The organism is Achromobacter sp. ACM05 (assembly GCF_019218915.1).
GTDB classification, from domain to species: Bacteria; Pseudomonadota; Gammaproteobacteria; order Burkholderiales; family Burkholderiaceae_B; genus Achromobacter; species Achromobacter animicus.
In genome coordinates, this window is sequence record NZ_JAHUWQ010000005.1 from 1 (window position 1) to 57,671 (window position 57,671).

Annotated in this window: 49 protein-coding genes (1 of these 49 running past the window's edge); 21 read left to right on the forward strand and 28 right to left on the reverse strand. The window is 66.2% G+C overall.

Annotation, left to right across the window (positions count from 1 at the left end; genetic code table 11):
* Positions 1-908: 908 nt before the first annotated feature.
* The 3 genes from rng to KW836_RS24705 all read left to right on the forward strand — a co-directional run bounded on the left by rng (position 909) and on the right by KW836_RS24705 (position 3,469).
* Positions 909-2,372, forward strand: coding sequence for a ribonuclease G (gene rng / locus KW836_RS24695; RefSeq protein ID WP_218345251.1), 1,464 nt, complete (start codon positions 909-911; stop codon positions 2,370-2,372).
* Positions 2,369-2,638, forward strand: a complete 270-nt coding sequence (locus KW836_RS24700) for a hypothetical protein (protein ID WP_218345049.1) — start codon at positions 2,369-2,371, stop codon at positions 2,636-2,638. The genes rng and KW836_RS24700 overlap by 4 nt, the downstream gene beginning before the upstream one ends.
* 129 nt (positions 2,639-2,767) lie before the next feature.
* On the forward strand, positions 2,768-3,469 hold the full coding sequence (locus KW836_RS24705; protein ID WP_175125690.1) for a DUF3053 domain-containing protein: 702 nt from the start codon (positions 2,768-2,770) through the stop codon (positions 3,467-3,469).
* A gap of 65 nt (positions 3,470-3,534) precedes the next feature.
* Here the strand turns inward: KW836_RS24705 and KW836_RS24710 are convergent, their stop codons facing one another.
* From KW836_RS24710 to msbA, 4 genes are all read right to left on the reverse strand, one after another.
* A complete protein-coding gene (locus KW836_RS24710; protein WP_218345050.1) occupies positions 3,535-5,025 on the reverse strand; it encodes a sensor domain-containing diguanylate cyclase in 1,491 nt (496 codons plus the stop codon).
* A gap of 284 nt (positions 5,026-5,309) precedes the next feature.
* The gene (locus tag KW836_RS24715; RefSeq protein ID WP_175125694.1) at positions 5,310-5,537 is read right to left on the reverse strand and encodes a hypothetical protein; all 228 of its coding nucleotides are present in this window, start codon (positions 5,535-5,537) and stop codon (positions 5,310-5,312) included.
* A 134-nt stretch (positions 5,538-5,671) separates the two neighbouring features.
* On the reverse strand, positions 5,672-7,477 hold the full coding sequence (locus KW836_RS24720) for a monovalent cation:proton antiporter-2 (CPA2) family protein (RefSeq protein WP_218345051.1): 1,806 nt from the start codon (positions 7,475-7,477) through the stop codon (positions 5,672-5,674).
* Between the two features lie 165 nt (positions 7,478-7,642).
* Positions 7,643-9,418: a lipid A export permease/ATP-binding protein MsbA gene (msbA, locus tag KW836_RS24725; RefSeq protein ID WP_191576494.1), complete on the reverse strand. Its 1,776-nt coding sequence runs from the start codon at positions 9,416-9,418 to the stop codon at positions 7,643-7,645.
* A 103-nt stretch (positions 9,419-9,521) separates the two neighbouring features.
* Between msbA and KW836_RS24730 the strand changes: the two genes are divergently transcribed.
* Genes KW836_RS24730 through KW836_RS24740 form a run of 3 tightly spaced genes read left to right on the forward strand, consistent with a single transcriptional unit; the run spans position 9,522 to position 11,552 of the window.
* The gene (locus tag KW836_RS24730; protein ID WP_218345052.1) at positions 9,522-10,490 is read left to right on the forward strand and encodes a glycosyltransferase family 9 protein; all 969 of its coding nucleotides are present in this window, start codon (positions 9,522-9,524) and stop codon (positions 10,488-10,490) included.
* 19 nt (positions 10,491-10,509) lie between these two features.
* Positions 10,510-11,274, forward strand: a complete 765-nt coding sequence (locus KW836_RS24735) for a YdcF family protein (RefSeq protein WP_175125700.1) — start codon at positions 10,510-10,512, stop codon at positions 11,272-11,274.
* Positions 11,271-11,552 carry a YkgJ family cysteine cluster protein gene (locus KW836_RS24740; RefSeq protein WP_370633076.1) on the forward strand — a complete coding sequence of 94 codons (282 nt, stop codon included), beginning with the start codon at positions 11,271-11,273 and terminating at the stop codon, positions 11,550-11,552. The genes KW836_RS24735 and KW836_RS24740 overlap by 4 nt, the downstream gene beginning before the upstream one ends.
* 27 nt (positions 11,553-11,579) lie before the next feature.
* Here the strand turns inward: KW836_RS24740 and KW836_RS24745 are convergent, their stop codons facing one another.
* The 7 genes from KW836_RS24745 to dnaE are packed head-to-tail and all read right to left on the reverse strand — an operon-like array spanning position 11,580 to position 20,747.
* Complete coding sequence (locus KW836_RS24745; protein ID WP_218345054.1) at positions 11,580-12,728, reverse strand: glycosyltransferase family 4 protein; 1,149 nt, start codon at positions 12,726-12,728, stop codon at positions 11,580-11,582.
* Positions 12,703-13,428 carry a polysaccharide deacetylase family protein gene (locus KW836_RS24750; protein WP_218345055.1) on the reverse strand — a complete coding sequence of 242 codons (726 nt, stop codon included), beginning with the start codon at positions 13,426-13,428 and terminating at the stop codon, positions 12,703-12,705. Before KW836_RS24750 ends, KW836_RS24745 begins: the two co-directional genes overlap by 26 nt.
* An 18-nt stretch (positions 13,429-13,446) precedes the next feature.
* Positions 13,447-14,562: a glycosyltransferase gene (locus KW836_RS24755; protein ID WP_175138730.1), complete on the reverse strand. Its 1,116-nt coding sequence runs from the start codon at positions 14,560-14,562 to the stop codon at positions 13,447-13,449.
* Complete coding sequence (locus tag KW836_RS24760; RefSeq protein ID WP_105238097.1) at positions 14,559-15,311, reverse strand: glycosyltransferase family 2 protein; 753 nt, start codon at positions 15,309-15,311, stop codon at positions 14,559-14,561. The genes KW836_RS24755 and KW836_RS24760 overlap by 4 nt, the downstream gene beginning before the upstream one ends.
* Positions 15,308-16,156: a polysaccharide deacetylase family protein gene (locus tag KW836_RS24765; protein WP_175125711.1), complete on the reverse strand. Its 849-nt coding sequence runs from the start codon at positions 16,154-16,156 to the stop codon at positions 15,308-15,310. Before KW836_RS24765 ends, KW836_RS24760 begins: the two co-directional genes overlap by 4 nt.
* Entirely contained in the window at positions 16,153-17,256 is a 1,104-nt protein-coding gene (locus KW836_RS24770; protein WP_218345056.1) for a glycosyltransferase family 4 protein, read from the reverse strand. Before KW836_RS24770 ends, KW836_RS24765 begins: the two co-directional genes overlap by 4 nt.
* The gene (dnaE, locus tag KW836_RS24775) at positions 17,256-20,747 is read right to left on the reverse strand and encodes a DNA polymerase III subunit alpha (RefSeq protein ID WP_218345057.1); all 3,492 of its coding nucleotides are present in this window, start codon (positions 20,745-20,747) and stop codon (positions 17,256-17,258) included. The genes KW836_RS24770 and dnaE overlap by 1 nt, the downstream gene beginning before the upstream one ends.
* Positions 20,748-20,897: 150 nt before the next feature.
* Here dnaE and lpxO point away from each other — a divergent pair, with 150 nt between their 5' ends.
* Positions 20,898-21,797 carry a lipid A hydroxylase LpxO gene (gene lpxO, locus KW836_RS24780; RefSeq protein ID WP_175125717.1) on the forward strand — a complete coding sequence of 300 codons (900 nt, stop codon included), beginning with the start codon at positions 20,898-20,900 and terminating at the stop codon, positions 21,795-21,797.
* A 69-nt stretch (positions 21,798-21,866) separates the two neighbouring features.
* Here the strand turns inward: lpxO and hrpA are convergent, their stop codons facing one another.
* The 3 genes from hrpA to KW836_RS24795 form a co-directional block, all read right to left on the reverse strand.
* On the reverse strand, positions 21,867-25,871 hold the full coding sequence (hrpA, locus tag KW836_RS24785) for an ATP-dependent RNA helicase HrpA (RefSeq protein ID WP_218345058.1): 4,005 nt from the start codon (positions 25,869-25,871) through the stop codon (positions 21,867-21,869).
* An 84-nt stretch (positions 25,872-25,955) separates the two neighbouring features.
* Positions 25,956-27,365, reverse strand: coding sequence for an FAD-binding oxidoreductase (locus KW836_RS24790; RefSeq protein WP_218345059.1), 1,410 nt, complete (start codon positions 27,363-27,365; stop codon positions 25,956-25,958).
* Positions 27,366-27,372: 7 nt separating this feature from the next.
* Positions 27,373-28,053 (reverse strand): aspartate/glutamate racemase family protein, encoded by a 681-nt coding sequence (locus tag KW836_RS24795; RefSeq protein WP_218345060.1) that lies wholly within the window; start codon positions 28,051-28,053, stop codon positions 27,373-27,375.
* A 161-nt stretch (positions 28,054-28,214) separates the two neighbouring features.
* On the opposite strand from KW836_RS24795, the gene KW836_RS24800 reads away from it, so the two are divergent.
* From KW836_RS24800 to KW836_RS24855, 12 genes are all read left to right on the forward strand, one after another.
* Positions 28,215-29,156: a LysR substrate-binding domain-containing protein gene (locus tag KW836_RS24800; RefSeq protein ID WP_218345061.1), complete on the forward strand. Its 942-nt coding sequence runs from the start codon at positions 28,215-28,217 to the stop codon at positions 29,154-29,156.
* Between the two features lie 120 nt (positions 29,157-29,276).
* Positions 29,277-30,203 (forward strand): dihydrodipicolinate synthase family protein, encoded by a 927-nt coding sequence (locus KW836_RS24805; RefSeq protein WP_218345062.1) that lies wholly within the window; start codon positions 29,277-29,279, stop codon positions 30,201-30,203.
* A gap of 13 nt (positions 30,204-30,216) precedes the next feature.
* Positions 30,217-30,996: an SDR family oxidoreductase gene (locus tag KW836_RS24810; RefSeq protein ID WP_175138737.1), complete on the forward strand. Its 780-nt coding sequence runs from the start codon at positions 30,217-30,219 to the stop codon at positions 30,994-30,996.
* A gap of 28 nt (positions 30,997-31,024) precedes the next feature.
* The gene (hydA, locus tag KW836_RS24815) at positions 31,025-32,503 is read left to right on the forward strand and encodes a dihydropyrimidinase (RefSeq protein WP_056567076.1); all 1,479 of its coding nucleotides are present in this window, start codon (positions 31,025-31,027) and stop codon (positions 32,501-32,503) included.
* A gap of 22 nt (positions 32,504-32,525) precedes the next feature.
* Entirely contained in the window at positions 32,526-33,473 is a 948-nt protein-coding gene (locus KW836_RS24820) for an N-carbamoyl-D-amino-acid hydrolase (RefSeq protein ID WP_056567078.1), read from the forward strand.
* 10 nt (positions 33,474-33,483) lie between these two features.
* The gene (locus tag KW836_RS24825; RefSeq protein WP_191576512.1) at positions 33,484-34,338 is read left to right on the forward strand and encodes a transporter substrate-binding domain-containing protein; all 855 of its coding nucleotides are present in this window, start codon (positions 33,484-33,486) and stop codon (positions 34,336-34,338) included.
* Between the two features lie 73 nt (positions 34,339-34,411).
* Entirely contained in the window at positions 34,412-35,158 is a 747-nt protein-coding gene (locus KW836_RS24830; protein WP_255596245.1) for an amino acid ABC transporter ATP-binding protein, read from the forward strand.
* 20 nt (positions 35,159-35,178) lie between these two features.
* Positions 35,179-35,856, forward strand: a complete 678-nt coding sequence (locus tag KW836_RS24835; protein ID WP_062838417.1) for an amino acid ABC transporter permease — start codon at positions 35,179-35,181, stop codon at positions 35,854-35,856.
* 112 nt (positions 35,857-35,968) lie between these two features.
* Positions 35,969-36,643 carry an amino acid ABC transporter permease gene (locus KW836_RS24840; protein ID WP_062838418.1) on the forward strand — a complete coding sequence of 225 codons (675 nt, stop codon included), beginning with the start codon at positions 35,969-35,971 and terminating at the stop codon, positions 36,641-36,643.
* Between the two features lie 223 nt (positions 36,644-36,866).
* Positions 36,867-38,225 carry an amino-acid N-acetyltransferase gene (gene argA, locus KW836_RS24845; protein WP_175125729.1) on the forward strand — a complete coding sequence of 453 codons (1,359 nt, stop codon included), beginning with the start codon at positions 36,867-36,869 and terminating at the stop codon, positions 38,223-38,225.
* Between the two features lie 104 nt (positions 38,226-38,329).
* Positions 38,330-38,602, forward strand: a complete 273-nt coding sequence (locus tag KW836_RS24850; protein WP_105238082.1) for an oxidative damage protection protein — start codon at positions 38,330-38,332, stop codon at positions 38,600-38,602.
* Between the two features lie 148 nt (positions 38,603-38,750).
* On the forward strand, positions 38,751-40,703 hold the full coding sequence (locus KW836_RS24855) for a phosphocholine-specific phospholipase C (protein ID WP_218345063.1): 1,953 nt from the start codon (positions 38,751-38,753) through the stop codon (positions 40,701-40,703).
* A 21-nt stretch (positions 40,704-40,724) separates the two neighbouring features.
* Here the strand turns inward: KW836_RS24855 and phoU are convergent, their stop codons facing one another.
* From phoU to rmuC, 5 genes are all read right to left on the reverse strand, one after another.
* Positions 40,725-41,453, reverse strand: a complete 729-nt coding sequence (gene phoU, locus KW836_RS24860) for a phosphate signaling complex protein PhoU (RefSeq protein ID WP_175138741.1) — start codon at positions 41,451-41,453, stop codon at positions 40,725-40,727.
* 164 nt (positions 41,454-41,617) lie between these two features.
* Positions 41,618-42,298, reverse strand: coding sequence for a ribose-5-phosphate isomerase RpiA (gene rpiA, locus KW836_RS24865; RefSeq protein WP_218345064.1), 681 nt, complete (start codon positions 42,296-42,298; stop codon positions 41,618-41,620).
* A gap of 39 nt (positions 42,299-42,337) precedes the next feature.
* Positions 42,338-44,002, reverse strand: a complete 1,665-nt coding sequence (locus KW836_RS24870) for an isovaleryl-CoA dehydrogenase (RefSeq protein ID WP_175125737.1) — start codon at positions 44,000-44,002, stop codon at positions 42,338-42,340.
* Positions 44,003-44,052: 50 nt separating this feature from the next.
* Positions 44,053-45,621: an amidase gene (locus KW836_RS24875; RefSeq protein WP_255596248.1), complete on the reverse strand. Its 1,569-nt coding sequence runs from the start codon at positions 45,619-45,621 to the stop codon at positions 44,053-44,055.
* A gap of 70 nt (positions 45,622-45,691) precedes the next feature.
* Positions 45,692-47,077 carry a DNA recombination protein RmuC gene (rmuC, locus tag KW836_RS24880; RefSeq protein ID WP_175125740.1) on the reverse strand — a complete coding sequence of 462 codons (1,386 nt, stop codon included), beginning with the start codon at positions 47,075-47,077 and terminating at the stop codon, positions 45,692-45,694.
* Positions 47,078-47,190: 113 nt separating this feature from the next.
* Here rmuC and KW836_RS24885 point away from each other — a divergent pair, with 113 nt between their 5' ends.
* Positions 47,191-47,907: a PhoP regulatory network YrbL family protein gene (locus KW836_RS24885; RefSeq protein WP_218345065.1), complete on the forward strand. Its 717-nt coding sequence runs from the start codon at positions 47,191-47,193 to the stop codon at positions 47,905-47,907.
* Here KW836_RS24885 and KW836_RS24890 read toward each other — a convergent pair.
* From KW836_RS24890 to KW836_RS24930, 9 genes are all read right to left on the reverse strand, one after another.
* Entirely contained in the window at positions 47,904-48,593 is a 690-nt protein-coding gene (locus KW836_RS24890; RefSeq protein WP_218345066.1) for a DNA-3-methyladenine glycosylase, read from the reverse strand. The genes KW836_RS24885 and KW836_RS24890 overlap by 4 nt on opposite strands.
* Before the next feature lie 25 nt (positions 48,594-48,618).
* Entirely contained in the window at positions 48,619-48,975 is a 357-nt protein-coding gene (locus KW836_RS24895) for a Spx/MgsR family RNA polymerase-binding regulatory protein (RefSeq protein WP_218345067.1), read from the reverse strand.
* A complete protein-coding gene (locus KW836_RS24900) occupies positions 48,972-49,781 on the reverse strand; it encodes an ABC transporter permease subunit (RefSeq protein ID WP_056567137.1) in 810 nt (269 codons plus the stop codon). Before KW836_RS24900 ends, KW836_RS24895 begins: the two co-directional genes overlap by 4 nt.
* Positions 49,778-50,689: an ABC transporter permease subunit gene (locus KW836_RS24905; RefSeq protein WP_175125746.1), complete on the reverse strand. Its 912-nt coding sequence runs from the start codon at positions 50,687-50,689 to the stop codon at positions 49,778-49,780. Before KW836_RS24905 ends, KW836_RS24900 begins: the two co-directional genes overlap by 4 nt.
* Positions 50,686-51,813 carry an ABC transporter ATP-binding protein gene (locus KW836_RS24910; protein WP_175138744.1) on the reverse strand — a complete coding sequence of 376 codons (1,128 nt, stop codon included), beginning with the start codon at positions 51,811-51,813 and terminating at the stop codon, positions 50,686-50,688. The genes KW836_RS24905 and KW836_RS24910 overlap by 4 nt, the downstream gene beginning before the upstream one ends.
* Positions 51,814-51,818: 5 nt before the next feature.
* The gene (locus KW836_RS24915; RefSeq protein ID WP_175138745.1) at positions 51,819-52,922 is read right to left on the reverse strand and encodes a polyamine ABC transporter substrate-binding protein; all 1,104 of its coding nucleotides are present in this window, start codon (positions 52,920-52,922) and stop codon (positions 51,819-51,821) included.
* 145 nt (positions 52,923-53,067) lie between these two features.
* Positions 53,068-53,799: a 3-deoxy-D-manno-octulosonic acid kinase gene (locus tag KW836_RS24920; RefSeq protein ID WP_218345068.1), complete on the reverse strand. Its 732-nt coding sequence runs from the start codon at positions 53,797-53,799 to the stop codon at positions 53,068-53,070.
* Positions 53,789-54,211 carry a group II truncated hemoglobin gene (locus KW836_RS24925; RefSeq protein ID WP_218345069.1) on the reverse strand — a complete coding sequence of 141 codons (423 nt, stop codon included), beginning with the start codon at positions 54,209-54,211 and terminating at the stop codon, positions 53,789-53,791. Before KW836_RS24925 ends, KW836_RS24920 begins: the two co-directional genes overlap by 11 nt.
* A complete protein-coding gene (locus KW836_RS24930) occupies positions 54,211-56,742 on the reverse strand; it encodes an ABC transporter permease (RefSeq protein WP_218345070.1) in 2,532 nt (843 codons plus the stop codon). The genes KW836_RS24925 and KW836_RS24930 overlap by 1 nt, the downstream gene beginning before the upstream one ends.
* 102 nt (positions 56,743-56,844) lie before the next feature.
* Here KW836_RS24930 and KW836_RS24935 point away from each other — a divergent pair, with 102 nt between their 5' ends.
* Positions 56,845-57,671, forward strand: partial view of a TRAP transporter substrate-binding protein gene (locus KW836_RS24935; RefSeq protein WP_175125756.1) — the 5' portion only. 148 nt of this gene lie beyond the right edge of the window; 827 of the gene's 975 nt are visible here — the first part of the coding sequence; the start codon lies at positions 56,845-56,847; its stop codon lies beyond the right edge, outside the window.

The following is a 57,671-nucleotide window of genomic DNA, read 5'->3' on the forward strand; positions in this document are numbered from 1 at the left end:
AGCCAGGATCAAACTCTTCAGTTTAATCTCTGTATTTGTTTCGTATTCTTGGTCCGGATAAATCCAAACCAGGTCATACGTCGCTACTCAAAGGAAGTGAGGTATGTTCTTAAACTTGACGTCTAAGATACTTCACTTCTAGTGAGCACTTGATTTCTTGTGCTTGCGATCTAGGCCAAAACCCAAACCGCTGCACTCGCATCAAGCGCCCACACTTATCGGTTGTTTAATTGTTAAAGAGCGGTACTGCTAAATTCTGTACTACTGGTTTCCGCCTTCAACTACGACCAACTTCGCTTTCGCGTCGTCGCTGTCGTTGCAGCAGAGAAACGAGATTATGAAGAAGTTTTTATCGCTTGTCAAGTCAGCTGCGCATTTTGCTTCGCTTTCTTTCCGCGACCTCTTCAGGTCTCGCCAGGACTTTCGTCCTGCCCTAGCAGCTATCGAACGTCAGGGTAAACCCTAATTTTTCAGCAACTGCCAAGCCCAAGACTATAGCACAATTTTTGCAGATCTTGCAACTGGCTTTTGCCTAATTTGCGCCGATCTTTGCAATAATCGCGGAGCGCTCATTTCTGATTGCCGTTGCGGCAGGTGATGTCGGGATGCCCCGCCTCGCCTGTTGCACTTGCTTGGCTTCGCGTCTCAAAAACTGTGTGAGCTGCGAAGGAGCGAGACTATAGCACAGAATTTTGCGCTGTCATGGCGGCGTCGCAAAATTGTTGTTGGTCTCTGCGGTTTCCGGCCGATCTGCCCTGCTCCGTCGACAGCGGCATGGCCTGCGAACGGTCTTCCCTATATATATAGAGGGCGGCAGCCCCTGATGGCGGGGCTAGCATGTACGTTTACTATTCGCCTGTACGCCGCATCTCATTGGAGACAGACCCGTTATGCCCCCTGCGATCGCCATGAGCGAAGACATCCTGATCAACGTCACCCCGTTCGAAACCCGCGTTGCGCTGGTGGAACAAGGTTCGGTTCAGGAGCTGCACGTCGAACGAAGCATTCAACGGGGCCACGTCGGCAACATTTATCTGGGGCGGGTCGTCCGGGTGCTGCCAGGAATGCAGAGCGCCTTTATCGACATTGGGCTGGAGCGTGCGGCGTTCATCCATATTGCGGACCTTCGTGAAAATCGCGCCGAACGCAGTCAAGGGCTGACGCCAACGCCGATTGAAAAGCTGATTTTTGAGGGACAGACCCTGATGGTGCAGGTCGTCAAGGATCCGCTTGGCACCAAGGGCGCGCGGCTTTCCACGCAGATCAGTATGGCGGGGCGGATGCTGGTGTACCTGCCGCACGATCCGCATATCGGGATTTCGCAAAAGATCGATTCGGAGTCGGAACGCATCCAGCTCCGGGAACGTCTGCAAGCGTTGATGCCGTCTGATGAAAAAGGCGGGTTCATCGTGCGCACGCAGGCCGAGGGCGCCAATGACGCTGAGCTGACGGCGGACGTGGAGTATCTGCGCAAGCTGTGGACGAGTGTGCAGGCGTCGGCCCGCACACAGCCCGCCCCCGCGTTGTTGCACCAGGACCTGACGCTGGCGCAGCGCGTGCTGCGTGACATGGTCGGGCCCGATACCGGGTCGATTCTGGTCGATTCGCGGACGACGACTGCCGCGATGCTGGAATGGGCGCGTGTCTACACGCCGTCGGTGGTGGACCGCATTCAGCATTACAGCGGCGAACGGCCCTTGTTCGATACGGCGAATGTGGATGACGAGATTGCGCGCGCACTGTCGCGCCGGGTCGACTTGAAGTCGGGCGGCTATCTGATCATCGACCAGACGGAAGCGTTGACGACGGTGGACGTCAACACGGGTGGCTTTGTGGGCGGCCGCAATTTCGATGACACGATCTTCAAGACCAACCTCGAGGCTGCGCAGGCGATCGCGCGCCAGCTGCGTTTGCGGAACCTGGGTGGCATCGTGATCCTGGACTTCATTGACATGGAGGAACAGGAACACCGTGACACGGTGCTGGCGGAACTGAAGAAGGCGCTGTCACGCGATCGGACCCGCATGACGGTCAATGGCTTTACGCAGCTGGGTCTGGTTGAAATGACGCGCAAGCGCACGCGCGATTCGCTGGCGCATCAGCTTTGTGAGCCCTGCCCCATGTGCGAGTCGCGCGGCAATGTGCGCACGCCGCGCACGGTCTGCTACGAAATCCTGCGGGAGATTCTGCGAGAAGCACGGCAGTTCAACCCGAAGGAGTTTCGCATTCTGGCTTCGCAGGAAGTGGTCGACCTTTTTCTGGAAGAGGAAAGCCAGCACCTGGCGATGCTGGGTGACTTCGTGGGCAAGCGGGTGTCGCTGGAAGTGGAAGCGACGTACTCTCAGGAGAAGTACGACATCATCCTGGTATGACGGCATCAGATGAATGCCTAGTCATCGGACCAAATGAAGAGCCGCGCACGTTTGCGCGGCTTTTTTATTTCTTGCTTCACGAGATCCAAGAGGTCACGCGGCGCAAACGTGACGCCGTTGAAGACCACATCCTGGCCGGCGAGCCGGGCTGTGAACCGCACGGCGAGCCGTTCTTCACCGCGCTGCCCGTGCAATGCGATGGCGAATGTGACGAGGCCTACCTGATTCGCCCATACGCTTCAACTCGATATGTATGGATTTTGTGACTTAACGCTTCGTTTGCAATGAATTCTGAAACCGATGGCGGCGACTAAGGGTTATCGATAAGCTGCGGGCGCTTTGCCGGGTGGGTAACCGCCTCGGCGCTTTTCCCTAGTCAATCGGAGGTCATTGCAATGAAGTCCCTATTCCGTCCGTTCCTGGTGCTGATCGCGGCCCTGCCGCTGGTGCTGGCCGCCTGCGGCGACAAGGAGCCCGAACAGCGCGCCGCGTTCACGCAGTTCCTGCAAACGCGCATCGTGGACAAGCCGGGCGTGCGCGTGCCGAAACTGACGGATGAAGAAAAGAAGTCGTTTGGCGATTACGCGGCCCAATACGCGGTGATCACCGACTTCAACGCGGGCATGGACGCCTCGGTCAAGCCGTTGTCGGGGATTCTGCAGAAGGGTCAGGTGCGCTCGGTGAACGATATCGTGTCGCGTCGCGAGGACCTGAAGACGGTTCGTGCCGGTCTGAACGACATGAATGCGGCGCTGAAGGAACACCGTGCCAAGGCCGACGCGGCGCGCGCCCAGCTCAAGCAACCTGAAGACCTGAAGGTCGTGTACGACAAGGCTTACGAGAAGACCATCACCCTGCCGGCTGATACGTTTGCCGATGTGCTGCCGCAGATCAACGCCACCTACGACGTCGCCCTGAAGGTTGCCGATTACGTCGAAGCGAACAAGTCGAAGATCGAGATCTCCGGCAACAGCGTGTCCGTGACGGACCCTGCCGTGCAGGCCGAGCTGAACAAGCTGCTGCAAGAGATGAATGCACAGGCCAAGAATGTGCAGCAGGCCCAGACCCGTTTGCAGGCCGTGGTGATGGGCCGCTAAAGGCCGCTTCAATACCCGACACTGCGCATCGCCCCGCCGCCACCTGAAGGTGCGGCGGGGCTTTTTCATGCCGGCGCGGTTATCACGCCGGACGCCGCAGCCACGCAGTTGCGGCCGGATGCCTTCGCCTGGTACACCGCGGCGTCGGCGGCTTCCACAAGCGCCGCCGAACCGTCGTCTCCGTGTGGCAAGGCCGTGGCCACGCCGATGCTGACGGTGACGATGCCGCCTTCGTTGTCCTCATGCGCAACGGCCAGCTCCGCGACCGCGCGCCGGATGCCTTCGGCAATGTCCTGTGCTTGTTCGAGGCCGGTATCGGGCAGCAGCACCACGAATTCCTCGCCCCCGTAACGGGCCGCCAGGTCGCGCGGGCGGCGGGCCATTTTCTGGAATGTGAGGGCCAGCGTCCGGAGCAGCACGTCGCCTTCCTGGTGGCCATACCGATCGTTGTAGCGCTTGAAGTGATCGGCATCCAGAAACAGCAATGACAACGGCGTGCGATCGCGCCGCGCGGCCGCCCATTCCACTTGCAGTGTGTCGTCGAAGGTGCGCCGGTTGGCGATGCCGGTCAGCCCGTCTGTCTGCGCCTGACGCGCCAACTGTGCTTCGAATGCCTGCCGCCAGCGCATCTCGCGCCTGAAGAGGACGATCTGTGCCATGACCGAGGCAAAGAGCGCCAGCGTGATCGGCACGATCAGCGCGGCGCGCCGGACCCACGGTTCAAGCAGGTCATCGACGGCCAGCGCAACGTCGATCACGAGCGGCGTGCGCTCGATGGCGTCGAACGCATAGAGCCGATTGACGCCGTCGTGCGACAGCACGCCGACAAATGCGCCCTCGCGGCCGATCAGGTATTGCTGGAAGTCGAGCGGCACGTCGATGCCGCTGCCGGCGTCGGCGCTGGAATACGGATTGCGCAAGAGAACGGCGCCGTCGTTGCGAAAGACCGTGATGGCATCGTGCGGACCGATGGACACTTCGGCAAAGCGGTCGCGGAAATATGCCGTACGCAGGGACCCGGCCACCACGCCGCCGAAACTGCCATCGGGGTTGGTGATGCGCCGGCTGATGGCGATGCTTTCATCGCCGCCGCGCAAGCGGCTGTTGTACGGCCGGCTGACGAAGAGTCCCGTGTCGTCGGCGTCCCGGTGGACCTGGAAGTAATCGCGGTCAGCGAAATTGAGCTTGGGCGGCGTCAAGGCCAGCGAGTCGTAGCGTATGTTGCCTTGGGCGTCGAGCACGACGATGGCGCCCAGATACGCGGCCGTGGCTGAACGGTCGAAGAGGAACCGGTGCAGCGATTGCGGGTCGAGGTCGGCAATGCCGGGGTCTTGCAGGCGCTCGACCACGCCTTGCAGCGAAAGGTCGTAGACGTGCAACGTGCGGCCGATGTCCGCGGCGAGCACGCTGGCCAGGTTGCGGGCCGATACGTAGGCGGCTTCCCACGTGACGCGGCGATCCATCCATAACAGGGAAATGGCCGCTGCACAGATACCGATGGCGACGAGGCCGGCCAGCGCGTACAGCGTGCGGTGCACGATCCCGCGGGATTTCAATACGGCGCTCCTTCGCGATGGCGTTCGGGGTGGCGTAGTTCATCTGCAAGTTCTGCATGATGATGCCGGTGTCCGATGCCGGGCGCAAGGCATCGCCGCCCGGGGCACGGAACCGTGGGCGGCGATCAGCGCGGGTGGCGGTATTGATGGCGGGACGGGGCCGCAGGTGACGCGGCGCAAAGCTGGCGACGGGCGCGGCGCGAACCTGGAGACGGGCGCGGCGCGAAGCTGGTGACGGGCGCGGCGCGAAGCTGGTGACGGGCGCGGCGCGCCCGAGCCGAATTTCAGGAGACTGCGGCGGCGATGCGGAAGGGAAAGGCCTTGGCGCCGCGCGCCTTGTCGGTTTCGCGGTGGGCGTTGATGGCCCATGCGGGCCCCACCGCGCCGGCCTGCGCCATCAACTGGCGCGTCAGCACACCCGAGAACCCGCAGCGAAGCGTCATGGCCTGACGCCGGGCAAGCTCGATTCCGATGACGTGCGACGTGGTCGAATTACGGTCCGTTTGCAGCATGGCAGCCCCCTGGCAAAAAGCGCTTCCTGAGTGAAGCGTCATGCGGATTAATCTACCCTAGCCGTTTGATTTTGCGCGTGAAATGATGCGTAAAGTAATGCAAAGAAGCCGAAATGCGCGCCGAAAAACAACCGTCAGGCGGATGGACTTGCGGCGGCGTCGCCGGTTTCGCGGTCCGGCCGGTCGTTTATGCCATCCGGTTGACCAGTCATATTTCCGTAGAGCAATGAGCGGCCGGCGAACAGCCCGCCCGCCACCTCGAGGTCGAAGCGTTCGGTGTCGCGTTGCCGGACGTCCTGGATGACCTCCTCGGCCTCGTCCGGGGGCACGCCGATGGCGCGCAACGCCGCTTCGCCGAACACCAGCGCCGATTCCAGCGTTTCGCGGACCTGGAAATCCACGCCCTCGCGGGCGAGCGCCAGCGAATGAATGCGGTCGTAGGCCCGCACCACCAGGCGCACCAGCGGAAATTCGGACTTGATGAGTTGCACCATATGCGTGGCGGCTCGCGGGTCGTTGATGCACACGAGGATGGCGCAGGCATTCTCGGCGCCCGCCGAACGCAGCATGTCGGCACGCGTACCGTCCCCGTAATACACCTTGACGCCCCATTTCGCCGCAGCGCGAATCGCGTCGGTATCGGTGTCGAGGATGGATACCTTGACCCCGCGGGCCAGCATCGCCTGGGTCACGATCTGGCCGAAACGGCCAAAACCCACGATCAGCGCGCAACCGTCCAAGTCCCGGGCCACGTCCACGCCGTCCATGGAGGGCACGGGCTTGGGCAACAGCCAGCGCAGCGCCAGGACGCAGAGCGGCGTGAGCGCCATGGAAATGATGACGACCGCGGTCAGCACCGCGCCGGTATGCGCATCGAAGATGCCTTTTTCCGCCGCCGCGCTGTAGAGCACGAAGGCGAATTCGCCGCCTTGCGCAAGCAACGCGCAGCGGGTGATCGCTTCGGCATGCGTTGCGCGAAGCAGCCGCGCCACGACATACACGCCCACGGACTTGACGGCCATGAAGACGACGACGCCCGCCAGGATGAGCGGCCATTCGCGCGCCACGGCCAACAGGTCCAGCGACATGCCCACGCCCAGGAAGAAAAGGCCCAGGAGGATGCCGCGAAAGGGTTCGATCTCTGCCTCGAGCTGATGGCGGAACGTGGACTCGGACAGCAGGACGCCCGCCAGGAATGCGCCCATGGCCATGGAAAGTCCGCCCAGTTCCATCAGCAGCGCCGCGCCCAGCACGACGAGTAATGCCGCCGCTGTCATGACTTCGCGCGCGTGCGCCGCGGCCAGCAGGCGGAACAGCGGATTGAGCAGCCACCGGCCGGCGGCCAGCAGCGCCAGAATGCAGCCGACCGCGATGGCAGCCTGCAACCAGGGATCGCCATCGCTGCCGCTGCCCGCGGGCGCCAACAATGCTGCCAGCGCCAGCAGCGGGACGATCGCCAGATCTTCGAGCAGCAGGATGGAGACGATGCGCTGGCCCTGCGCGCTGGTGGTCTCGTCGCGCTCGGCCAGGATCTGCATCACGATGGCCGTGGACGACAGCACAAAGCCCATTGCCGCCATGAACGCGGCGGCGCCCGACAGGCCGGCCAGCAAGCCCACGCCCGTGAGCAGCGCGCCGCAGACCAGGACCTGCGCGACACCCAGCCCGAAGATCTCGCCGCGCAACTTCCATAGGCGCGACGGCTGCATTTCCAGGCCAATGATGAACAGAAACATCACCACGCCAAGTTCCGCGACGTGCAGGATGGATTTGGGATCGGAGAAAAAGCCGATGCCGAAGGGGCCGATCGCCAGACCGGCGGCCAGATAGCCCAGGACCGAGCCCAGCCCGAGGCGCTTGAACAAAGGGACGGCAATCACCGCTGCGCCGAGCAGAACGACGACGTTAAGGACTTGATTGCCTTCGGAAGGCAGGGCCATGGAGCGCTCCTGGTTGCATGGCGGGCCGAAGCGCCTGGGACGCCGCCCAGCCCGCTACGCACGGGCTGGGGCCATTTTCCGGCAAACCACGGGATTGGCAAACAGGAACTTCGGCAATTAAAAACCGCCCCGAAGGGCGGCGGCTGGGGAACGACGCGCGACGGCTCAGTCTTCCCGGAACTGCATCTTGTACAGCGAGGCGTACAGGCCGTCGGCTGCCAGGAGTTCGGCGTGCGGCCCCTGTTCGACGATCCGTCCGGCGTCCAACACGATGATGCGGTCGGCGTTCTGCACGGTGGACAGGCGGTGCGCGATGACCAGCGTGGTGCGGCCCTTCATCAGGCGCTCCAGCGAGGCCTGCACCTGGCGTTCGGATTCGTTGTCGAGCGCGGACGTGGCTTCGTCCAGGATCAGGATGGGTGCGTTCTTGATGAGCGCGCGCGCAATCGCCAGGCGCTGGCGCTGGCCGCCGGACAGGCGCGCAGCGTTTTCGCCCACCGGCGTGTTGATGCCCTGCGGCAGGCCTTCAACGAACTCGAGCAGGTTGGCGGCGGCGAGCGCGTCGCGCACTTTTTGCTCGCTGGACTTGCCCAGCGCGCCGTAGCCGACGTTAGCCGCGATGGTGTCGTCGAACAGCACGACGTCCTGGCTGACCAGCGACAGGTGCGAGCGCAGGCTGCGCAGCGTCAGGTCGTCGACGGGCACGTCGTCCACGAGGATCTGGCCACTATCGGCCAGCACGAAGCGAGGCAGCATGTTGACCAGCGTGGTCTTGCCGCTGCCGGACCGGCCCACAAGGGCGACGGTCTGGCCGGGTTCGACCACGAAGGAAATGTCGTTGACCGTGTCGCGGTCGGCATCGGGAAAGCGATGCGACACGTTGCGGAATTCGACCTTGCCGCGGACGGGTTCAGGCAGTTCCTTGGTGCCGGTGTCGTTTTCCGGCACCTGGTCGATCAGCGTGAACACGCTTTCGGCCGACACCAGCATCTTCTGCATGCGGGCGGCCACGTTGGTGAGGCGCTTGATGGGGTCGAAGATCTGGGCCAGCGCGGCCATGAACGAGGCGAAGCTGCCCACGGTGAGCGAACCGCTGTTGGCCTGACTGAGCGCCACGGCGATGACCGCGCCCACCGAGATGGAGATGCAGACCTGGGTCAGCGGGGTCAGGGCCGCGTCGGCGGTGGCCGTGCGCATGGCGAAGCGGCGCAGGCGTCGGCTGACGAAATCGAAACGGCCGCGTTCGACTTCGTAGCCGTCGAACAGCTTGATGACGCGCTGGCCGTCGATGCCTTCGCCGACCACGCGGGTCAGCTCGGCATTCATGTTGACGGTTTCACGGTTGATGCGGCGCAGGCGCTTGATGAAAAAGCGCGAGATCATGACCGAGACCGGCAGCATAACCAGGATGATCAGCGTCAGCACCCACGACATATAGAGCAGGACGCAGATCAGGGCGATGACCACCAGGGTTTCGCGCACCAGCACCGTGATGACGTCGGTGGCGTAACCAGTAACGTTGCCGGCGTCGATGGTGAAGCGGTTCAGGAGGCGGCCGGTGTCGCCGCGCTTGAAGTCCGCGTCGGGCAGGCCCAGCAGGCGCTCGAACATGTCGCGCCGCATGCCGAGCAGCACGTTGTTGGCCACCCAGGCCAGCAGGTAGTCGCTGAAGAAGTTGCAGATGCCGCGCAGCAGGATCAGGCCGACGACCGCCAGCGGCAGCGCCCAGACGTAATACGGTTTGGCGCCCGAGAAACCGCCATCGAGCAGGGGCTTCATGATGACCGCCAGCACAGGCTGCGTGGCTGCGGCGCCCGCCATTAGCAGGACAGCCGCCAACAAACCCTTCCAATAGGAACCCACGCGGCTGTAGATCCGGGACCAGAGTTCGGATTTGACGGGTTGGGAGCCCGCTGGCGCATTCCGTGCGGCAGAATTCAAAGGGATCACTCGCTTTTATACAATTGTGCCCAGGATTGTACCGGCTGCGCGCGTGCGCGCCGTCCCCGCCCCCTTAGCCCTATCCGCGCCCGTGCGCCCTTCCATGTCCGATATCAGTTGCCTGTATGTCCGCCTGCCCAACTGGGTGGGCGATGTCTGCATGAGCCTGCCCAGCCTGCGCGCCCTGGCCGCAAGCGGTCTCCCCCTGGTCCTCTGCGCCCGTCCCTGGGCCCGCGATCTGCTCGATGGCGTGGACAAGCTGGATTTCATTCCCATGCGAGGCAAGGTGGGCCCGGACCGGGCGGCCGTCAGCGCGCACCGCCGGGGGCTGGGTGCGCAAGGCCGCCGCGCCCGCGGCCTGCTGCTGCCGGATTCCCTGTCCAGCGCGCTGGTGTTCCGCCTGGCCGGCGTGCCGTCGGCGGGCTACCGGGACGATGGGCGCAGCTTCCTGCTGCGCTGGCCGTTCGCCAAGCCCGCCCAGCCGATGCACGCCGTCGAGTCCTGGCATCACCTCACCTGCGAAGCGCTGACCCGGTGGAATCTGCCGAGCGGTCCGGCCGAGCCGGGGCCGACGCTGGACCTGCCGCTGACGGCGGCGCACGAACGCGCGGCTGGCGAGGCGCTGGTCCAGGCCGGGCTGGACGGCCGGCCCTTCGTCCTGATCGCGCCCACCGCGACCGGCCTGCACAAGGGCCGGATCAAGGTCTGGCCGGGATTCGATACACTGACGCGCGCCCTGCAGGCCCGCGGCCATACCGTGGTAATGTGCCCCCCTCCGGCCGAAACCGACGAAGCCCGGCGCAATGCGCCCACGGCCCAGTTGCTGCCCCCGTTGGGACTGGGCGCCTTTGCGGCATTGACCGCGCGGGCCACGCTGGTGATCTGTAACGATTCCGGCGTGTCGCACGTGGCGGCTGCGGCATCGGCCCGGCAGCTCACGCTGTTCGGCGTGACGCAACCGCAGCGCACCGGCCCCTGGTCCCCGCGCGCGGTGTGCGTCGGCTCCGACCAGGCGTGGCCGTCGCAGGAAGAAGTGACACGGCAGGCCGAGCGCCTGCTGGATGGTACGTAGTAATCAGGACAGTCTCGAAATGACCTTTTCCAGCTATCTCACGAATCTGATCATTCCCTTCAACTTGTGCATCACTCTGGTGGTCCTTGGCCTGGTGCTGGGACTGTTCCGGCTTCGCAAGATCGGCTTGACCCTCGTTGCCGCGGGTCTGCTCTGGGCCTTGGCCTGGTCCTTGCCCGCCACGTCGCTATGGGCCGGCGGCGCCCTGGAGAACCGGTATCCGCACAAACCGCCCACCGAAATGCCAACGGCAGACGCGATCGTGGTGCTGGGCGGCAACACGGCAAACGGCCGCGCCAACTGGTTCCTACCCTATGACAAGGACACGGCGATCGTACGCGTGGACGCGGCCGCCCAGCTGTATCTGGCGGGCCGCGCGCCCAAGGTCCTGCTGTCGGGCGGCGCCCTGGAGGGCGACGTCAGCGAAGCCCGCGGGATGGCGCACGCGATCCGCCAGCAAGGGGTGCCGGAGTCGGCGCTGATCCTGGAAAACGCCAGCCGCACCACTTACGAAAACGCCACGCTGACCGAGGACCAGCTCAAGTCCCGCGGCATCGGCAAGGTGCTCCTGGTCACGTCCGCGTTGCACATGCCCCGCGCGATGGCGGCCTTTTCCAAGCAGGGCGTGGAAGTGATTGCCGCCCCCGCGCCGCCGCAGATCGTGGCGCCGGCTGACGGCTCGCTGCCGTTGTGGCTGCCCGACGAACGTACGTTCGACGCCAGCCGCTCGATCGTGAAGGAATACGCCGGGCTCTTTGTCTATTGGTTGCGCGGATGGGTATGAGCTTGGCCGCCGCCGCGCTGGAATGCCGCGCGGGATGCGGCGCCTGCTGCATCGCGCCGTCGATCACGCGGCCCATTCCGGGCATGCCGCACGGCAAGCCCGCGGGCGTGCCCTGTATTCAGTTGCTGCCGGACATGCGGTGCGCCATCTTTGGCGACCCTTCGCGCCCGGACTTCTGCGGCGGACTGCAGCCGGAACACGAGATGTGCGGCTCGGACCGCGAACACGCCATCCACTGGCTGACCGACCTGGAACGGGCGACAGCGCCACACCACTGAAAACGGGGCTCGCAGCCCCGTTTTTTTTCAGTTGCGCTCAAGCAGCACCTGTTCGTACAGCGCCTCGAAGCGCGACGCTACGGTCTCCCAGCTTTGGTCCCGGGCGATTTCCAGGCCGCGCGTCGTGAGCGCTGCGCGCAGCTCGGGGTTCGCCCCCAGGCTTTCCAGCGCCTGCGCCAGCTGGGCGCCATCACGCGGGTCCGACAGGATGAGCGCGTCAGTGCCCGCCGTCAGATACTGCGCGAATCCGCAATAGACCGGGGAGCTGACAATGACCGGCAGGCCATGCGACATGGCTTCCAGCGGCGCCATGCCGTAGCTGTCGTTCAGCGTCGGATGGGCGTAGATGTCGGCTGCGTTGAAATACTGGCCGACGTCCGACGTAGGATCGATCAAGGTGACACGGGAGGCGACGTCGCCCGCGGCGCGGACTCGATCGCGCGTGGGTCCGTCGGCGCCTACGACCAGCAGCTTGTATTGGGGTGGCAGCAGCGCCAGCGCATCCAGCAGCGCCGGCAGGCCTTTGCGCAGCGGATTGCGCGCCACCAGCAGACAGCCGATCGTGTCGGCATCCCAGCCCAGCCGCGCCCGCAGGGCGGCGCGGGCGCCGTTGCCATCCGGTGCCGGCAGTTTGACACCCGGAGCGATGATGTCCACGGGAAGCTGCTCGCCGTAGCTGCGGTGGAGCTGGTCCATGATGAGGCCGGACACCGCGACCACGCGGCGCCGGGGGGTCTTGCGCACGCGCAGCCATTCCAGCGTCAGATAGGTGGCAAGGCGCGGACTGAGCCAGGCGGTCAGGCGCTGCAGCGGCTTGACCCGGGTGACGTGGTTGTAGCGGACTGGCGTTACGTGCATGACCTGGATCTCGCCCGCCCAGCCGTTCATGTGCGAATGCACGATATCGAAGCGGCCGCGCGTGAGACGGTCAGCGCGCCAGGCAAAATACAGCACCCGGGTCCAGCTTGGCAGCCACCCTGGAAACCGCACGGGCAAGAAATCGAATGGCAGATCGCTGTCGAAATCCCGGGCGACCACGGTGACGTCGTGCCGCTTGCCCAGCACACGCATCAGCTCGACGCCATACGCCTCTGCGCCTCCGAAACGATTGCCGAAGCGGTCCACCAACAGCGCAATGCGAAGCCGCCGATTATGGGCGCCGGCGGCTGTCTTCATACCGGGTGAGGCACTTCTGGAGAAAACGGATGATGTTGGTGGAGCGCGCCACCGTCACCCGCGGCAGACCGAAGGGATCGTCGGACGCCGCCGCCAGGCCGCGCTTGGTGAGCGTGGCATTGTCGTATCCAGCCTCGCGCGCCATGGCCTGGTGCTCCGGGCCGTGGTCGCCGTACGGATAACAGAACGCGGTGACCGGCGCACCGAGCGCCTGTTCGAGCTCGTCCTTGGACTCGACGATCTGGCGCCGCGCTTCTTCGGGCGAGAGCTCGGGAAGATGGACGTGGTCAAGCGTATGCGAACCGACTTCGTTGCCCGCCTGCGCCCATTCCCGCATTTCCTGCACGGTCATCAGCGGCGAAAACGGGATGCCCTTCTGGAGGTCCCACACGTTGCCGCCGTCGAACTGCCGAGCCACGAAATAGTTGGTGGCGGTGAACCCCAATTCGCTCAATACCGGCATCGCGTTGTGATGCACGTTGCGAAAGCCGTCGTCGAATGTGATGCCGAATACCTTGCCCTGGCGCTCGCCACGGACATAGGGCATGACGTCGCGCATGGACAGCCCGCGGTAACCGAGCCGGCGCATCCAGCGCATCTGTCGTGCAAAGCTATCAGGATGTACCGTCAATCCGCGAAACGGCGTGCCCTTGGGGTTGGGCTCGCCGATCTGGTGATACATAAGGATTGGAATAGACATAGCTCGACATTATATGGGTCAGTGTCCGCCAAGCGTACGCTGATACACATCCACCGTAGCCTGCGCGAAACGCTCCAGGTTGAAGTCGCGCAAACTTGTTTCACGCGCCTTGCTGCCCATCTGTCGGACGACTTCCGGATTGTCCAGCATGAAGCGCAGCTTGGCGGTCATGGCGGGCACGTCGCGCGCCCGCACGATCCAGCCGTCCACGCCGTCCGTTACGTTCTCCGGCAGGCCGCCGGCATCGCTGACGAGCGCCGGCAGGCCCAATCCCATGATCTCGCGGCAGGCAAACGACAGCGCCTCGCGGTAAGAAAGGACGAAGCCCGCATGGCAGGACGCCAGCGCCGCGCGCACGTCGTCGAGCAGCCCCGGAAACTTGACCTGATCGATCATGCCGAGCTCGCGCACCCGCGCAAGCTTGGCCTCGGTGGGCGGATCGCCCGCCACCATCAGCAAGATGCGTGCCTTGTCCGCCGGCGGCAGCGCGGCCGCGGCGGCCACCAGGTCCAGCCAGCCTTTGTCGTAGTCGGTGCCCCCGGCGCTGCCCAGCAGCAGCTTGCCTTGCCAATCCGGACCAAAGAAGAGTTCGCGCAGCTTGTCCAGGCTTTCGGGCGGCGGCGGCGCGAAGAAATTGGTATCGATGCCGTGCCGGATGGTGGTGATGGGGCGCTTGCGGTACGGCGAGTGCTCCATCATGCCGCGGATGTAGTCGCTGACGGCGATGCCGTGATCCGTCGCCAGCGCCACCCGCAGCTTGTGTCCAAAACTGGAAAGCGGGTGATCGTTGTGCTTGGTGAACACGATGCGCGGACGGCGCCGCATGCCCAGCGTGGCCAGCATGACCTGCTTGTGGTCGGCCGAGCCGTTGGCGTGGATGATGTCGAAGCGGCCCTCGGCGATCAGGCGCTGCAGCCGGGCGCGGTCCTTGAACCAGGACGACGGGCGGGTCGTGTAGCGCATGTCCACCACCGTCACCCCGGGGATGGCCTTGGCGTAGCGGTACAGCCGGCTGGTGCCGGGCACCGCCACGGTGATGTCGTGATCGCGGGCCAGCGCCTTGGCCAGGTTGATGATGTAGGTGACGTGCCCCCCGCCGTTGCCGGCGTGGAAGTTCGTGTAGAGGATCTTCACTTTTTGTTTTCTGCCAGGAACATCAGCTTCGAGTAGCGGAAGAAGCTGCCGGCCGCCGCGGTGACGGCCAGCACGAGTCCGTGGCGGCCATCCAGGAAACCGCGCCGGATCAGGTAGATGCGCACGAAGGTCCAGAAGCCGTGGCCCAGCGCCCCGAAGACCGAGGTGCGCTTGCCCTTGGCATACATCATGGCTGCGGCGTCGGACGAGTAACGATTGACCTTGTTGATCAGCGCGTCCAGGTTGTCGTACGGATAGTGGTTGAAGTAGCCGCGCATCTGCAGGGGCCGGCCGTTGGCCGGCACCACGCGCTCGTGGACGGCGGCGTCGGTGAAGCGCGCCGTGCCGCGCTTGAAGAGGCGCAGCACGTAGTCGGGCCACCAGCCGCTATGGCGGATGTCGCGGCCGCAGAAATTGGACAGGCGCGCGATCTCGTAGGCGTCGGCGCGGGGCGCGCGCAGCACGTCCTGGATTTCCTGCGCCAACTCGGGGGTGACGCGCTCGTCGGCGTCGATCGACAGCACCCAGTCGCCCGTTGCCAGATCCAGTGCGCGGTTCTTTTGCGGACCGAAACCGGGCCAGTCGGCGGTGACTTCAACGCGGGCCCCAAGCGCCTGCGCCAGTTCCACGGTGCCGTCGGTGCTGCCCGAATCCACGACGATGAACTCGTCGGCGAACGACACGGACTTCAGGCAGGCGGCAATATTTGCCGCTTCGTTCTTGGTGATGATGATGACTGATAGCTTCATCCGCGATTCCTAAGACGCTTTTTCCAGGCCTTCCAGGCGTGATAGCGCGGTCCCCAGAACGGGTCGCGCGACAGCCAGATCCGGCGGTTCAGCCAGGACCCGCCCAGATTGCGCACCGCGAAGCGATAGATGTGGCCGGGATCCGTGCCGGGCAGGTTCTGGCCGAAAGGGTCGGTAGTGTACAAGTGCCGGAAACCGGCCTGCCGCGCGGCGGCCACGTAGTCGGCGTCGAAATAACCCTGCGGCCAGCACAGGTGATCGCTCACGCCGCCAAGCCGGCGGATCAGGGTGTCGCGCGAATCGTGCAGATCCTGCGCGATGCGTTCGCGCTTGGCGGCCACATCCGCGCCACAGACCTTGTCCCAGCGGGTGTGCGTGTTGGTATGGGAATGAAACTCGAAGGTGCCGGCGGCCTGCATGGCCTCGATTTCGCTCCAGCGCAGCATCGCCTCGTCGGCGCGGCCCGACGCCACGAGTTCCTTGCAGGCGTGGTGATCGGGGGTCGGGGGCAGCGCGCCGCCCTGCCCCGCATGCGGCCGCACGGGGCCATCGCCGATCCAGCCGGTGATGGTGAACAGCACCGCGCGCATGCCGTGGCGGGCCAGGACGGGATGCGCGTGCACCCAATTGTTCAGGTAGCCATCGTCAAAAGTGATGAGCACAGAGCGTTCGGGCACGCTGCCGCCGGCCAGGTAAGCCGCGAACTGCGCGGTGGTGAGCGACTGGTAGCCGGCGCGCGCCAGGCGCGCGATCTGCGTTTCGAAGACGTCGGGCGTCGCGGCGATCATGCCACCCGCCGGCGTGATGTGGTGGTACATCAGCACCGGAACGTTGGGCGCGTTCATTTGCGGCGCTCCGCCAGCCAGCGCGTGTAGATCGCCTCCGTGGTTTCCGCGAGGCGCGCGGGAGAAAACACGCCCTCTTCCCAGACCATCTTGCGGCCGGTCTCGCCCATGGTGCGGCGTAGGGCCGGGTCGTCGATCAGGCGCTCGAGTGCGGTGGTCAAGGCGAGCGAGTTCTTCGGCGGGACCAGAAAGCCCGTCACCCCGTCCCGGAACATCTCGGATACGCCGCCGACGTTCGTGCCGACGACCGGCAGCCCGCTCGCCTGCGCCTCGACATAGACCGTACCGGAGGCTTCCTGTTGGGTGGCCAGGGCGAAGAGGTCGAATCCCGCCAGCAGATTGGGGACGTCGCGCCGCGTGCCCATCAGGTGGATCCGGTCTTGCAGGCCGCGCTGAGCAATGTACGCCTGGGTCTGCTCGAAGACCGGCGAACCGGCGCCCACGAACACCAAGTGCAGCTTCGGACGCACGGCCATCAGCGGCGCCATGGCGTCGATCAGGTCCTTGTGGCCCTTGGTGGCGCGCATGACGGCCACACAGCCCACGACGATGTCGTCGTCGGCCAGGCCGAGTTCGTCACGCAAGGTGGAGTGCTCGACGGGCGCGGGCAGCACGATGGGCGAATACACGGTCGCGATCTTCTCGGCCGGGACGCCGCGGCTGATCAGGTATTCGCGCACATGGTCGCTGACGGCGGTGACGCGGTGCGGCAGGATGGTGTAAGACCACATCGAGCCGACCACGTTGGACAGGTGGCGGGTGCGCACGATGAGGGGCGTACCTGCCATGCGCCCGGCCAGGGCGGCGATGACCGTGTCGCGCCGGCTGTGGGTATTGAGCACGTCAAAGCGCCCCGCCTTCAGGATCTGGCGGACGGCGGGGACGCCCTTCAAATAGGCCACGGTCCCCTTCATATCGACGGCATGCACGGTGAAACCGGCATCCCGCAGACGCTCGGTCAGTTGAGCGCGCGGCTGGCAGATCGCTTCGACATGATGCCCACGCGCCCGCATGGCATGCATTTCCTTGAAAATTCGTCCTTCCTGTCCACCAAAGGCGGTGGCGGCTTCCGAATGCACGATACGTAGACTGGAAGACATCAGTACGTAACCTCCACGCCGTCCGGTTTGGTCCAGGCGTTCAGGTTGGCGAGCAGCGTGTCGGCCATGCGCACGCGCCATTCTTCGCCTAGCCTGACCGTGCACAGGAAATTGTTCTTGGTGTAGACGATGTCGACCGGCACGCCTGGAATGCCGTTCTCGGGTTCGGCGCGGAACGGGTTGAGCATCTGGCGCAGACGGGCCGCGTCGGCGCTGCCGTTGAGCTTGACGCGCAGCGACTTGGCGCGGGCTTCGCGCGCAAGCTGCAGGTCATAGAGCTGCTCGGCAACGATGCGCATGCCGCCGGAATAGTCGTCGTTGCTGACCTTGCCCTGCACGATGACGAGCTGGTCTTCGCGCAGCCGGTTGCGGTGCTTTTCAAAGAGTTCGTTGAAGACCGAGATTTCCACCTGCGCCGTGCCGTCGTCCAGCACGGCAAAGACCATCTTGCCGCGGCGGGTCATCATCACGCGCACGCTGGCTAGCACGCCGCACATCCATTGCAGGTCGCGCTGCGGCTCCACGCGGGCCAGCTGCATCGGCACGATGCGGCGCACTTCGTCGCGCCACGCATCGAACAGGTGGCCGCTGTAGTAATAGCCCAGCGCGGATTTTTCTTCGGTCAGTTTCTTGTGCAGATCCCACGGCGCGACCTTGGCCAGTTCGCCCGCGACCACGTCGCCGCTATCGTCGCCAAAGAGCGAGGCCTGGTTGGCGCTGCGCGCGGCCTGCTCGGCCGCTTCCATGGCGGTGGGCACGGAGGCCAGCATCGCGGCGCGGTTCGGCTCGATGGTGTCGAACGCGCCGGCCTTGATCAGGGCCTCGATGGTGCGGCGGTTGACGGCCTGCTTGCTGACGCGGCGGCAGAAGTCGAACAGGTTCAGGAACGGGCCGCCTTCCTTGCGCGCACGCAGGATGTCCTCGACGGCGCCCTGCCCGGTGCCCTTGACGGCGCCCAGGCCGTAACGCATGGTGCGCGGCGGCTTGCCTTTTTCGGTGTGCTTGTCGGCGACGGGTTCGAACCGGTAGCCAGAATGGTTGACGTCGGGCGGCAGCACCTCGACGCCGTTGTCCTGGGCGTCGCGGCAGAAGATCTGGACCTTGTCGGTGTCGTCCATGTCCGAAGACATGGTGGCGGCCAGGAACTCGGTCGGGTGGTAGGCCTTCAGCCAGGCGGTTTGGTACGAGATCAGCGCGTACGCGGCCGAGTGCGACTTGTTGAAGCCGTAGCCCGCGAACTTCTCCATCAGGTCGAAGAGCTTGACCGCCAGATCCGGATCGTGGCCCTTTTCCTTGGCGCCCTGTTCGAACAGTTCGCGGTGCTTGGCCATTTCCTCGGGCTTTTTCTTGCCCATGGCCCGGCGCAGCAGGTCAGCGCCGCCCAGCGAATAGCCCCCGATGATCTGGGAGATCAGCATCACCTGTTCCTGGTAAACGATGACCCCGTAGGTGCTCTTGAGGGTGGCTTCCAGGTCCGGGTGGAAATAATCGACCGCGGCGCGCCCGTGCTTGCGGTTCACGAAGTCGTCCACCATGCCCGATTCCAGCGGCCCCGGACGATACAGGGCCAGCATGGCGATGATGTCTTCGAACGTATTGGGCCGCAGCTTCTTGAGCAGCTCTTTCATGCCGCGCGATTCAAGCTGGAACACCGCGGTGGTGTTCGCGTCGCACAGGATCTTGTAGGCCGCCGGATCGTCCAGCGACAGCGCCATGACGTCGAAGTCGCGCTTTTCGGCGTTGAACTGGCGCACGTAGCGCACGGCCCAGTCCAGGATGGTCAGGTTGCGCAAGCCCAGGAAGTCGAACTTCACCAGGCCGGCCGCCTCGACGTCGTCCTTGTCGAACTGCGAGACCGCGCTGTTTTCCTGACCCGGCTGGCAATACAGCGGGCAGAAGTCTGTGAGCTTGCCGGGCGCGATCAGCACCCCGCCCGCGTGCATGCCGATGTTGCGGGTCAGGCCTTCGAGCGGCTTGGCCAGGTCGACCAGCGCGCGGACTTCTTCTTCCTGCTCGTAGCGGTCCTTGAAGGCGGGCTCGTCCTTGAGCGTGCGCTCCAGCGTCCACGGATCCATCGGATTGAACGGGATCAGCTTGGACAGGCCGTCGCAGAACATGTAGGGCATGTCCAGCACACGGCCGGCGTCGCGCACCACGGCCTTGGCGCCCAGCGTGCCGAACGTGGCGATCTGGCTGACGGCGGCGCGGCCGTATTTTTCCTTGACGTAGTCGATGACCCGTTCGCGGTTGTCCTGGCAGAAGTCGATATCGAAGTCGGGCATGGAGACCCGCTCGGGATTCAGGAAGCGCTCGAACAGCAGGTCATAGCGGATGGGGTCGAGGTCCGTGATGCCCAGCGCGTAGGCCACCAGCGAACCGGCGCCCGAGCCCCGGCCCGGGCCGACCGGCACGCCGTTGTTCTTGCCCCAGTTGATGAAGTCCTGAACGATCAGGAAGTAGCCGGGAAAGCCCATCTGGATGATGGTCTTGCACTCCCAGCGCAGCCGCTCGTAGTACTGCTCGCGCTTGGACTCGCGCTCGGCGACGTCCGGGAACAGGAACTCCATGCGCTTTTCGAGGCCCTCTTCGGAGAGCTGGACCAGATAATCGTCCAGCGTCACGCCGTCGGGCGTGGGGAAATTGGGCAGGCGCGGCTTGCCCAGCACCAGGCTCAGGTTGCAACGCTTGGCGATTTCGACCGTGTTGGCCAGCGCCGACGGCACGTCGGCGAAGCGGCGCGCCATTTCCTCGGAGCTGAGCAGATACTGCTCTTTCGAGAACCGACGCACGCGGCGCGGGTTGGCCAGGATTTCACCTTCGGCGATGCAGACGCGCGCCTCGTGCGCCTGGAATTCGAATTCGTCGAGGAACTGCACGGGATGGGTGGCGACCACCGGCAGCCCGGCTTCCGAGGCCAGCCGCATGGCGGCCTGGCAGTAGCCTTCGTCGCCGTCCATGCCGGCGCGCTGCAATTCGACGTAGTAGCTGCCCGGGAACATCAGCGCCCACTGGCGCGCCAGGGCCAGCGCCGACACCGCGTTGCCGGCCTCGAGCGCCTGCCCGACGTCGCCGGCGCGCCCGCCAGACAGGGCGATGAGACCAGCCTGTCCTTGGAGCCATTCGCGGCGGATTTCGGCCCGGCCTTTGCCCTGGTTCGTCAGGAACGCCTTGGACAGCAGTTCGCACAGATTCAGGTAACCCTGGTGGTTGCGCACGAGCAACAGCAGGCGGAAGGGCTTCGTCGGATCTTCGTCGTTGGAAATCCAGACGTCGCAGCCTGCGATGGGCTTGACCCCCGCGCCGCGTGCACCCTTATAGAATTTGATCAGTCCGAACAGGTTGGATAGATCGGTCAGGGCGACGGCGGGCTGGCCCAGCTTGGCCACGCGCTTGATGAGGTCGGGGATACGCACCGTACCGTCCACGACCGAGAACTCGGAGTGGACGCGCAGGTGAACAAATGGGGTCGGGGTCGTTACGGCTTCGGACATGGCGGAATTGTACCCAGCGGCCGACCGCCCTAGAACAATCCTTGCATCAGAATCCGCCTGTTGCATCCCGTCCTCACGGCAACCGCCCGGAAGGCTTGTGGGACAATACCGCCCATACCGCACTACCCCGTCGCACGACGAGACATACCTATGAAATGGTTAATACCTGGGATCTGGCTGGCCGCCATCCTGTTCGCGCACTTCCGAGGCCGCGTCAAACTGCCACTGGGACGGCAATTCCTGGACCATTCTGTGCTGCTGGCGCCGATCAACGCGTTCATGGTGCTGACGTCCCGCGTGCCCACCACGCCGTACCTGACGACCAGCGAAATCGCCGAACTGAAAGTGCTGGACGACAACTGGGAGACGATCCGCGAAGAGGCCATGCAGATGGCCGAGCTTCGCCGGATCAAGGCGGCCGACACCCATAACGACATCGGTTTCAACTCGTTCTTCAAGTATGGCTGGAAGCGGTTCTACCTGAAGTGGTACGACGCCCGCCACCCCTCGGCCGAGGAACTCTGCCCCAAAACGGTCGCCATCCTGAAGGGCCTGCCCAAGGTCAAGGCCGCCATGTTTGCCGAGCTGCCGCCGGGCGGCCAGCTCAATCCGCACCGTGACCCGTTTGCCGGGTCGCTGCGCTATCACCTGGGACTGGTCACGCCCAACGACGACGGCTGCCACATCATCGTTGATGGCGAGCACTACAGCTGGCGCGATGGCGAAAGCGTGGTGTTCGACGAGACCTACGTCCACGAGGCCTACAACAAGACGGGCGAGAACCGGATCATTCTGTTCTGCGACGTCGAGCGTCCGCTGAAGTGGCGCTGGGCCGAGGCCTTCAACCGCTGGTTCGGCCGCAAAGTCATGTCGGCGGCCAGCTCGCCCAACGACGGCGGCGACCAGACGGGGGCCATCAACAAGCTGACGCACGCGCACTGGGTGATCGACCAGAAGCGCAAGGCGTTCAAGAAGTGGAACCGCACGGCGTACAAGGCCACGAAGTACGGGCTGATCGCGTTGGTGATCGTCGGGTTCCTGGCGCTGTAAAGACGCCGCAAAAAAGAACGGGCCGCAAAGCGATTTGCGGCCCGTTTTGCATGCGGCGTCAGCTAGCGCTCAGCGTTGCAACGATTCCCAGCTTTTCATCAGCCGCTTGACCGACACCGGCATCGGCGTGCGCAGCTCCTGGGCGAAGAGCGCGACGCGCAATTCCTCGAGCAGCCACCGGAATTCGTCCAGGCGGGGATCGGCCGCGCCTTTCAGCGCCGCGCGGGCACGCTGGTATTGCGTGACCAGCGGCGCCATTTCCGACACCAGCTTTGCGTCCCGCGCCGGGTCGGCGCGCAGCTTGTCGATGCGCGCGACCGCCGCCTTCAGGTAGCGCGGAAAGTGCGACAACTGCGCGTACGGCGTATCGCGGATGAACCACTTGGGCATCAGCGCACCCAGTTGCTGCTGCAGATCCGCGTATGCGGCCGCGTGGGGCTTGGCCTGCGGCAGCTTGCGTTGAAGCGCCGCATATTCCGTCAGCACCGCGCCGGCCAGCCGCGCGACTTCCTGGGCCAGCAGACCCAAGCGGCCCTTGCCCTCGGCGCGGCGGGCTTCGAACTGCTGCTCGTTCACCGGCCAGGGCTCGGCAAGACACGCCTGCCCCAGCGCGCAGTCGATGATCTGGTCGCGCAGCTCTTCCTGCGTACCCAGCGTCATGTACAGCATGCTGATCTTGGTGAGGTCGGTAAGGTTCTTTTCGAGGAACTTGACCTGCTCGCGCAGGCCCAGCCGGAAGAGTTTCAAGAGGCCCGCGCGATGGTGCTTGCGCGCCTCGTCGGGATCGTCGAACACGTCCAGGTCGCAATGCGCCCCTCGGTCCACCAGGGCCGGATAGCCGATGACGGACTGGCCGCGCCGCTTGATCTCCATGATCTCGGGCAAGGGCCCGAACGACCAGGAGGTCAGGTTTTCGTGCGCCAGCGCCTGCGCGACCTGCGTGTCGCTGGCCGCCAGTTGCTGGAAGGTGGCTTGAGCCTGCTTGCCGAATTCGGCGCGCAGTTGCGCCAGATTGCGGCCGGCGGCCAGCATGCGGCCGTGCTCGTCCACGACGCGGAAGTTCATGAACAGATGCGCCGGCAGGGTTTCCAGCTTGAAGTCCCCCACCGCCGGGCGGATCTGCACCTGGTCCCACATGTCGGCGATGATGGCATCCACCAGCCCCGTCTGCGGGTCGGCCAGGCGCTCGAACCAGCGGTCGTAGAAGCCCGCGGCGTAGTCGGGCAGCGGCACGCAGTGGCGGCGCAGCTTCTGCGGCAGCGACTTGAGCAGCAGATGCACCTTTTCCTTCAGCATGCCGGGCACCAGCCACTCGCAGCGCGCGGGATCGATCTGGTTCAGCGCGAACAGCGGCACCGACAGCGTGACGCCGTCGCGCGGCGAGCCGGGTTCGAAGTGATAGTCCAGCGCCATCGACACGCCCTGCCATTCCACCTTCTTGGGAAAGACATCGGTCGTGACGCCGGCCGCCTCGTGCCGCATCAGCTCGTCGCGCGTCAGCATCAGCTTGGCGGCGGCCGCCTTGTCCAGGCCGCTCACCCACTTTTCCAGCGATGCGGTCTGCGAAATGTCGGCGGGAAGCTGCCGGTCGTAGAACGCGTAGATCAGCTCGTCATCGACCAGGATGTCCGGCCGCCGCGTCTGGTGCTCAAGCTTTTCGATACCCGCGATGAGCTTGCGGTTGTGCGCGACGAACGGCAGGCGCGTGTCGATCTCGCCGGGCACCAGCGCCTGGCGGATGAAGAGTTCGCGCGCATGGGTGGGATTCACGCGGCCGTAGTGAATGCGACGGCCGGTGTAGATGGCCAGGCCGTAAAGCGTGGCCCGCTCGTTGGCCACGACCTGCCCGGCCTTCTTTTCCCAGCGCGGGTCCGACCAGTTCTTGCGGATCAGGTGCGCACCGACCTTTTCCAGCCACACGGGGTCGATGCGCGCCACGCAGCGCGCGTACAGGCGCGTGGTCTCGACCAGTTCGGCCGCCATGATCCAGCGGCCGGCCTTCTTCACCAGGCGTGAGCCCGGATGGATGTGGAAGCGGATTTCGCGCGCGCCCTGGTAGCTGCCGCCTTCGTCGCTCTTGAAACCGATGTTGCCCAAAAGGCCCGACAACAGCGCCATGTGCAGCTGTTCGTACGTGGCTTCGGACTGATTGACGCGCCAGCCCTGCTCGCCCACCAGCGCCGACAGCTGCGTGTGCACGTCGTGCCACTCGCGCAGGCGGATGGGCGACAGGAAGTTCTGCCGCAACAGGCCCACCAGCTTGCGCTGCGATGCCTTGTGCTGCACCTGCTCGCCATACCAGCGCCACAGTTTCAGGAAAGAAATGAACTCGGACTTGTCGTCGCCGAACTTGGCGTGCGCGGCCTCGGCGGCCTCGCGCTCCTGCATGGGACGATCACGCGGATCCTGCACGGACAGCGCCGAGGCGATGATCAGCATTTCGGCCAGGCACTGGTGTTCTCGCGCGGCCAGGATCATCCGGCCGATGCGCGGGTCCACGGGCAGCTTGGCCAGCTCATCGCCGGTGCGGGTCAGGACAAAAGACGCGCCCGTGCGCCCGTCGTCCGTGTCGTCGTCGGACGCCGACGCCAGTTCAATGGCGCCCAGTTCCTGCAGCAGGTGGTAGCCGTCGGCCACCGCGCGTCCCGGCGGCGCCTCGACGAAGGGGAATTGTTCGATGTCGTCGAGCTTGAGCGACTTCATCCGCAGGATGACCGACGCCAGCGACGAGCGCAGCACTTCGGGATCGGTGAAGGCCGCGCGGTTGTTGAAATCCAGCTCGTCGTAGAGCCGGATGCAGACGCCCGGCCCCACCCGGCCGCAACGGCCGGCGCGCTGGTTGGCCGAGGCGCGGCTGATGGGCTCGATGCGCAGCTGTTCGACCTTGTTGCGCCACGAATAGCGCTTGATGCGGGCCAGGCCGCTGTCGACCACGAAGCGGATGCCGGGCACCGTCAGCGAGGTTTCCGCCACGTTGGTGGCCAGCACGATGCGGCGCGCGTTGCCGCGCGGGCGGAAGATCTGTTCCTGCTCGGCCTGCGACAGGCGCGCGAACAGCGGCAGGACTTCGGTGCCGGCCGGGTGCCGCTTGCGCAGCGCTTCGGCCGATTCGCGGATTTCGCGTTCGCCGGGCAGGAACACCAGCACGTCGCCCGGACCATGCCGCGCGCATTCGTCGACGGCGTCGACGATGGCGTCGATCAGGTCGCGCTCTTCGTCGCCCGACATGCGCTCGCGATCGCGCCCGGCCTTGTTGGGCGCCGGCGCGTTGTCGTCGGCGGCCGGTTCTTCGCGCACGGGCCGGTAGCGCACTTCCACGGGATACAGCCGCCCCGAGACTTCGATGACCGGCGCGGGCTTGTCTTCCGACGCGGCAAAGTGCCTGGCGAAGCGCTCGGCGTCGATGGTGGCCGACGTGATGATGAGCTTGAGGTCCGGACGCCGCGGCAAGAGCTGCTTGAGGTAGCCCAGCAGGAAGTCGATGTTAAGGCTGCGTTCGTGCGCTTCGTCGATGATGATCGTGTCATAGCGGCGCAGCAGCGGATCGCGCTGCGATTCGGCCAGCAGGATGCCGTCGGTCATCAGCTTGATGGACGCGTTGGGCCCGGTGCGGTCGTTGAACCGCACCTGATAGCCGACGACTTCGCCCATGGGCGTGTTCAGTTCCTCGGCGATGCGCTTGGCCACCGAGGTCGCCGCCAGGCGGCGCGGCTGCGTGTGGCCGATCATCTTCTGGCGGCCACGGCCCAGTTCCAGGCAGATCTTCGGAAGCTGCGTGGTCTTGCCCGACCCGGTTTCGCCGCTGACGATCACGACCTGATGGCCGGCGATGGCGCGCGCGATCTCCTGCCGCCGTGCGCTGACGGGCAGGTCTTCGGGGTAGGTGACGGCCGGGATGGGCCGTTCGGGACGGGGCGCGGCGGGGCGGCCTTCGGGACGGGCCCGGGGCGCTTGCCGGGCGGCTTGCCGAGGGTCCGGCTGAGCACTTTGCCGGGCGTCTTCCGGGGTCTGCTCCCGGTCAGTGGCGCGCGGCGCCGGCTTCTTCGGCGCCCGCGGGCTGGAGGATTCAGGCATGTAGGATTTATCCGATTAGCCCGCCATTATAAATTTCCGGCGGACTTCGCGCGCGCGGCCCCTGGCTGCCCGCGCGCGGGGCTCCTACAGCAGCTTGCCGGGGTTCATGAGCTGATTGGGATCTAGCGCCCGCTTGATCATCAGCATCAGGTCCATTTCAACCGGCGACTTGTAGCGGCGCAGCTCGTCGCGCCGCAATTGGCCCACGCCGTGTTCGGCGCTGATGCTGCCGCCGCGCTGCGCCACCAGGTCGTGCACGAGGCGGTTCAGCGCCGCGGTCAGCCGGGCGTACTCGGCGGGCGCCACGTCCGGCGGCAGCAGCACGTTGTAGTGCAGGTTGCCGTCGCCGATGTGACCAAAGTTGATGATGGGCAGTCCCGGAAAATCCGACACCAGCGCCAGATCCGCTTCCTCGACGAATGCGGCCAGGCGCGAGATGGGCAGCGCGATGTCGTGCTTGACCGCCTTGCCCGCGCGCACCTGCGCCTGCGAGATGCCTTCTCGCAGCCGCCACAGCGTCTGGACCTGCGTGTCGTTCATTGCAACGACGCAGTCCTGGATGACGCCGTCCTCCAGCGCCGCGCCGAGCGCCGCTTCCAGCAAGGCGGGCAGGCCGGCGGGCTCGGTGTCCGACAGTTCCAGAAGCGCGTGATAGGCATGGCGGGCGGCCAGCGGACTGGCCGCGCCGCTGACGTGCGCCACCACCAGATCCAGGCAATGCGCCGACATCATTTCGAACGCGGTCAGCCGTTCGCCGCAGACGCCCTGCATGCGGCTCAATAACGCCACGATTTGCGCGGGCGTATCCGCCCCCACCCACGCCGCCACGCGGCCCGCCGGCGCGGGATACAGCTTGAGCACCGCGCCGGTGATGATGCCCAGCGTGCCCTCCGAGCCGATGAAGAGACTCTTGAGGTCGTAGCCGGTGTTGTCCTTGCGCAGGCCGCGCAGGCCGTTCCATACGCGGCCGTCGGGCAGCACCACCTCCAACCCCAGCGCCAGGTCGCGCGTGTTGCCGTAGCGCAGCACCGCGGTGCCGCCGGCATTGGTGGCCAGATTGCCGCCGATGGTGCAGCTGCCCTCCGCGCCCAGACTCAGCGGGAAAAACCGCCCGACCTCGCGCGCGGCGGCCTGCACGTCGGCCAGCAGCACGCCGGCGTCGGCACACAGCGTGTTGTTGACCGGATCGACCTCGCGGATGCGTTTCATGCGGTTCAGGCTCAGGATCACCTGCGCGCCGCTGCCGTCGGGCGTGGCGCCCCCGCTCATTCCGGTATTGCCGCCCTGCGGCACCACCGGCGTGCGCGTCTGATGGCACAGACGCATGACGGCCGACACCTCGGTGGCGTTGCGTGGCCGCACCACCACTGGCGTGCTGCCCTGCCACTTGCCCAGCCAGTCGCGCACGTAGGGCCCCTGCCCCTCGGCGTCCAGCACCAGCCCGTTGTCGCCGACCAGATGCGACAGCCGTTCGATCAGTTCGTGGTTGCGCATGGTGGCCTCAGGCGCCGTGCCAGTTCAGCCGGATGCGGCCGATCGCCATCGCCGCGGCAGCCTGTGTCGGCTCGACGACGGGCAGACCCAGCTCGGCCTGCAGCCAGCCGCGATACGCGGCCATGCCGGCGCAGCCCAGCACCAGCACGTCGGCCTGATGCTCGTCGCGCAACCGCGCGCCCACGTGCAAAAGGCGCTCGCGGGTACGCGCCTCGTCCGACAGTTCGACCACGCCCAGATCCAGCGGCAGCTCGGCCGCCACGCGGCCCGACAGGCCGATCGCGCCGAACATGCGTCCGTGGCGCGGCAGCGATTGGCGCAGGATCGCAATCACACCAACGCGCTGGCCCAGCGTCAGCGCGGTCAGCATGCCGCATTCGCTGATGCCCAGCACGGGCTTGCGCGTGGTTTCGCGCACCGCGTGCAGGCCAGGATCGCTGAAGCAGGCGATGACGTAGCCTGCGGCGGCCGCGCCGTGCTCCGCATCGAGCTTGCGCACCAGCGCGGCGAGCGGCAACGTCACGCTTTCGACGTCGAGCTGCGTCTGGACGCCCGCAGGTCCTTCGGCCAGCGTCAGGCATTGGATGCGCGGACCGCCGGCCATGCGCAGCGGCTCCAGCGCCGCGTCGAATGCGTCCGTCACGGCTTGCGTGGAATTGGGATTGATCACAAACAGGGTCTGTTCCATTCGTCCGTCCTGGTGGTGGCGGGGCCCGGGCCGCGCTGGCGCGGGCGGGGGCAAGGTACGGCGCCAGTCTATCTGCGGGCGGCCTGAGCATGTATTGTCAATTTGTGCGCTGCCCTTAACCCTTTGTTATGCTCGTCGCGTCAATTCGGAGCGGGTGCGCCATGCAACTGAATCTGCGGCAAATCGAAGTTTTCCGGGCGGTGATGACCACGGGTTCGATCAGCGGGGCGGCCAAGCTGCTGTTCGTGTCGCAGCCTGCGGTCAGCCGGTTGCTGTCGCACACGGAACAGCGGCTGGGCTTCGCGCTGTTCGAGCGCATCAAGGGCCGGCTGTATCCCACGCCCGAATCCCGGCAGCTCTTTCGCGAAGTGGAAACGGTCTATGCCGGCGTGCGGCGCGTGGAAGAACTGGCTTCGGAATTGTCCGAGCGCCGCAGCGGCATCCTGCATCTGGTGTCCAGCCCCAGCATCGGCCACATGCTCGTGCCCCTGACCATCTCCCGCTTTCGCGAAACGCACCCCGACGTCAAGGTCACCTTTCAGCCGCTGACGCAGCAGCCCCTGACGCAGATGCTGCTCGACAATCGCGCCGAACTGGGCGTGGTGATCCTGCCCTTGCAGCACCCGAATCTGCTGACCCAGCCGATCGGCCAGGCACGGCTGGTCTGCATCTGCCCGTACAACCATCCGCTTGCCCATCGCTCGCTGCTATCCATCGGCGACCTGTTGCCCTACCCGCTGATTTCGTACGGCGGCGACACGCCGTTCGGCATGCTGGTCGAGCAGATGTACCACGAGGCGGGACAGGCCCGCCGGCTGGCGGTGGAAGTGAGTTCGCCGCAGAACGCGTGCTCGCTGGTGCAGGCCGGTGCGGGCATCGCCATCGTCGATGAATTCTCCGTCAAGAGCCGCACGCAAGGCGACTTTGTGGTGCGCCCGATCGACCAGGCAAAAATCCTGACGGCAAGCCTGGTGCAGTCGCGCTTCGAACCGTTGTCGCAGCTTGCGCAGGCCTTTGTCAACGTGCTGCGCCACACGCTTTGCGAACAGGGTTTCGAGCTGTCCGCAAACGTCCAGGCAAACCCTGCCAAGGGTAAACCTTGACTTAACTGGCTGTTATACCAAGGCAATAAAAAAGCAAGTGGAGTTCTAAAACTTCCGCTTTAGGATGACATCGAAACGTCGCTTCCGATTTCGGTTTTCACGCATCCTGACGGAGAAAAGATGGCAGCCTCCATCGACGCCAAAGGCGTCTTCACCATTTGCCCCACGCCCTTTGACGACGCCCTGCGGGTCGATGCCGACAGCATCCGCACGCTGGTCGACTTCCTGCTTGAAACCGGCGTGACCGGGCTGGCCATCCTGGGCTTTCTGGGCGAGTTGCACAAGCTGTCCAACGACGAGCGCCGGCTGGTGCTGGACACCTTCGTCAAGCACACGAACGGCCGCGTGCCGGTGTGGGTTGGCGTGCGAGCCCATGGCATCGCCGGCGCCATCGAGCAGGCCCGCGAAGCGCAGGAGCTGGGCGCATCGGCCGTGTTCGCGGCGCCCCTGGACAACGCCAGCGATGCTCTGCTGTTCGACTACTACAAGGCCGTGGCCGACGCCGTGAAGATTCCGGTCGTGATCCACGACTTTCCGGATTCCTTCGGCACCGAGATCCGCCCCCAGGTGGTGGCGCGACTGGGCCGCGAAGGCGGCGTGCACATGATCAAGATGGAAGAGCCGCCGGTGGGGCAGAAGATCAGCCGCATCCGCGAACTCGTGCCCGACGCCGACATGGCCATCTTCGGCGGCTTGGGCGGCGTGTACTTCCTGGAAGAGCTGCAGCGCGGCGCGGTCGGCACGATGACCGGCTTTGCGTTCCCGGAGATCCTGGTCGCCATCTACGAACGCTACGCCAGTGGCGACCACGCCGGGGCTGCCGCGATCTTCGATCGCTACTGCCCGCTGATCCGCTACGAGTTCCAGCCCAAGATCGGGCTGGCGTTGCGCAAGTACGTCTATCAGCGCCGCGGCGCCATCAAGAGCCACGCGCTGCGCGCGCCCGGGATGCGGATCGATCCGGTGACCGCCGCCGAACTGGAGGCGACCGTCGCGCGCGTCGGGCTGTCGCTGGGCGCCACCGGCCGCCAACCCGTGCAGGGTTGAAAGGAGCAAACGCATGGACCTCGGAATCAAGGGCAAGCACGCCCTGGTGTGCGCATCGAGCAAAGGCCTGGGCTACGCCTGCGCACTATCTCTGGCGCGCGAAGGCGTGAATCTGGTGATGGCCGCGCGAACCACGACCACGCTGGACGCCGCGGCGGACGCGATCCGACGCGAGACCGGCGCGTCGGTTGTCACGGTGGCGGCCGACGTCACCACCGAGGCCGGCAGGCAGGCGCTGCTGGCGGCCTGCCCCGAACCCGACATCCTGGTCACCAACGCGGGCGGGCCAAAGCCTGGGGACTTTCGCGAGTGGTCGCGCGAAGACTGGATTGCCGCGCTGGACGCCAACATGCTGACGCCCATTGCACTGATCCGCGCCACGGTGGACGGCATGATCGCGCGCCGCTTTGGCCGCATCGTCAACATCACGTCCGCCGCCGTGAAGATGCCGATCGATATCCTGGGCCTGTCCAACGGCGCGCGGGCCGGGCTGACCGGCTTTGTGGCGGGACTGGCGCGTCAGACGGTACGACATGGCGTCACGATCAACAACCTGCTGCCCGGCCCGTTCCTGACGGATCGCCTGCGCCAGACCGCCGAACGCGGTGCGCGCGACAGCGGCAAGACGGTGGACGACGTGCTGGCCGCCCGGCTGGCGGGCATTCCTGCCGGACGCTATGGCGACCCCGCCGAATTCGGCGACGCCTGCGCCTTCCTGTGCGGCGCGCGCGCCGGCTACATGACAGGCCAGAACCTGGTGCTGGACGGCGGCATCTATCCCGGGACGCTCTGACCCATTACTTGCGCGGAACCCCTTACCCATGACCGATACCGCAGCATTTGACCTGACGATCCGCAACGGCCGCATCAGCACCGCCACCGACACTTTCCACGCCGACATCGGCGTGCGCGACGGCGTGATCGTCGCACTGGGACAGGGCCTGCCGCCGGGCGCCCGGGACATCGACGCCGCTGGGCGCTGGGTGCTGCCGGGCGGCATCGACAGCCACTGCCACGTCGAGCAGCTGTCGGGCATGGGCATCATGTGCGCCGATGACTTCTACAGCGCGACCGTCTCGGCCGCATTCGGCGGCACCACCACCATCATTCCGTTCGCGGCCCAGCACCGCGGCAACGCGCTGCCGGAGGTGGTGGCCGATTACGCCCGCCGCGCCGAGGAAAAGGCGGTCATCGACTACGGCTTTCACCTGATCCTGTCGGATCCCACGGAACAGGCGCTCAAGCACGACCTGCCCGAACTCATCAAGAACGGCATCACGTCGTTCAAGGTGTTCATGACGTACGACCGCCTGAAGCTGGACGACTACCAGTTGCTGGACGTGTTGGAAGTTGCCGACCGCGAGGGCGCGCTGGTCATGGTGCACGCCGAGAACAACGACATGATCCGCTGGGTGGCCCGCCGCCTCGCCGAACGCGGCATGACGGCGCCCAAGTACCACGCCGTGGCGCACACGCCGCTCGCCGAAAGCGAGGCGACCCATCGCGCCGTAACGCTGGCTCGCATGATGGATGTGCCCATCCTGATCGTTCACGTCGCGGGACTGGAAGCGGTGCGCGTGGTGCACTCGTCACAGGCGCTGGGGTTGCCCATCCACGCGGAAAGCTGCCCGCAGTACCTGTTTCTGACCGCCGATGACATTGACGCCCCCGGCCTGGAAGGCGCCAAGTTCTGCTGCAGCCCGCCCCCGCGCGATGCGGCCTCGCAAGAAGCCGTCTGGCAGGGCCTGACGGACGGCACCTTGCAGATCTATTCGTCCGACCACGCCCCGTACCGCTTCGACGCCAGCGGCAAGCTGCCCAAGGGCGACGCCACCACCTTCAAGGACGTGGCCAACGGGGTGCCGGGGCTGGAAGTGCGCATGCCCCTGCTCTTTTCCGAAGGCGTGCTGGGCGGGCGCATGTCGATTGAACGCTTCGTGGCGCTGACCGCCGCCAATCATGCCCGCACCTACGGCCTGTACCCGCAGAAGGGGACCATCGCGATCGGCGCGGATGCAGACATTGCGATCTGGAATCCGGAGCGCGAGGTGACGATCTCCGCGTCCATGCTGCACGACAACGTGGGCTACACGCCCTACGAAGGCCGGACCGTGCGCGGCTGGCCCGAAGTGGTCATCAGCCGCGGCCGCATCGCCGTCGAGAACGGTCAGCTGCATGTCGAGCGCGGCAGCGGCCGCTTCATCAAGCGCGGCACGCCCGAACCCGTACTGCGCCAGCGCCTGACCGGCAATCCCAATGCGCTGGTGCGCAAGTATTTTTCGGCCGATAGCGCCGCCTGAGTCATAGCTAAAGGAACCCGGCATGAGCAAACGTCCCTTCGGCCTGGCGGTCGCGCAAATGGGTCCGGTGCAACCCGAGGAGACCCGGCGGCAGGCGGTGGCGCGCCTGCTCGCGATGATGCGCGAGGCGCATGGACGCGGCGCGCGCATGGTGGTGTTTCCGGAACTGGCGCTGACCACCTTCTTTCCACGCTACTGGATGACGGAAGAAGAAGCGATGGCGCGCTACTTTGAAAAGGAAATGCCCGGCCCCGAGACCCGCGTGCTGTTCGACACCGCGCGGGAGCTGGGCATCGGCTTTTACCTGGGCTACGCCGAGATCGCCTCGGACGGCCGGCGCTTCAATACCAGCATCCTGGTCGATGCCAACGCGCGCATCGTCGGGCGCTACCGCAAGATCCATCTTCCGGGCCACAGCGACCACAAGCCCGAGGCGCCGTTTCAGCACCTGGAAAAGAAGTTCTTTGAAGTCGGCAACGACGGCTTCAACGTCTGGGAAACGCTGGGCACGCGCATCGGCATGTGCCTGTGCAACGACCGCCGCTGGACGGAGACCTGGCGCGTGCTGGCGCTGCAGGGCGCCGAGATCGTGGCGCTGGGATACAACACGCCGTCATTGAACATCCACTGGAACGAACCGGTCCATTTGCGCATGTTCCACCACCTGCTCAGCCTGCAGGCGGCCGCGTACCAGAACGCGGTCTGGGTGGCCGCCGCAGGCAAGGCCGGCAACGAGGACGGCAGCCACCTGATCGCCGGATCGGCCATCGTCGCGCCCACGGGCGAGATCGTGGCGCAGGCGCAGGGGGAGGAGGACGAGGTGATTTTCTGCCAGGCCGATCTGGCGCTGGGAGACACCTTCAAGCAGCACATCTTCAACTTCGCCGCCCACCGGCGCCCGGAACACTACGGCTTGATACTCGAGCGCGTGGGGGCCGGTCCCGCCCTGGGCAAGACGCCTCTTCCCTAAAGGACCTGTCATGACCCGCCTTCTCCGCACCCTGACTTTTGCCGGCCGCTGCGGCCTCACGCTGTGCCTGGCCGGCGCCAGCCTGGCCGCGGCCGCCCAGCCGCTGACGACCGGCGTGGACGCCACGTTTGCCCCCCACGCCATGCCCAAGCTAGGCGGCGGGTTGGACGGCTTCAACATCGAACTGGGCCAAGCCATCGCCAAGCAGCTGGGCACCACCATCAAGATCGAAGGCACCGAGTACGCCGCGCTGATCCCGGGCCTGAACGCCAAGAAATACGACTTCGTGCTGGCGCCCACCACGGCCACCGAGGAACGCGCCCGCGCCCTGCTGTTTTCCGAGGGGTACCTCAACACCGACTACACCTTCGTGATCGGCAAGAACGGCAAGGACATCAAGGGCCTGGATGACCTGAAGGGCAGGAAGCTGGCGGTCAACAAGGGATCGGCCTACGAGAACTGGGCGCGCGACAACGCGGCCAAGTACGGCTTCACGTACGACGTGTACGCCTCCAACGCCGACGCGGTGCAGGCGGTGCAGGCCGGCCGCGCGGACGCCAACCTGGCCGGCAACACGGTCGCCGCCTGGGCCGCCAAGCAGAATCCGGCCGTGCGCACCAGCTACACGATCAAGACGGGCCTCGTCTGGGCGCTGGCGTTCCGGCTGGACGACAAAGCGGGCCGCGACCGCGTGTCCATGGCGCTCAAGTGCCTGAAGCAGGACGGCACGGTCTCCAAGCTGGCGCAGAAGTGGTTCGGCTTCACGCCTGCAGCGGGTACGGCGGCGGTCACTGTGACGCCGGGCCAGGGCGTGCCGGACCTGCCGGGCTACGACGCCCAGCCGGTCGAGCTGCGCTGCAGCTGATTTTCCGACGCACCGCCAACGACTGGGTAAGGAGCCGCCACGCGGCCACTGCCCTCGCATTGAGGAGCTTTCGATGGAAACGCCGATCCTGAAAATCGCCGGGCTGCACAAGTCCTATGGCGACAATGCGGTCCTCAAGGGGATCGACCTGGACGTGAGCCGCGGCGAACTGGTCTTCATGATCGGCCCGTCCGGCTCGGGCAAGAGCAGCCTCCTGCGCTGCTGCAACCGGCTGGAGGAGCCGACCGCCGGCAGCATCCACGTCGACGGCGAGGAGATCACCGCCCCGTCGGCCGAGTTGAACCGCATCCGCCAGAACATCGGCATGGTGTTCCAGCACTTCAACCTGTACCGCCACATGTCCGTGCTGTCGAACATCACGCTGGCGCTGCGCAAGGTGCAGAAACTGGCGCGCGCCGAAGCCGACCGCCGCGGCTTGGAGGCGCTGGATCGTGTGGGACTGGCCGACAAGGCCAGCGCCTATCCCGACCAGTTGTCCGGCGGCCAGCAACAGCGAGTGGGGATCGCGCGGTCGCTGGCGCTGCGGCCCAAAGTGGTGCTGTTCGACGAGCCCACCAGCGCGCTGGATCCGGAGCTGGTGGGCAGCGTGCTGAACGTGATGCGAGAACTGAAGCGCGACGGCATGACGATGATGGTGGTCAGCCACGAAATGGGCTTTGCCCGCGCGGCGGCCGACCGGGTGGTGTTCATGGACGGCGGGGTGATCGTCGAGCAAGGCCCGCCGCAGGACGTCTTTGGCGCCCCCCGACAACCCCGCACCCAGGCCTTTCTGGCCAGCATGGCGGAACATGCCGCGTAAGGCGGTTTGAAGAGCGCTCCATGGATCTGAATGCCCTGCTGTTCTCGTTTTTCAACGCTGAGGTCGCCTGGCGCTACCTGCCCGACATCCTGGCCGGCATGTGGGTCACGCTGCAATTGGGCGTGGCGGTTGCCGCGACCGGCGTGGCGCTTGGCCTGGTGCTGGCCGTGGTGCGTGCGCTGCGTATCCGGCCGGTGAACTTCCTGATCATCTGCTTTGCCGACATCCTGCGCGCGCTGCCGCCGCTGGTGGTGATCATGGTGTTGTTCTTCGCGTTCCCGTACATCAACCTGTCGATGTCGGCGTTCATGGCGTGTTGGCTGTCGCTGTCGCTGGTATTGGCCGCGTTCGCCGAGGAAATCTTCTGGGCAGGCATTCTGTCCGTGCCGCGCGGCCAGGCCGAGGCGGCACGCTCCACCGGGCTGAACTGGCTGCAGAGCATGGTGTATGTCGTGATGCCGCAGGCGATGCGGCTGACGGTCGCGCCGCTGACCAACCGGGTCATCGCCATTACGAAGAGCACCGCGCTGGGTTCGGTCGTGGGTTTGAGCGAAGTGCTCAACAACGCCCAATCGGCCAGTAGCAACGCGGGCAACGCCACGCCGCTCACCTTGGCTGCGGTGGCGTGCCTGCTGATCTTCCTGCCCGTGGTCGTGCTGGGACGCTGGACCGAAACGCGCTTCAAGTGGAAACACTGACGGGAAGCACTGACCGGACGCATCTTTACGAATACATATCGGGCGGGAAGCAAGGCCGATCACACCCGCCCGGCACAACAAGGGAGCCCCGAACGGGCCCCAGGGGAACCGCATGGACGAAATCCTGCAGAATTTCTTCAATCTGAACATCTATGTCAGCGTCGCGCCGTACCTCTTGCAGGGGCTGGGGCGCACGCTGATGCTGTCGGCCATGGTGATCCCGGTGGGACTGGCCTCGGGACTGCTCATCGGCGTGCTGTCCGTCACGCTGAAAGCCCGCTGGTCGCGCGTGCTGCTGGCCATCTACATCGACTTCTTCCGCGCGTTGCCACCGCTGGTGCTGCTGATCTTCATTTACTTCGGGGCGCCGTTCCTGGGCCTGGATCTGCCCAAGCTGCTGGCGGTGGCCGTGGGCTTCATGCTGAACAATTCGTCCTATTACGGCGAGGTCTTCCGTGCCGGGCTGGAAAGCGTGCCGCGCGGGCAGATCGAGGCGGCGCGCTCAACCGGCCTGTCCGCCTGGCAGACGATGTGGCACGTGCAGATTCCGCAGGCCACGCGCAACGTCATGCCGGATCTCATCAGCAACACGCTCGAAGTGGTCAAGCTGACCACGCTGGCCAGCGCCGTGGCGCTGCCGGAACTGCTTCGGGTGGCGCGCGACGCCCAGTCGCTGGTCTACAACCCGTCGCCCATCGTGCTGGCGGCGCTGTTCTACCTGGCGCTGCTGTGGCCGGTGGTGCGGCTGCTCAGCCGGCTGGAACACCGGCAGCTTTCCCGGCATTGACCCTTTTAGCGCGGCGGCCAGTGCGGCGGCCAGCGCGGCGGCCCGGCTCGCCACTGGAACTTCCTGTGGGGCGCCCGCAACAATGCGTGCTACGCACCGCGCGGACCGCACCAGCGCGCGCCCTATAATTCCGCGTAGCGCCGCCCCCTGAGGCGGCGCTCTCCGCACGGCCTGCCGGCCTGCGCCGTCCCGCGACCCATAGGATTGTTAAGCAACTCACACCATGCCCGACCTGGAACCAGACACCGTCTCCGCCCTTGAAGCCCCTGAATTCGCCGCCGCGCAGTTTGTGCGATGGTTCCGAGACGTGGCCCCCTACGTGCACGCGTTCCGAGGCAAGACCTTCGTGGTGGCATTTGGCGGCGAACTCGTGCAGGCGGGCGCGTTGAACGCCCTGGTCCAGGATCTGTCCCTGTTGTCCTCGCTGGGCATCCGGCTGGTGCTGGTGCACGGCTCGCGGCCCCAGGTCAACGAGCAACTGCGCCTGAAGGGCTACACGCAGCAGTTTGACCGGGGCCTGTCCCCTACCGACGCCGCCGCGCTGGAATGCGCCAAGGAAGCCGCCGGCGAGATCCGTCTGGACATCGAAGCCGCTTTCAGCCAGGGGTTGCCCAACACGCCCATGTCGCACGCGCACATCCGCGTGATCTCCGGCAATTTCGTCACCGCGCGTCCCACGGGCGTGCTGGATGGTGTGGATTACAAGCACACCGGCCAGGTGCGCAAGATCGACATCGAGGCGCTGAAGTTCGCCATCGAGAAAGGCTCGTCGGTCGTGCTGCTGTCGCCGCTGGGGTTCTCGCCCACCGGCGACGCCTTCAATCTGGCGATGGAAGACCTGGCCACCAGCGTGGCCGTAGGCCTGCGCGCCGAAAAGCTGATCTTCCTGTCCAGCTCGCAGGGCGTGCTGAACGACGATGGCACGCTGGACACCGAACTGGCGCGCGTGGATGCTGACGCGCTGCTGGCGGGCGGCGAGCTGGACGAAGAGACCCATTCCTTCCTGCAGTACGCCTCGCTCGCGGTCAAGCGCGGCGTGGCCCGCGCCCACCTGCTGCCGTTCGAGCTGGACGGCAGCGTGCTGCTCGAGATCTTCACCCACGACGGCGTGGGCACCATGGTGGTCGAGGACACGCTGGATGACCTGCGCCCCGCCACCATCGACGACGTGGGCGCCATCCTCAGTCTCATCGAGCCGCTGGAAGCTGACGGCACGCTGGTGCCGCGTCCGCGCAGCGTGGTCGAGCGCGACGTCGAAAACTTCACTGTGCTGGAGCACGACGGCGTCATCTACGGCTGCGCGGCGCTGCATGACTTCCACGACGAGCAGATGGCCGAAATGGCCTGCCTGATCGTGCATCCCGAGTGGCAAGGCTCCGGCGAAGGCGAGATCCTGCTGCGCCACATGGAATCGCGCGCCCGCGCGCTGGGCGCCAAACGGCTGTTCGTGCTGACCACGCGTACCTCGCACTGGTTCATGAAGCGCGGTTTCGTGCAGGGCGGCATCACCGACCTGCCCCGCGAAAAGCAGAACAACTACAACCGCTCCCGCAACAGCCTGGTGTTCATCAAGAAGCTCTGACACCGGCCTGCGGCGCGATTCCGCGGTAAGCAAGAGGGGCTTGGCGCCCGACGCACGCCAAGCCCGCTAAAATGTGGCGTTATTCATTTTTCCGGCAGCGAACCATGGCCCGTATCGTCAACTGTGTGAAACTGAAACGTGAAGCCGAAGGGCTGGACTACCCGCCCTACCCCGGCGAAGTCGGCACCCGCATCTGGCAGAGCATTTCGAAGGAAGCCTGGGAAGACTGGAAAGGCGTGCAGACCCGCCTCGTGAACGAAAACCGCCTGAACCTGGCCGACGCCCGCGCACGCAAATACCTGCAGCAGCAGATGGAGCGTTTCCTGTTCGAAGACGGCAGCGTCGAAGCCGACGGCTACGTTCCGCCCTCGGCCTGATCCGCCTCCCGCCGCGCCTTCGGGCATGCGGCACGGCAAAGCCCCTCGCACGCGAGGGGCTTTGTTTTTGCGGCGCGCCGATACGCGCCGCCAGCGTGCAGGAGCGAAGGCCTTAAGATTCAAGGTTGCAGACCGTATTAAAGCTGTCATGAAAGAAGAATCGCGCCCGCCCCTCCACCCGGACCCGTCCCCTGTCATTGCGCGCGCGTTGGCGATCGAACCCGACCGCAAGACCGGCACGCTGCAGGATGTGCGGCATGTCGTGATCCTGATGCAGGAGAACCGGTCCTTCGACCATTACTTCGGCACGCTGCCCGGCGTGCGCGGATTCGCCGATCCGCATCCCGTGCCCACGCGCGCGGGCACGGTGCTGACGCAGACCGATGGCAGCGCGCATTGCCGCCCCTACGATATGCAGACAGAGGTCGCCAGCGACAAGCCGGTCGGCTACATCACGCCGCACACCTGGGACGATTCGCAGCGCGCCTGGAACGACGGCCGCATGGATCAGTGGCTGTCCGCCAAGAGCCGGCTGGGCATGGGCGCCTACCGAAGCGCCGACGTGCCATTTCAGACCGCGCTGGCCAATGCCTTCACGTTGTGCGATGCCTATCACTGCTCGGTCCAGGCCGGCACCAATCCCAACCGGCTGTTCCTGTGGACCGGCACCAACGATCCGCAGGGCGCAGCCGGCGGCCCCGCGCTGGTCAACACCTACGACCGGCTGGGTCCGGCGGGTGAAGGCTATTCCTGGACCACATACCCCGAGCGTCTGCAGGACGCCGACGTGACCTGGTGCATCTACCAGGACATGGCGGACAACTACAACGACAATCCGCTCGCGGGCTTTCAGCAGTACCGACGGCAGCATGCGGGCACCATGGGCAACGCCCCGCTGCGCGACCGCGCGCTGGCCACGCGCACGCTGGACGATCTGGCGCGCGATGTCGCGGACGGCACGCTGCCGGCCGTGTCGTGGATCATTGCGCCCACGGCGGATTCGGAACATCCCGAGGTCTCGTCCCCTCGCCAGGGCGGCGCCTACACCGAGCGCGTGCTGGACATTCTGACGGCGCATCCCGACACATGGAGCCGCTGCGTCCTGTTCGTCACCTACGACGAAAACGATTGCTTCTTCGACCACGTGCCCCCGCCCGCCCCGCCGGCGCGCCACCCGGACGGCGAGTCGGGCGGCCTGTCCACCGTGGAACTGGACGGCGAATACCACGACGCGCGCCGTGGTCCCAGCGCGTCCACGGCCGACGATCCGGCCGGGTTGTACGGACGCGCCTTCGGCCTGGGCCCCCGCGTGCCGATGCTGGTGGTCTCGCCATGGAGCCGCGGCGGCTGGGTCAATTCGCAGGTGTTCGACCACACGTCGGTCATCCGATTCCTGGAAGCGCGCTTTGGCGTGGCCGAACCCAACATCAGCCCCTGGCGCCGCGCAGTGGCGGGCGATCTGACGACGGCCTTCGATTTTGCCGGCGACAGATGTTCGCATCACCCCGACAGCCACCGCCACGCGTGTCCCCTGCCCTATGTGCTGGAAGCCGTAGGCAAGATCACGGCCGACGGCCAGCATTACCGCCTGACCCTGCGCAACCCGGGCGGCGCGGGCGCCGTGCTGCATGTCTACGACCGCCTTGCGCTGGCGCATCCGCCCCGGCGCTACACGGTGGGCGCGGGCGCGCGTCTGGATGACGGATGGAGGCTGGCCGCGGGCGGCGCATACGATCTCTGGCTGCTGGGACCGGATGGCTTTCACCGGGCGTTCCGCGGCGATGCGCAGGATGCGGGCACGCTTGAAGCGCAACTCGTGCCCGTGACCTCGGGCCTGCGCCTGCGGCTCGTGAACCACGGCGACATGCCGCAGCCGGTCAGGGTGGAGTCTCGCATGAACGATGGCTGGCGCGCGATGGCCCACGTGCCCGCAGGCGGCGCGGTCGAGCTTAAATACGCCGGCTGCGAGGGCTGGTACGACCTGGAAGTGGGTGCGCCGGCGATGCCGGCCTTTGGACGCCGGCTGGCGGGCCGCATCGACGCGGGCAAGCCGGGGGTGCCAGATCCCCGGCTGTGCCAGGGAGCGGCGCTGCCGCTGTGAAGCGGCAGCCGGTCTTTCTGTTTACTGCTCCGAGGTGTCCTCGGTTTCTTCTTCGCCGCGCGCCAGGCGCTCGGTGTTCTTCACGCCGGTGTGGCGCACGTCGGCGCCCTTGACCATGTAGATCACGCGTTCGGACATGTTCTTGGCATGATCGCCGATGCGCTCAAGCGCGCGGGCGATGAAGATCATGTCGATGGCGCGTGAGATCGTGCGCGGATCTTCGATCATGTACGTGATCAGGTGACGCAGCGCGCCCTTCCATTCCTTGTCGACTTCCTTGTCGCTGCGCACGACGGCGGCGGCCTGGATGGGGTCGAGGCGGGCAAACGCGTCCAGCGCCTGGTGCAGCATGTTGCGCACGTTGGCGGCCATGTGGCGCAGTTCGATCACCGGAATGTGGCGCAGTTCGCCTTCGTGGACGCGACGGGCGACGGTGGCGACCTTCTCGGCTTCGTCGCCGGAACGTTCCATGTCGGTCAGCATCTTGGACACGGCCATCAGCATGCGCAGGTCGATGGCGGTGGGCTGATGCCGGGCCAGGATGCGGCTGATGCTTTCGTCGATCTCGACTTCGTGGCGGTTGACTTCCTTTTCCCGCTCGCGAACCTTTTCAACCAGCGACATGTCGCCGCTGGCCAGCGCATCGATCGCTTCCTGGATCATGGCTTCCACCACGCCGCCCATTTGCAAGAACTGCGAACGGACGCTTTCCAGATCGGCGTCGAACTGTTTGTTTGTATGCTCCGTCATCCGGGCTCCCTGCGTGGTTGATCTCATTGCATTGCCCCGAAAGTAGAGAGGTTACGAGATGGGCCTGCACAACCGGCAAGGTTATGACCCAAGTGTGACAGGATTATGAATGCGGGCCCCGCACCCCGCAAGACGGAGCGGCGGGACCCGCATCACAACCGGACTCAGGTGCGGCGGTCCAGGCGGCGGATGCCGTTCTGGGTGGCCAACAGCGCCACGTCGGCGCCGGACAGCGCGAACAGGCCGCCGGTCACGACGCCCGGCAGGTTGTTGACGATGGCCTCGAACGCGGGCGCGTCAGTAATGGAAAGACCCGACACGTCCAGGATGATGTTGCCGTTGTCGGTGACGAAGCCCTCGCGCAGGCGGGGCTGGCCGCCCAGCGCGGTCAGTGCGCGGGCCACGGATTCACGCGCCATCGGGATGACCTCGAGCGGCAGCGGGAACTTGCCCATCGTCTGGACCAGCTTGGATTCGTCGGCGATGCAGATGAAGCGCTCGGCTACCGAGGCCACAATCTTCTCGCGCGTGAGCGCGCCGCCGCCGCCCTTGATCATGTGCAGATCGGCGTTGATCTCGTCGGCGCCGTCCACGTAGATGGGCATCGTGGACACGTCGTTCAGATCCAGCACCTTCAGGCCGTGGCCGGCCAGGCGCGCCGCGCTGCGCTCGGAGCTGGCGACCGTTCCGCCGATGCGGCCCTTGAATCGCGCCAGGCCATCGATGAACAGGTCGGCGGTGGAACCGGTGCCCACGCCGATGATGACGTCAGGGCCGGCGACCTGTTCGACGAATTCCAGGGCCGCGTCGGCGGCTTGCTGCTTGAGTTCTTGCTGGGAGAGCATGGCGGTAGAAGTGCGGAAAAGTTGCTTGAGCCGGGAAATTTAGCACGCGGCGATGGCGGGCCAGGCGCGAGACAGGATGGCCTGCGTGTCGACGCCGGGGGCCAATTCGCCAAAGATGCCCGACGCTTCCTGCAGGCGGCTGCCGACGAAGGCCTGCGCCACCGCGCCGGGCGCGTGCTCGATGAGCAAGGCGGCCTGCCACAGGCGCGCCAGACCGGCGGCGATGCGACGCGCCTGGAATGGCGCCTGCTCGCCATCGGCCAGCAGCGCGCGCCAACGCGCCAGCGCCGCGTCGAACTCCCGGTGCTGGCCGGCGGCGCGGGCGAATTCCGCGTCCAGCGCCGGCAGCGCGTCAGGCTCGCGCTGGAGCGCCCGCAGCACGTCCAGCGCCATGACGTTGCCCGAACCTTCCCAGATGGAATTGACGGGCGTTTCCCGGTACAGGCGCGGCATCGGCCCTTCTTCGACGTAGCCGTTGCCGCCCCAGACCTCCATGCACTCGGCCACGGCGGCGACCGCGCGCTTGCAGACCCACAGCTTGGCGGCCGGCGTGCCGACACGGACCAGCGCGCGCGCGGCCGCGTCGCTGCGTTCGTCGACGGCCCGCGCCAGACGCAGCGCCAGCACCATGGCCGCTTCGCTTTCGAGCGCCAGGTCGGCCAGCACGTTGCGCATCAGCGGCTGTTCGATCAGCGGTTTGCCAAAGGCCTGACGATGCCGCGCATGATGCGCCGATTGCGCCAGCGCCTGGCGCAGCAGCGCCGCGCTGCCCAGCACGCAATCGAGCCGCGTGGTGCCCGCCATTTCCAGCAGCACGGTCAGGCCGCGGCCGGGATCGCCCACCATCACGCCCCAGGCGTCTTCGAATTCGACTTCCGAACTGGCGTTGCTCCAGTTGCCCAGTTTGTCCTTCAAACGCCGCACGCGCACGGCATTGCGCGGGCCATCCGGTATCCAGCGGGGGACGAAAAAGCAGCTCAGCCCCTCATCGGTCTGCGCCAGCACCAGATGGGCGTCGGCCTGCGGCACCGAAAAGAACCATTTGTGTCCGACCAGCTGATAGGCGCTACCGCGCCCCGGCGCGCCCAGCGGCGAGGCACGGGTGGTAACGGCGCGCAGGTCGGAGCCGCCCTGCTTTTCGGTCATGCCCATGCCGATCAGCGCGCTGCGTTTGGCGGTGAGCGGCGCATCGCTGCCATCGAAATCCCGCGCGTAGAGCGCAGGCAGCCACTGGCCCGCAAAGTCCACGACGCCGGCAGGCTCGCGTTGCAAGAGCGGAACGGCGGCAAAGGTCATGGTGGTCGGACAGAGCGTGCCGGCCTCGACCTGGCCTTGCATCAAGTAGGCGGCGGCGCGCGCCACCTGCGCGCCCGGCGCGGGCTGCATCCACGCGCGGCTATGCAGGCCGCGCGCCATGATGCCGCTCATCAGCACGTTCCAGGCGGGGTGAAAGTCGATGCGGTCCACCCGATGGCCGGCGCGGTCGTAACTGACCAGTCGTGGCGGACAGCGGTTGGCCTCGGCGCCCGCGGCCAGCGTCTGCGCGCGGCCCAGCCAGGCGCCATGCGCGGCGAGGTCGCCCGCCCACGCTTCGGCGCCCTCGCGGCGCACAGCCTCCCGCAGCGCCGGATCGGTGTCGTACAGGGAATAGTCTTCCAGGGGCGGCACCTGGTTGAACACGGTATGCGTCGCGAACGATGACATAGAGTCTCCCTGGTTCGAACGGCCGCGGCGGCGCGGGTTGCCCGCAGCCGCTACCCGGCCATGGGCGCGGTCAAGGGCCAGGGCCGCAGCGCTTCGACCTGCGCCGCCAGTTCCAGCAGCTGCGCCTCGGCACCCAGCGGTCCCATCACCTGGATGCCGATGGGCAGCCCGTCCGCGGACATGCCAAACGGAATCGAGATAGCGGGCATGCCGGTCAGGTTCGCCAACGGCGCGAAGGGCGAATAGCCGATGACGCCCTTCTTGCCCAGACGGTAGGCCAGATAATCGGCGTTGTCCATGGCGTAGCGGCCGATGGGCGCGGGCGGCAACGCCAGCACCGGACTCAGGAACAGGTCATAGCCCTGGGCGTCATCCCGATGCAGGAAACGCCCGATGCGGCGGGTGATCTCGTGGCAGGTGTCGACGCAGGCCACATACTGCGCACCGGAGATCGCGCGGGCATATTCACGCGCGCCGAGCGTGGTGGGCTGCAGTTCGTCAGCGGCCAGGCGCCTGCCGCGCGCGGCCACGAAGCTGTCGATGGCGTTGGCGGCCGCGCTGGCGATCAGCGGCAGCATCGGCGACAGGACTTCCTCGGAGCCGACGGGCGGCGCCTCCTGCACCAATTCATGCCCAAGCGAGGCAAAGAACCGGGCCGCCTCGTCCAGCGTCGCGGCAACATCCGGATGAATGGCCTCGCCTTCGTAGGTGGTGTTGATGAAGGCAATGCGCCGGCGCGGCGCCGCGCTCGGATCGGCGGCAACCCGGGCCACCACCCCGCGATAGGACGCCGCGGGCGGGACGGGCGCGGCATAGGGCGCACCCACGTCGGCGCCCGCGCTGATGTCCAGCGCCGCCGCGCAGTCGCGCACGGACAGAGTCATCATGTGTTCGGTGGCCAGGCCGCCCCAGCCTTCACCTTTTAGCGGACCGAGCGGCATGAGGCCGCGCGAGGGCTTCAGGCCCAGCACGCCGCAGCACGACGCGGGGATGCGGATCGATCCGCCGCCATCACTGCCATGCGCGATGCGCACCATGCCGCTGGCGAGCGCCGCGCCGGCGCCGCCGCTGGAGCCGCCCGCGCTGTGGCCCTTTTTCCAGGGATTCTGCGTGGCGGGGCCATAGACGGGCGACTCCGTCGTGGGGCTCAGGCCCAGCTCGGCGCTGGTGGTGCGGCCGAACGGAATCAGCCCGGCGCGCCGGTAACGTTTGACGATGTCGGCATCGAGGTTCCACGTGACCTGGCCGTACAGCACGGACCCCATCGCGCTGGGCAGGCCGATGGCCGCCGTGGCGAGGTCCTTGAGCAGCGTCGGCACGCCGAGGAACGGCCGGTCGCGCAGCAGCGCGAGGCGCTGCTCGGACGTCAGCGACGCCAGTTCTTCGTCCAGGGACTGGGCCAGCCGCAGCCCGCCTTCGGCCTGCACGCCGCAGGCGGCATTGATGGACGGATTGCGCGCTGCGACGCGCTCGACCGCCTGCTGCATGGCAGTCAGCGCGGTGGTGGCGCCTTGGGCGATGTCGGCGCCCAGCGCCGTCGCGTCGAGAGAAGAGGAATCATGGCGTTCGGCGATGCTCATGCTGACGATGCTCCAGGTATCGACGGCGAAGTGCCGCATGCATGAGGATATCGGCAGTCAAGGCGGGCAACAAGCGCGCCCGGCGACGGGCGCGCCCCAGCTTGCCTGTTCAGACGGCGCCGGCCGACGGCGCGCGGGGTTCCTCGGCGTCGTCGTCCTCGGGATCGGCAGCGTCCGCCGACGCCCCGCCCAGCAGGCGCAGCGCATCGGCTTCCGGCAGCGCTTCAACGCCCTTCAGGTTGCGCAGCATGGCGCGGGTGCGCACCTCGGTCTGGCCGATCTTGTTGCTGGCGGTGTCCAGCGTCTTCTTGACGCTGGCCAGCGATTCGCCGAACTTGCCGAACTCGGTCTTGACGGCCCGCAGCACCTGCCACACCTCGGAGGAACGCTGTTCGATCGCCAGCGTGCGGAATCCCATCTGCAGGCTGTTCAGCAGCGCGGCCAGATTGCTCGGGCCCGCCACGTTGACGCGCAGGTCGTGCAGCTTGTCCAGCAGGCCGGGGCGGCGCAGCACCTCGGCATACAGGCTTTCCGTGGGCAGGAACATGATGGCGAAGTCGGTCGTGTGGGGCGGCGCGATGTACTTGCCGGCAATCAGCCGCGCCTGGACCTCGACCGCGCGGCCCAGTGCGGCCCCGGCCACCTTGACGCCCTCGGCGTCGGCAGCTTCCTGCGCGTCCATCAGGCGCTCGTATTCTTCCTTGGGGAACTTGGCGTCGATCGGCAGCCAGACCGGATCGCCGCCGTCGCCACGCCCCGGCAGCCGGATGGCAAATTCCACGGCCGCGTCGCTGCCCGGCACCGGCTTGACGTTGCTGGCGTACTGATCGGGCGTCATGTTGTCTTCGATCAGGCGCGCCAGTTGCACTTCGCCCCACGTGCCGCGGGACTTCACGTTGGTCAGCACGCGCTTCAGGTCGCCCACCCCGGCGGCCAGCGCCTGCATTTCACCCAGCCCCTTGTGCACGGCTTCCAGGCGGTCGGACACCAGCTTGAAGGACTCGCCCAGCCGCTGCTCCAGCGTGGCATGCAGCTTCTCGTCCACGGTGCGGCGCATTTCGTCGAGCTTGGCGCTGTTGTCCGACTGCAGCGATTGCAGGCGCTGATCCACCGTGGCGCGCACTTCCATCAGGCGCCGCTCGTTGATCTGGATGAGGCCCTGCAATTGTTCCGAGAAGCCGGCGGCAAAGCGCGACAGCGATTCGGCGGATTCGGCCCGGGCGGCCTGCGCATCGCGCGACAGGCCGGCACGCAGATCGCCGTGCGACTGCGCCAGTTCCTGCCGCAGCGCGCGTGTGGATTCGGAAAACTCGCTGCGCAGGCCGCGCTGGCCTTCGGCGATGTCGGCGCGCAGCGCGCGCTCGGTGCGCTCCAGTCCTTCCAGCAGGGCGTCCAGTCGGGGATCGGTGGCGGACGGGCGCAGCCAGGCCAGCACGGCGGCCACGAAGGCCAGCACGGCGCCGCCGGCGGCGACCCAAAGCAGAATATCGTTCAAGAAAGGCGTCTCCAAAGCGCGAATTGTAGGTCCCATTCCGCCCCCCTTTCCAGCCTGCTCCGCCAGCGTGAAGGCGCGGCGGGAGCAAGAGGATTAAACTGGCGGCCATCTGCATGGATACCCTCGCTTCTTTGAACTCCGCCGACCGCTCCGCCTGCACGCCTGCCGTCTCATTCCAGTCCGTGTTCGGACCGCTGAACCTGGATTCGGCAACGCCGCTTGCCACGGGCGGAGACCGGCACATTTTCCAGCACCCGCACTCGCCCGCCCTGCTCGTCAAGGTCATGGACATGCGCGCGCGGGCGATCTACCTGGAAGCACGGCCGTTCAAGCGCTGGTACAAGCAATATCAGCGCGAAAGCGCCTACCGCGTGTACCTGAACGAGATCTCGGAATACGTCACCACCACGACGCGCCCGTCCGGCGTGTGGCAGGTGCCCATGGCGCGCATCGTCGGGGTGGCGCAGACCTCGCTGGGCCTGGGGCTGGTGGTCGAAAAGATCACCGACGAAGCCGGCAACATGGCGCCGACCGTGACCGATCTGGCCATGAAAGGCCTGCTCGACGATGCGCTGAAAGCGCAGCTCGATGCGTTCTTCGATGACCTGGCCGATGCGCACGTCGTGGTGCACGACATGTCGACCAGCAACATCGCGGTCGGCCTGAACGCCGACGGCAAGAAGGGGCTGTACCTGATCGACGGCTTCGGCGTGCTGCCGCTGATCCCGCTGTATGCGTGGAGCAAGCGCCTGAACCGCCGCCGTCTGCAGCGCAAGTACGCCGAACTGCGCGAATCGCTGGCCCGGCGCATGCGCGAAGCCGGCGTCTAGCCGCCGGCCGGCGCTTCGGGCAGCACGATGCCCTGCCGGTCCACCCACACGTAATCCTGTCCCGCGCGCTGCCCGCGCCGCAGCGGGTTACGCGTGCAGAACGCGGCGTAGGCCGGGTCCACGAAACGGTAGCTCAGGTGTTCGTCGCGCCCCGCCGGAATGCCCAGCCGCGTGGTGCAGATGAGATACGGCGGCGACTCGCCCACGTCTTCCACGTACAAAGCCTCGGGATCGAAACGGCGGGCGTCCCATTCAGGCACTTTTAATCCCAGCGACCGGCACAGCAGTGTCTGGCCGGCGCAAAGCGCGCCCAGCGCCCGGGGCCGGCCTTGCGCATCGGGGTTCAGTTCGCGCATCCGTTCAAGCGACTCGGGGCCGGACAGCGCATCGGTCCACGGATAAGCCGATTTGATCAGCACCGCATTGCCCGGGCCGCCCGCGCTGAAGTTCAGCGAATCGCCCCCGCGGGCGTAGTACATGTAGATGGTGCCGCCGTCCATGAACAGGGCGCGGCGCTTGTGGGTGTACCCCAGCGAGGCATGGCTGCCCCGCTCTTCCAGGTAGTAGGCCTCGGTTTCGATGATGCGGGCCGACAGCCACAGGCCGCCGACCCGGTGGCGGATCACCTTGCCGGGCAACTCGCGCGCCAGCTGAGCCGCGTCGCGGTCAAAGAAGGCGTCCGGCAAGGCCTGTCCGGCCCCGCCGCGGGCCTCAGGCGAAACGTTCGCCGTAGCGCTTTTCACTGAAACCAACACTCACCTCGCCATCCGGCGTGACGGTGACCGGACGGCGCACCAGGGCCGGGTACTCGGCGATCAGCTTGGTCCACTGGGCGTCGGTATGGGCGGTCTTGCGGTCCTCGGGCAGGTTGCGCCACGTCATGGAGGCGCGGTTGACCAGCTTTTCCCAACCGCCGACCTGCGCGGACCAGGATTTGAGCGTCGCGCCCGGCACCGGCTCGTCGCGATAATCGACGAAGGCGTGGTCAACGCCATGCTCGGTCAGCCAGTCGCGCGCCTTCACGCAGGTGCTGCACTTGGTCAGGCCATACAGGGTGGTTTGCGTCATTTGGATTCGGACTCCTTGCGCCATTGCATGCGGTTGGCGAGGATCACGCACGTGCCCACCGCCAGGATGAACAGGGTGGCCAGCGCGTTGATCTCGGGCTTGAGGCCCAGCCGCACCCGGGAGAAGACCTCCATGGGCAGCGTGCTGGAGCCGGGGCCGGACAGGAACGACGCGATGACGACGTCGTCCAGCGACAGCGTGAAGGACAGCAGCCAGGCCGAGGCCAGCGCCGGCGCAATCAGCGGCAGCGTGATCTTGAAGAACACGGTGATCGGCGTGGCGCCCAGGTCCAGCGCGGCTTCTTCCAGCGAGCGGTCCAGGTCGCGGATGCGGGTCTGGATGACGACGGCCACGAACGCCATGCACAGCGTCACGTGCCCCACCCAGATCGTGAACATGCCGTTCTGCTCGGGCCAGCCCAGCGCGCCGCGCACCTCGACGAACATCAGCAGCAGCGAGATGCCCAGCACAACTTCGGGAATCACCAGCGGCGCGCTCAGCATGCCGACGTACAGCGCAAAGCCGCGGAACCGGCCCATGCGTCCCAGCACATAGCCCGCCCAGGTGCCGATGACGACGGCCGCGGTGGCCGTCAGCACGGCAATGCGGAAGGACAGCCAGGCGGCGCGCAACAGCGCGTCGTCATTGACCAGCGAGTGATACCAGCGGAATGAAAACCCGGTCCACGACGTGACCGAGGGCGACTCGTTGAACGAAAACACCATCAGGCTGAGGATGGGCACGTACAGAAAGAAGTAGCCCAGCCCCAGCACCACGGCGCGCAGCGTCTTGTTCGGACCGTTCATTTGCGGTCTCCGCCCTGCTGCTTGACCTGGCTGTACTGGAAGTACACCAACGGCACGAGCAGCAGCAACACCATCACGCACGTCACGGCCGACGCCATCGGCCAGTCGGCGTTGTTGAAGAATTCATTCCACATCACGCGGCCTATCATCAGCGTGTTGGCGCCACCCAGCATTTCGGGGATCACGTATTCACCGACGGCCGGAATGAACACGAGCATCGCGCCCGCGATCACGCCCTGGCGCGACATCGGCACCGTGATCTGCCAGAACGCCTGCCACGGCCGGGCGCCCAGGTCATAGGCGGCTTCGAGCAGGCGCAGGTCCATCTTCACCAGCGTCGCGTACAGCGGCAGGATGAAGAACGGCAGGTAGGCATAGACCATGCCGATGTACACGGCCAGGTCGGTGCGGTAGATCTCGAGCGGACTGGAGATCAGGCCCAGGCCCTGCAGCAGGTTGTTGAGCAGCCCGTCGTTGCGCAGGATGCCCACCCAGGCATACACGCGCAAAAGCAGCGACGTCCAGAACGGCAGGATCACCGCCAGCAGCAGCAGGTTGCGCACGCGCGCCGACGACCGGGCGATGTAGTACGCAATGGGGTAACCCATCAGCACGCAGACGAGCGTGGTGATGCCGGCGATCTTCACCGAGCTGAGGTACGTGCGGAAATACTGGTTTTCCGTGAACAGCAGGATGTAGCCGCGCAGGTGCAGGCTGAACTGGATCGCCTCGTCCTGAAACTGCGCCAGCGACGTGTACGGCGGAATGCCGAACTTCATTTCGGCAAAGCTGATCTTCAGCACCAGGAGGAACGGCAGCAGCAGAAACAGCACCAGCCAGGCGAACGGCGGCACCACCGCCAGCGCCCTGCCCGACGGGAGCCACTCGCGGGGCGAAAAGCGGATCATGACGCAAGCACCGTCGCGCTGTCGGCGTCCCAGCTCACGAAGATTTCTTCGTCGATGCCCGGCGCGTCCATCTGGGCCAACAGGCGGCTGGGCACGCTGGCCTCGACCGTCTTGCCGGAGTCCAGGCGGATCTGATAGAGGGCGTAGCTGCCCATCCAGGCCATGTGGCTGACCATGCCGTGGGCCCAGTTGTATTCGCCGTCCGGTTGTTCACGCGAGACCAGCAGGCGCTCGGGCCGGATGGAGACGTGCACTTCCATGCCCAGGGGTTCGCTGACCCCGTGGTTCACGAAGAGCGGACGGGTCAGTTCGTCGCATTCAATGGCCACATGATCGGGCTCGTCGACGACGATGGTGCCCGTGAACATGTTGGTCGACCCGATGAAGCTGGCGACAAAGCGCGAGTTCGGGAAGGCATACACGTCCTGCGGCGTGCCGCACTGGACGATCTGGCCTTCGGTCATGACGGCCAGGCGGTGCGCCATGGTCATGGCTTCTTCCTGGTCGTGGGTGACCATGATGCAGGTCACGCCGACCTGTTCCAGGATCTTCACGAGTTCGATCTGCGTCTTCTGGCGGATCTGCTTGTCCAGCGCCGACATGGGTTCGTCAAGCAAAAGCAGCTTGGGACGCTTGACCAGGCTGCGCGCCAGCGCCACGCGCTGCTGCTGCCCGCCCGAAAGCTGGTTGGGCTTGCGGCGCGAATAGCCCGCCATCTGCACCAGGTCCAGGGCCTCGAACACGCGGTCATGGATTTCGGCGCGGTCCACGCCTTCCTGCTTCAGGCCGAAGGCCACGTTGGCCTCGACCGTCATGTGCGGGAACAGCGCGTACGACTGGAACATCATGTTCACGGGCCGGCGGTACGGCGGCACGCTGGTGATGTCCTCGCCGTCCAGCAGGATCTGGCCCGAGGTCACTTCCTCGAAGCCCGCCAGCATGCGCAGCAAGGTGGACTTGCCGCTGCCCGAGCTGCCCAGCAGCGCGAAGATTTCGTTTCGCTTGACGGACAGGTTGACCGAACGCACGGCCACCACATCGCCAAAGATCTTTACAACATCGGAGACCCGGACGAACTCGTCCGGGTCCGCCGCGTGCTGCGCCGAGTAACGGCTATCGTTCATGATGACTAATTTCCCAACTTCAGCTCGGACCACAACTTGTTCTGCAGCCGTGAAATGTTCAAGGGCAAGGCCTTGATCACGTACAGGGTCTTGGAGACCTCGGCGGGCGGGTAGATCATGGGATTTTCAGCCACATCCTTGTTCACGAACTGCCGCGCTTCCTTGTTGGCGTTCGGGTAGAACATGGTGTTGGTGATGGCTGCGTGGACCTTCGGCGTTTCGATGTAGTTGATGAACGCGTGGGCCTCTTCGGGATGCGGCGCATCCTTGGGGATGACCATCAGGTCGAACCACGCCGGCGCGCCGCCCTTCGGAATGAAGTAGTTCACTTCATAAGGCTTCTTGGCGTCCTGCGCGCGCTTGCGGGCAATCATGACGTCGCCGGAGAAACCGTAGACCATGCACAGGTCGCCCACGGCCAGTTCGTCGATGTAGCCCGACGAGCTGAACTGGCGGATGTACGGACGGATCTTCTTCAGCACTTCCATCGCGGCCTGGTAGTCGGCGCTGTTGGTGCTGTTGGGGTCCTTGCCCAGGTACTTGAGCACGGCCGGGAACACCTGCGCGGCTTCGTCCAGCATGGAAATGCCGCATTCCTTCAGCTTGGCGGCGTTCTCGGGCTTGAAGATCATGTCCCAGCTGGCCAGGTCCACGTCGTCGCCCATGATCTGCTTGACCTTGGTGACGTTGTAGCCCAGGCCATTGGTGCCGTAGCCCCACGGAATGGCGTGTTCGTTGCCGGGATCGACCGTGGCGACCAGCGCCATGACTTCGGGATCCAGGTGCTTCCAGTTGGGGATCTTGGACTTGTCCAGCTTCTGGAACAGGCCGGCTTCGATCTGGCGCGAGGCGTAATGGGTGGACGGGACAACGACGTCGTAACCCGACTTGCCGGCCAGCAGCTTGGCCTGCAATGCGTCGTTGCTGTCGTAGACGTCATAGCGGACCTTGATGCCGGTTTCCTTTTCAAAACCCGGGATCGTGTCCGGGGCCGTGTATTCGGCCCAGTTGTAGACGTTGACGACCTTGTTCTGCGCCATCGCAGCCGACGTGGCCGCCGCGACCAGCACCGCGCCGAGCGCCCAGCGCATTCCCGCCTTCAGTTCCATTATGTCCAGCCCCCTTGCTCTATGCCGTTTATGACAGGAGTACCAAAAGGCGAAATGATAAAGCCATTTTGCGATGACCTGCCCAACTTTGGGGGGTAATTGGCGCAATTGCCGCCTTCGCGGGCCGCGGCGGGCGGGCCAGCGGTCAGGGCTGGATTCCGATGCCCCAGGCCGTCCAGTAACTGTCGCGCAGGCGCATCCAGAACCGGTCGCCGGCCTCGCCGGCCACCTTGCGCAGCGACCGGCGCAGGCGGTCGAGATTGGCCTGGCGCTGCCGCTCCGACAGCCCGCCCTGCGTGCCGCGGTCAAAGTCGATGAGCCAGACCCGGCCATCGTTGCCGATAAGGATGTTGAACGCGTTCAGATCGGCATGCCAGACGCCCGCCCGGTGCATGCGCACGATGGCATCGGCCACCGGCTGCCACAGGGGCTCGGAAAGCGCCTGCGCCAAGGGCCGCACGCCGGGAATGCGCTCGACCACGATGGCGGCGCGGTAGATGGGGCCCTGGCGCCAGTAGGCGGCCGCCAGCGGCGCCGGCACCGGCAGCCCTTGCGCGCGCAGGGCGGCCAGCAGCCGGTATTCGCGAAAGCTGCGCGTGCGCGACTCGCCGTTCCACAGATACGCGTCGCGGCTGATGCGGGCGATCATGCCGCCGCGGCGGTAGCGTCGCAGCACACCCTGCCAGCCCTGCCCCTCCACGAACCACGCGGCCTGGCGTCCGCCGGCGTCCACCGGCCGCGCCCGGTCGCCATAGTGACCGGGGTTGAAGACTTCGGGGCCCGCGTCGGCAAGGCGCCGGGCATCGCTGAGCATGGCGCCGGCCAGCGGGCCATCCCAGGTGGTGCGCCGCGCGCCGGATTGATCGTCACCCTTCACGATTGCGCATCCAGTCGGCCACGCCGTAGAACGATTCGAGCAACCGCTCGACCAGGACGGGATCGATGCCCTCGTCTTCCATTGCGCGGCCAATACAGGTCACCCATTGGTCGCGCTCGACCTCGCCGATGGAGAACGGCAGATGACGCGCCCGCAGGCGGGGATGGCCGAAGCGTTCGATGTAGTGATCCGGACCGCCGAAATAGCCGCAGAGGAACCAGAAGAGCTTGTCGCGCGCCTCGTCCAGGCTGGGGCCGTGGGCGGCGCGCAGTTCCTTGAGGTCGGGCTCCATGTCCATCAGGTCATAGAAGCGGTCGACGAGGGCGCGCACGCCGGCTTCGCCGCCAAGAAGGTCAAACATGGTGCGGGAGTTTTCCACGGGTTCTGTAATGGTGTGGACGCGGGACGTCATCAGGTTTCTCGAAGGGTGACGAGCGGCGGCGTGCGCAGGACGCCGCGCAGGGCAAGCGCGCCGCCCGCCCAGGCGCCCAGCATGCCGGTGCCGATGCCGGCCAGCCACGGCCAGAGGCTGAGGGTAATGGTGAAGTCGAACACCTGGGTTGATAAAGCCCAAGCGATCGCGGTCGCGCCGGCCGCCGCAAGAAAGCCTGCCAACCCGCCCACGGCCCACAGCTCGATGCGCTGCGAACGGGCAAGCTGACGGCGCGTGGCGCCCAGCGCGCGCAGCACGGCCGCCTCGCGCATGCGCTCGTCGCGCGTGGCGGTCAGCGCCGCGGACAGCACCAGCACGCCGGCGGCAAGCGTAAACAAGAACAGCAGCTGCACGGCGCGGCCCACTTCATTCAGCACGGACTGCAACTGCTGCAGGATGGCGCCCACGTCGAACACCGTCAGGTTCGGAAACTCCCGCACCAGGGCGGGCAACACCGCCGCCTTTTCGGGCGGCAGGTAGAAGGACGTGATCCAGCTCTGGGGCATGTCGGCCAGTGCGGCGGGGGTCAGGATGGCGAAAAAATTGACGCGCATCGTATCCCAATCCACCCGGCGGATGCTCGACACCGCCACCTCGACCTGCTGGCCGGCCACGTCGAACGTCATCTTGTCGCCCAGCCCGATGCGCAGCGACTGCGCCAGCCCGGCCTCCAGCGAGACCTCCGCGGAACCCGGCGTCAGCCAGCGGCCCTGCTCGATACGATTGGACGACGGCATCTCGTCGCCATAGGACAGGTTGAATTCGCGGTCCACCAGGCGCTTGGCGCGCGGCTCTTCATAATCGTCCGGTCCCACCGGCTTGCCGTTGACGGCAATCAGCCGCCCGCGGACCATCGGCGACAGCGTGATGCGGCCCAGGCCTTCGCGCGTCAGCGCGTCGGTCACGGCCTGGCGCTGGTCCGGCTGCACGTTGATCAGGAAGCGGTTGGGCGCGTCCGGCGGCATGGTGCGTTGCCAGCCCTGGATAAGATCGGTGCGCGTCATCGTCAACAGCAGCAGCGCCATCAAGCCGACCGCCAGTGCGCAGACCTGGGTGATCGTGGCGGCCCGGCGGCGCACCACGCCCGCCAGCGCAAAGCGCAACGCGGGCAGGCCGGCAGCCAGCCGGCGCACGCGCGCCAGGCCCAGGATGCACAGCCAGGCGACCAGCGCGAACACGCCAAAGGCGCCCAGAAAGCCCCCGGCCACCACGCCGCCCAGCTTGGCATCGCCCGCGAACCACCAGATCAGCAGCGCAAAACCCGCCGCGCCCAGCACGTAGCCGAACGCGCTGCGCGCGCTGATCGTGTCCGCATCACGCCGCAGCACGCGGGCGGGCGGCACGTGGCGCAACTGCGCCAGCGCGGGCAGCGCGAACCCCAGAAGCAGCAGCAATCCGGTCAGAAGGCCTTGCAACGCCGGAATGGCAGACGGGGCCGGCAAGGTCGTGTCGATCAGCGAGCCCAGCAGCATGACGAGCACCTGATGCACACCAAACCCCAGCAGGCAGCCGGCGGCCGACGAAAACAGCCCAACCAGTGTGAATTCCAGCGTCAGCATGCGCGCGACCTGCGATTGCACGGCGCCCAGGCAGCGCATGACCGCGATGCCATCACGATGCCGCGTCATGTAACGCCCCGCCGCCAGCGCCACGGCCACGGCCGAGATCAGCACGGCCAGCAGCGCGACCAGCGACAGAAAACGCTGCGCGCGGTCCAGCGTGCGGCGCACTTCCGGGCGGCCCGATTCCAGGGTGGCGATCTTCTGGCCGCGCTTCAGATTCTGGTTCAGCCAGGCGGAATATCCAGCCACGGCGTCGGGCTGGCCGGCGACCAGCATGGCATAGCCGATGCGGCTGCCCGGCGCGATGAGGCCGGTGGCCGGCAGGTCGCTGGCGCGCAGCAGCACGCGCGGGGCGACGTTGACGAACTGCATGCCCTTGTCCGGCTCATAGGTGATGACGCGGTCGATTCGCATGTGGGCGTCGCCCACGTTCAGCGTATCGCCCACCTTCAGGTTCAAGAGCGCCAGTAACTGCGCGTCTACCCACACCGCGCCTTCGGGCGGGATGTCGCGCGTGGGCGCATCGGGCGCGAACGGCGCCTCCGCCACCCGCAAGGCCCCGCGCAGCGGATAGCCGGGCTCCACCGCTTTCAATGCCGCGAGCTGCGCGCCGTCGCCGGCGCCCACCATGGAGGGAAACTGCCACGTGCCGGAAACGGTCAGGCCGCGCTCGCGCGCCTGATCCTTGAAGGCGGCGGGTACGGGTTCGTCGGCATCCAGCACCAGATCGGCGCCCAGCATCTGGCCGGCGTCGCGTTCCAGCGCGCGGCCGACGCGGTCGGCCAGAAAGCCCACGCTGGTGACGGCGGCCACCGCCACGACCAGCGCCAGGACCAGCAAACGGAGCTCGCCGGCGCGCGCATCGCGCATCATCATCCGGGCGCCCAGGCGCAAGGTTGACCAGAAACCAGGGCGCCTGGCCTGTGACATATCAGGGAAATCCATCATTCGTCCATGTTAACTAAGCGCCTGTAGGGCGTCCGAATCCCGATATCATCCCGGGGCGGGAGGCAAAGCCGCCCATAAAGATAACCAATTCCGGAGAAGACAATGCGTAAAACCTGGCTTGCGGCCACGATTCTGGCCGCCTGCGCGGCCGCCACCTCGCTGCCCGCGGCAGCGCAGACCACCCTGAAGATGGCCTACGCCCTGTCGACGTCGTCGCACTACGGCGCCGGCGCCGACGCGATGGCCAAATCCATCGAAGGCTCCACCAACGGCAAGTTCAAGGTCCAGCAGTTTGCCAACAGCGCGCTGGGCGGCGAACGTGAAGTGATCGAAGGCCTGCAGATCGGCACCATCGATCTCGCGATCGTTTCGACCGGTGCAACCCTGAATTTTGTTCCCGAGACCGGCGTTTTCGACATCCCGTTCCTGCTGCGCGACCTGCCGCACGCCCGTGCCGTGCTCGACAGCAAGATCGGCCAGGACATGCTGGCCAAGTTCCCCAGCCGCGGCATCGTGGCGCTGGCGTGGGGCGAACAGGGTTTTCGCCACCTGACCAACAACGTGCGCCCGGTCAAGACCCCGGCGGACGCCAAGGGCCTGAAGATCCGCACCACCGAAAACCCGATCCACATCACGGCCTTCCGCCAGATCGGCATCCTGCCCACGCCGATGGCCTGGCCTGAAGTGGCCACCGCATTGCAGCAGGGCACCATCGACGGCCAGGAAAATCCGCTGTCCGTGATCACGTCGGCCAAGCTGTCGCAGATGCAGAAGTATCTGTCGCTGACCGGGCACGTGTACGGCCCGGCCCTGGTGCTGATGTCCGCCAACGTCTATGAAGGCCTGTCGGCCGCCGACAAGGCCAACTTCGACAAGGCCGGCAAGGAATCGGCCCAGGCCATGCGCGCCTACGTCGACAACATCGAGAA

Excerpts from the sequence above, each read along its gene's own strand:
- rng (WP_218345251.1), top strand. The coding sequence starts at position 909 with ATGAGCGAAGACATCCTGATCAACGTCACCCCGTTCGAAACCCGCGTT.
- KW836_RS24700 (WP_218345049.1), top strand. The coding sequence starts at position 2,369 with ATGACGGCATCAGATGAATGCCTAGTCATCGGACCAAATGAAGAGCCG.
- KW836_RS24705 (WP_175125690.1), top strand. The coding sequence starts at position 2,768 with ATGAAGTCCCTATTCCGTCCGTTCCTGGTGCTGATCGCGGCCCTGCCG.
- KW836_RS24715 (WP_175125694.1), bottom strand. The coding sequence starts at position 5,537 with ATGCTGCAAACGGACCGTAATTCGACCACGTCGCACGTCATCGGAATC.
- KW836_RS24720 (WP_218345051.1), bottom strand. The coding sequence starts at position 7,477 with ATGGCCCTGCCTTCCGAAGGCAATCAAGTCCTTAACGTCGTCGTTCTG.
- KW836_RS24730 (WP_218345052.1), top strand. The coding sequence starts at position 9,522 with ATGTCCGATATCAGTTGCCTGTATGTCCGCCTGCCCAACTGGGTGGGC.
- KW836_RS24735 (WP_175125700.1), top strand. The coding sequence starts at position 10,510 with ATGACCTTTTCCAGCTATCTCACGAATCTGATCATTCCCTTCAACTTG.
- KW836_RS24740 (WP_370633076.1), top strand. The coding sequence starts at position 11,271 with ATGAGCTTGGCCGCCGCCGCGCTGGAATGCCGCGCGGGATGCGGCGCC.
- KW836_RS24745 (WP_218345054.1), bottom strand. The coding sequence starts at position 12,728 with ATGAAGACAGCCGCCGGCGCCCATAATCGGCGGCTTCGCATTGCGCTG.
- KW836_RS24750 (WP_218345055.1), bottom strand. The coding sequence starts at position 13,428 with ATGTCTATTCCAATCCTTATGTATCACCAGATCGGCGAGCCCAACCCC.
- KW836_RS24760 (WP_105238097.1), bottom strand. The coding sequence starts at position 15,311 with ATGAAGCTATCAGTCATCATCATCACCAAGAACGAAGCGGCAAATATT.
- KW836_RS24765 (WP_175125711.1), bottom strand. The coding sequence starts at position 16,156 with ATGAACGCGCCCAACGTTCCGGTGCTGATGTACCACCACATCACGCCG.
- KW836_RS24770 (WP_218345056.1), bottom strand. The coding sequence starts at position 17,256 with ATGTCTTCCAGTCTACGTATCGTGCATTCGGAAGCCGCCACCGCCTTT.
- dnaE (WP_218345057.1), bottom strand. The coding sequence starts at position 20,747 with ATGTCCGAAGCCGTAACGACCCCGACCCCATTTGTTCACCTGCGCGTC.
- lpxO (WP_175125717.1), top strand. The coding sequence starts at position 20,898 with ATGAAATGGTTAATACCTGGGATCTGGCTGGCCGCCATCCTGTTCGCG.
- hrpA (WP_218345058.1), bottom strand. The coding sequence starts at position 25,871 with ATGCCTGAATCCTCCAGCCCGCGGGCGCCGAAGAAGCCGGCGCCGCGC.
- KW836_RS24790 (WP_218345059.1), bottom strand. The coding sequence starts at position 27,365 with ATGCGCAACCACGAACTGATCGAACGGCTGTCGCATCTGGTCGGCGAC.
- KW836_RS24795 (WP_218345060.1), bottom strand. The coding sequence starts at position 28,053 with ATGGAACAGACCCTGTTTGTGATCAATCCCAATTCCACGCAAGCCGTG.
- KW836_RS24800 (WP_218345061.1), top strand. The coding sequence starts at position 28,215 with ATGCAACTGAATCTGCGGCAAATCGAAGTTTTCCGGGCGGTGATGACC.
- KW836_RS24805 (WP_218345062.1), top strand. The coding sequence starts at position 29,277 with ATGGCAGCCTCCATCGACGCCAAAGGCGTCTTCACCATTTGCCCCACG.
- KW836_RS24810 (WP_175138737.1), top strand. The coding sequence starts at position 30,217 with ATGGACCTCGGAATCAAGGGCAAGCACGCCCTGGTGTGCGCATCGAGC.
- hydA (WP_056567076.1), top strand. The coding sequence starts at position 31,025 with ATGACCGATACCGCAGCATTTGACCTGACGATCCGCAACGGCCGCATC.
- KW836_RS24820 (WP_056567078.1), top strand. The coding sequence starts at position 32,526 with ATGAGCAAACGTCCCTTCGGCCTGGCGGTCGCGCAAATGGGTCCGGTG.
- KW836_RS24825 (WP_191576512.1), top strand. The coding sequence starts at position 33,484 with ATGACCCGCCTTCTCCGCACCCTGACTTTTGCCGGCCGCTGCGGCCTC.
- KW836_RS24830 (WP_255596245.1), top strand. The coding sequence starts at position 34,412 with ATGGAAACGCCGATCCTGAAAATCGCCGGGCTGCACAAGTCCTATGGC.
- KW836_RS24835 (WP_062838417.1), top strand. The coding sequence starts at position 35,179 with ATGGATCTGAATGCCCTGCTGTTCTCGTTTTTCAACGCTGAGGTCGCC.
- KW836_RS24840 (WP_062838418.1), top strand. The coding sequence starts at position 35,969 with ATGGACGAAATCCTGCAGAATTTCTTCAATCTGAACATCTATGTCAGC.
- argA (WP_175125729.1), top strand. The coding sequence starts at position 36,867 with ATGCCCGACCTGGAACCAGACACCGTCTCCGCCCTTGAAGCCCCTGAA.
- KW836_RS24850 (WP_105238082.1), top strand. The coding sequence starts at position 38,330 with ATGGCCCGTATCGTCAACTGTGTGAAACTGAAACGTGAAGCCGAAGGG.
- KW836_RS24855 (WP_218345063.1), top strand. The coding sequence starts at position 38,751 with ATGAAAGAAGAATCGCGCCCGCCCCTCCACCCGGACCCGTCCCCTGTC.
- phoU (WP_175138741.1), bottom strand. The coding sequence starts at position 41,453 with ATGACGGAGCATACAAACAAACAGTTCGACGCCGATCTGGAAAGCGTC.
- rpiA (WP_218345064.1), bottom strand. The coding sequence starts at position 42,298 with ATGCTCTCCCAGCAAGAACTCAAGCAGCAAGCCGCCGACGCGGCCCTG.
- KW836_RS24870 (WP_175125737.1), bottom strand. The coding sequence starts at position 44,002 with ATGTCATCGTTCGCGACGCATACCGTGTTCAACCAGGTGCCGCCCCTG.
- KW836_RS24875 (WP_255596248.1), bottom strand. The coding sequence starts at position 45,621 with ATGCGGCACTTCGCCGTCGATACCTGGAGCATCGTCAGCATGAGCATC.
- KW836_RS24885 (WP_218345065.1), top strand. The coding sequence starts at position 47,191 with ATGGATACCCTCGCTTCTTTGAACTCCGCCGACCGCTCCGCCTGCACG.
- KW836_RS24895 (WP_218345067.1), bottom strand. The coding sequence starts at position 48,975 with ATGACGCAAACCACCCTGTATGGCCTGACCAAGTGCAGCACCTGCGTG.
- KW836_RS24900 (WP_056567137.1), bottom strand. The coding sequence starts at position 49,781 with ATGAACGGTCCGAACAAGACGCTGCGCGCCGTGGTGCTGGGGCTGGGC.
- KW836_RS24905 (WP_175125746.1), bottom strand. The coding sequence starts at position 50,689 with ATGATCCGCTTTTCGCCCCGCGAGTGGCTCCCGTCGGGCAGGGCGCTG.
- KW836_RS24910 (WP_175138744.1), bottom strand. The coding sequence starts at position 51,813 with ATGAACGATAGCCGTTACTCGGCGCAGCACGCGGCGGACCCGGACGAG.
- KW836_RS24915 (WP_175138745.1), bottom strand. The coding sequence starts at position 52,922 with ATGGAACTGAAGGCGGGAATGCGCTGGGCGCTCGGCGCGGTGCTGGTC.
- KW836_RS24925 (WP_218345069.1), bottom strand. The coding sequence starts at position 54,211 with ATGACGTCCCGCGTCCACACCATTACAGAACCCGTGGAAAACTCCCGC.
- KW836_RS24930 (WP_218345070.1), bottom strand. The coding sequence starts at position 56,742 with ATGATGGATTTCCCTGATATGTCACAGGCCAGGCGCCCTGGTTTCTGG.